The sequence below is a fragment of the Pseudomonas sp. HC1(2025) genome (assembly GCF_058742075.1).
In genome coordinates this window covers 2,063,770-2,118,527 of the sequence record NZ_CP196017.1, presented here as the reverse complement: position 1 = coordinate 2,118,527, position 54,758 = coordinate 2,063,770, and the positions used below count along the sequence as shown (strand labels likewise).

At 61.6% G+C, this 54,758-nt stretch carries 57 protein-coding genes (1 of these 57 running past the window's edge); 29 read left to right on the top strand and 28 right to left on the bottom strand.

The genetic code is table 11. The features are described from left to right. A protein-coding gene (locus ACSSVH_RS09505; protein ID WP_169956169.1) for a LysR family transcriptional regulator crosses the window boundary here: on the bottom strand, positions 1-399 show its 5' portion. Its footprint begins 489 nt before the window's first position; only the first 399 of its 888 coding nucleotides appear in the window; it begins with the start codon at positions 397-399; the stop codon falls past the left edge of the window. A gap of 130 nt (positions 400-529) precedes the next feature. Here ACSSVH_RS09505 and ACSSVH_RS09500 point away from each other — a divergent pair, with 130 nt between their 5' ends. From ACSSVH_RS09500 to ACSSVH_RS09485, 4 genes are all read left to right on the top strand, one after another. Further along, positions 530-2,176: a GMC family oxidoreductase gene (locus tag ACSSVH_RS09500; RefSeq protein WP_492634408.1), complete on the top strand. Its 1,647-nt coding sequence runs from the start codon at positions 530-532 to the stop codon at positions 2,174-2,176. A gap of 94 nt (positions 2,177-2,270) precedes the next feature. Next, the gene (locus tag ACSSVH_RS09495) at positions 2,271-3,896 is read left to right on the top strand and encodes an MFS transporter (protein ID WP_492634407.1); all 1,626 of its coding nucleotides are present in this window, start codon (positions 2,271-2,273) and stop codon (positions 3,894-3,896) included. Positions 3,897-4,125: 229 nt separating this feature from the next. Beyond that, positions 4,126-6,075 carry a DNA topoisomerase III gene (locus tag ACSSVH_RS09490; protein WP_492634406.1) on the top strand — a complete coding sequence of 650 codons (1,950 nt, stop codon included), beginning with the start codon at positions 4,126-4,128 and terminating at the stop codon, positions 6,073-6,075. A 124-nt stretch (positions 6,076-6,199) separates the two neighbouring features. Continuing rightward, on the top strand, positions 6,200-6,640 hold the full coding sequence (locus ACSSVH_RS09485; RefSeq protein WP_169956176.1) for a CBS domain-containing protein: 441 nt from the start codon (positions 6,200-6,202) through the stop codon (positions 6,638-6,640). A gap of 136 nt (positions 6,641-6,776) precedes the next feature. Here ACSSVH_RS09485 and ACSSVH_RS09480 read toward each other — a convergent pair whose 3' ends face one another. Continuing rightward, positions 6,777-6,938: a hypothetical protein gene (locus ACSSVH_RS09480; RefSeq protein ID WP_169956119.1), complete on the bottom strand. Its 162-nt coding sequence runs from the start codon at positions 6,936-6,938 to the stop codon at positions 6,777-6,779. 332 nt (positions 6,939-7,270) lie between these two features. On the opposite strand from ACSSVH_RS09480, the gene ACSSVH_RS09475 reads away from it, so the two are divergent. Then, a complete protein-coding gene (locus ACSSVH_RS09475) occupies positions 7,271-7,600 on the top strand; it encodes a hypothetical protein (RefSeq protein WP_029296579.1) in 330 nt (109 codons plus the stop codon). Between the two features lie 120 nt (positions 7,601-7,720). Here the strand turns inward: ACSSVH_RS09475 and ACSSVH_RS09470 are convergent, their stop codons facing one another. Continuing rightward, positions 7,721-8,623, bottom strand: coding sequence for a LysR family transcriptional regulator (locus ACSSVH_RS09470; RefSeq protein ID WP_170057913.1), 903 nt, complete (start codon positions 8,621-8,623; stop codon positions 7,721-7,723). 132 nt (positions 8,624-8,755) lie between these two features. Between ACSSVH_RS09470 and ACSSVH_RS09465 the strand changes: the two genes are divergently transcribed. The 3 genes from ACSSVH_RS09465 to ACSSVH_RS09455 are packed head-to-tail and all read left to right on the top strand — an operon-like array spanning position 8,756 to position 11,341. After that, the gene (locus ACSSVH_RS09465; RefSeq protein WP_048729618.1) at positions 8,756-9,454 is read left to right on the top strand and encodes a CoA transferase subunit A; all 699 of its coding nucleotides are present in this window, start codon (positions 8,756-8,758) and stop codon (positions 9,452-9,454) included. Positions 9,455-9,488: 34 nt separating this feature from the next. Then, the gene (locus tag ACSSVH_RS09460) at positions 9,489-10,148 is read left to right on the top strand and encodes a CoA transferase subunit B (RefSeq protein ID WP_027603173.1); all 660 of its coding nucleotides are present in this window, start codon (positions 9,489-9,491) and stop codon (positions 10,146-10,148) included. Positions 10,149-10,159: 11 nt separating this feature from the next. Next, positions 10,160-11,341, top strand: coding sequence for an acetyl-CoA C-acetyltransferase (locus ACSSVH_RS09455; protein ID WP_169956179.1), 1,182 nt, complete (start codon positions 10,160-10,162; stop codon positions 11,339-11,341). A gap of 187 nt (positions 11,342-11,528) precedes the next feature. Here the strand turns inward: ACSSVH_RS09455 and ACSSVH_RS09450 are convergent, their stop codons facing one another. After that, on the bottom strand, positions 11,529-11,939 hold the full coding sequence (locus ACSSVH_RS09450) for a PaaI family thioesterase (RefSeq protein ID WP_169956181.1): 411 nt from the start codon (positions 11,937-11,939) through the stop codon (positions 11,529-11,531). 168 nt (positions 11,940-12,107) lie between these two features. Here ACSSVH_RS09450 and ACSSVH_RS09445 point away from each other — a divergent pair, with 168 nt between their 5' ends. Then, positions 12,108-12,887 (top strand): DUF4349 domain-containing protein, encoded by a 780-nt coding sequence (locus tag ACSSVH_RS09445; protein ID WP_169956182.1) that lies wholly within the window; start codon positions 12,108-12,110, stop codon positions 12,885-12,887. Positions 12,888-12,889: 2 nt separating this feature from the next. On the opposite strand, the gene ACSSVH_RS09440 is transcribed toward ACSSVH_RS09445, so the two are convergent. The 4 genes from ACSSVH_RS09440 to ACSSVH_RS09425 all read right to left on the bottom strand — a co-directional run bounded on the left by ACSSVH_RS09440 (position 12,890) and on the right by ACSSVH_RS09425 (position 16,840). Further along, positions 12,890-13,975, bottom strand: a complete 1,086-nt coding sequence (locus ACSSVH_RS09440; protein ID WP_492634405.1) for a DUF1615 domain-containing protein — start codon at positions 13,973-13,975, stop codon at positions 12,890-12,892. Positions 13,976-14,102: 127 nt separating this feature from the next. Beyond that, the gene (hemB, locus tag ACSSVH_RS09435; RefSeq protein WP_057959111.1) at positions 14,103-15,077 is read right to left on the bottom strand and encodes a porphobilinogen synthase; all 975 of its coding nucleotides are present in this window, start codon (positions 15,075-15,077) and stop codon (positions 14,103-14,105) included. 218 nt (positions 15,078-15,295) lie between these two features. After that, positions 15,296-16,138 carry a PhzF family phenazine biosynthesis protein gene (locus ACSSVH_RS09430; RefSeq protein ID WP_492634404.1) on the bottom strand — a complete coding sequence of 281 codons (843 nt, stop codon included), beginning with the start codon at positions 16,136-16,138 and terminating at the stop codon, positions 15,296-15,298. Between the two features lie 3 nt (positions 16,139-16,141). Further along, the gene (locus ACSSVH_RS09425; RefSeq protein ID WP_172314209.1) at positions 16,142-16,840 is read right to left on the bottom strand and encodes a glutathione S-transferase N-terminal domain-containing protein; all 699 of its coding nucleotides are present in this window, start codon (positions 16,838-16,840) and stop codon (positions 16,142-16,144) included. A gap of 255 nt (positions 16,841-17,095) precedes the next feature. On the opposite strand from ACSSVH_RS09425, the gene ACSSVH_RS09420 reads away from it, so the two are divergent. Further along, positions 17,096-17,797 (top strand): histidine phosphatase family protein, encoded by a 702-nt coding sequence (locus tag ACSSVH_RS09420; protein WP_170057908.1) that lies wholly within the window; start codon positions 17,096-17,098, stop codon positions 17,795-17,797. A gap of 52 nt (positions 17,798-17,849) precedes the next feature. Next, positions 17,850-18,905 carry a permease gene (locus tag ACSSVH_RS09415; RefSeq protein WP_169956190.1) on the top strand — a complete coding sequence of 352 codons (1,056 nt, stop codon included), beginning with the start codon at positions 17,850-17,852 and terminating at the stop codon, positions 18,903-18,905. A gap of 118 nt (positions 18,906-19,023) precedes the next feature. On the opposite strand, the gene mnmH is transcribed toward ACSSVH_RS09415, so the two are convergent. The 4 genes from mnmH to ACSSVH_RS09395 form a co-directional block, all read right to left on the bottom strand. Further along, complete coding sequence (mnmH, locus tag ACSSVH_RS09410; RefSeq protein WP_492634403.1) at positions 19,024-20,124, bottom strand: tRNA 2-selenouridine(34) synthase MnmH; 1,101 nt, start codon at positions 20,122-20,124, stop codon at positions 19,024-19,026. After that, on the bottom strand, positions 20,124-21,158 hold the full coding sequence (gene selD, locus ACSSVH_RS09405; RefSeq protein ID WP_492634402.1) for a selenide, water dikinase SelD: 1,035 nt from the start codon (positions 21,156-21,158) through the stop codon (positions 20,124-20,126). Before selD ends, mnmH begins: the two co-directional genes overlap by 1 nt. A 94-nt stretch (positions 21,159-21,252) precedes the next feature. Then, positions 21,253-22,002 (bottom strand): TerC family protein, encoded by a 750-nt coding sequence (locus tag ACSSVH_RS09400; RefSeq protein WP_057726241.1) that lies wholly within the window; start codon positions 22,000-22,002, stop codon positions 21,253-21,255. Positions 22,003-22,031: 29 nt separating this feature from the next. After that, positions 22,032-22,283 carry a hypothetical protein gene (locus tag ACSSVH_RS09395; RefSeq protein ID WP_172314217.1) on the bottom strand — a complete coding sequence of 84 codons (252 nt, stop codon included), beginning with the start codon at positions 22,281-22,283 and terminating at the stop codon, positions 22,032-22,034. Positions 22,284-22,431: 148 nt separating this feature from the next. Between ACSSVH_RS09395 and nhaR the strand changes: the two genes are divergently transcribed. Then, the gene (nhaR, locus tag ACSSVH_RS09390) at positions 22,432-23,337 is read left to right on the top strand and encodes a transcriptional activator NhaR (protein ID WP_170043179.1); all 906 of its coding nucleotides are present in this window, start codon (positions 22,432-22,434) and stop codon (positions 23,335-23,337) included. Here nhaR and ACSSVH_RS09385 read toward each other — a convergent pair. Then, entirely contained in the window at positions 23,334-24,488 is a 1,155-nt protein-coding gene (locus tag ACSSVH_RS09385) for an MFS transporter (RefSeq protein ID WP_170043180.1), read from the bottom strand. The genes nhaR and ACSSVH_RS09385 overlap by 4 nt on opposite strands. A 209-nt stretch (positions 24,489-24,697) precedes the next feature. Here ACSSVH_RS09385 and sstT point away from each other — a divergent pair, with 209 nt between their 5' ends. Beyond that, complete coding sequence (gene sstT, locus ACSSVH_RS09380; protein ID WP_169956202.1) at positions 24,698-25,921, top strand: serine/threonine transporter SstT; 1,224 nt, start codon at positions 24,698-24,700, stop codon at positions 25,919-25,921. A 160-nt stretch (positions 25,922-26,081) separates the two neighbouring features. Here the strand turns inward: sstT and ACSSVH_RS09375 are convergent, their stop codons facing one another. Further along, positions 26,082-26,591: a DUF1993 domain-containing protein gene (locus ACSSVH_RS09375; RefSeq protein WP_432755429.1), complete on the bottom strand. Its 510-nt coding sequence runs from the start codon at positions 26,589-26,591 to the stop codon at positions 26,082-26,084. A 115-nt stretch (positions 26,592-26,706) separates the two neighbouring features. Here ACSSVH_RS09375 and ACSSVH_RS09370 point away from each other — a divergent pair, with 115 nt between their 5' ends. Beyond that, complete coding sequence (locus ACSSVH_RS09370; protein WP_169956206.1) at positions 26,707-27,357, top strand: YceH family protein; 651 nt, start codon at positions 26,707-26,709, stop codon at positions 27,355-27,357. Between the two features lie 129 nt (positions 27,358-27,486). Here ACSSVH_RS09370 and ACSSVH_RS09365 read toward each other — a convergent pair whose 3' ends face one another. After that, on the bottom strand, positions 27,487-28,305 hold the full coding sequence (locus ACSSVH_RS09365) for a shikimate 5-dehydrogenase (RefSeq protein WP_169956208.1): 819 nt from the start codon (positions 28,303-28,305) through the stop codon (positions 27,487-27,489). A 164-nt stretch (positions 28,306-28,469) separates the two neighbouring features. Between ACSSVH_RS09365 and ACSSVH_RS09360 the strand changes: the two genes are divergently transcribed. The 3 genes from ACSSVH_RS09360 to ACSSVH_RS09350 all read left to right on the top strand — a co-directional run bounded on the left by ACSSVH_RS09360 (position 28,470) and on the right by ACSSVH_RS09350 (position 29,532). Beyond that, positions 28,470-28,817 carry a hypothetical protein gene (locus ACSSVH_RS09360; RefSeq protein WP_169956210.1) on the top strand — a complete coding sequence of 116 codons (348 nt, stop codon included), beginning with the start codon at positions 28,470-28,472 and terminating at the stop codon, positions 28,815-28,817. 231 nt (positions 28,818-29,048) lie between these two features. Beyond that, positions 29,049-29,243, top strand: a complete 195-nt coding sequence (locus ACSSVH_RS09355; protein ID WP_029296627.1) for a hypothetical protein — start codon at positions 29,049-29,051, stop codon at positions 29,241-29,243. A 109-nt stretch (positions 29,244-29,352) separates the two neighbouring features. Continuing rightward, complete coding sequence (locus ACSSVH_RS09350) at positions 29,353-29,532, top strand: hypothetical protein (RefSeq protein ID WP_169956212.1); 180 nt, start codon at positions 29,353-29,355, stop codon at positions 29,530-29,532. On the opposite strand, the gene ACSSVH_RS09345 is transcribed toward ACSSVH_RS09350, so the two are convergent. Beyond that, the gene (locus ACSSVH_RS09345) at positions 29,529-30,596 is read right to left on the bottom strand and encodes an AI-2E family transporter (protein WP_169956214.1); all 1,068 of its coding nucleotides are present in this window, start codon (positions 30,594-30,596) and stop codon (positions 29,529-29,531) included. The two genes, ACSSVH_RS09350 and ACSSVH_RS09345, sit on opposite strands and share 4 nt — an antisense overlap. 162 nt (positions 30,597-30,758) lie before the next feature. Between ACSSVH_RS09345 and trhP the strand changes: the two genes are divergently transcribed. Next, on the top strand, positions 30,759-32,078 hold the full coding sequence (trhP, locus tag ACSSVH_RS09340) for a prephenate-dependent tRNA uridine(34) hydroxylase TrhP (protein ID WP_170057902.1): 1,320 nt from the start codon (positions 30,759-30,761) through the stop codon (positions 32,076-32,078). Positions 32,079-32,526: 448 nt separating this feature from the next. On the opposite strand, the gene ctpM is transcribed toward trhP, so the two are convergent. Further along, on the bottom strand, positions 32,527-34,206 hold the full coding sequence (gene ctpM / locus ACSSVH_RS09335) for a methyl-accepting chemotaxis protein CtpM (RefSeq protein WP_172314221.1): 1,680 nt from the start codon (positions 34,204-34,206) through the stop codon (positions 32,527-32,529). Between the two features lie 91 nt (positions 34,207-34,297). After that, positions 34,298-35,617 (bottom strand): Na+/H+ antiporter family protein, encoded by a 1,320-nt coding sequence (locus ACSSVH_RS09330; protein ID WP_166647879.1) that lies wholly within the window; start codon positions 35,615-35,617, stop codon positions 34,298-34,300. A 238-nt stretch (positions 35,618-35,855) separates the two neighbouring features. Between ACSSVH_RS09330 and ACSSVH_RS09325 the strand changes: the two genes are divergently transcribed. Continuing rightward, positions 35,856-38,003, top strand: a complete 2,148-nt coding sequence (locus ACSSVH_RS09325; protein ID WP_492634401.1) for a methyl-accepting chemotaxis protein — start codon at positions 35,856-35,858, stop codon at positions 38,001-38,003. A gap of 7 nt (positions 38,004-38,010) precedes the next feature. Here the strand turns inward: ACSSVH_RS09325 and ACSSVH_RS09320 are convergent, their stop codons facing one another. The 7 genes from ACSSVH_RS09320 to ACSSVH_RS09290 form a co-directional block, all read right to left on the bottom strand. Beyond that, a complete protein-coding gene (locus ACSSVH_RS09320; protein ID WP_172314225.1) occupies positions 38,011-38,427 on the bottom strand; it encodes a DUF1850 domain-containing protein in 417 nt (138 codons plus the stop codon). Then, on the bottom strand, positions 38,424-40,451 hold the full coding sequence (locus ACSSVH_RS09315) for a TRAP transporter permease (RefSeq protein WP_492634400.1): 2,028 nt from the start codon (positions 40,449-40,451) through the stop codon (positions 38,424-38,426). The genes ACSSVH_RS09320 and ACSSVH_RS09315 overlap by 4 nt, the downstream gene beginning before the upstream one ends. Before the next feature lie 88 nt (positions 40,452-40,539). Continuing rightward, on the bottom strand, positions 40,540-41,493 hold the full coding sequence (locus ACSSVH_RS09310) for a TAXI family TRAP transporter solute-binding subunit (protein WP_170043186.1): 954 nt from the start codon (positions 41,491-41,493) through the stop codon (positions 40,540-40,542). A 203-nt stretch (positions 41,494-41,696) separates the two neighbouring features. Continuing rightward, a complete protein-coding gene (locus ACSSVH_RS09305) occupies positions 41,697-43,016 on the bottom strand; it encodes an ATP-binding protein (RefSeq protein WP_170057897.1) in 1,320 nt (439 codons plus the stop codon). After that, a complete protein-coding gene (locus tag ACSSVH_RS09300; protein WP_169957029.1) occupies positions 43,013-43,681 on the bottom strand; it encodes a response regulator transcription factor in 669 nt (222 codons plus the stop codon). Before ACSSVH_RS09300 ends, ACSSVH_RS09305 begins: the two co-directional genes overlap by 4 nt. Beyond that, on the bottom strand, positions 43,681-43,995 hold the full coding sequence (locus ACSSVH_RS09295; protein WP_169957028.1) for a PepSY domain-containing protein: 315 nt from the start codon (positions 43,993-43,995) through the stop codon (positions 43,681-43,683). The genes ACSSVH_RS09300 and ACSSVH_RS09295 overlap by 1 nt, the downstream gene beginning before the upstream one ends. Next, on the bottom strand, positions 43,995-44,303 hold the full coding sequence (locus ACSSVH_RS09290) for a PepSY domain-containing protein (RefSeq protein ID WP_169957027.1): 309 nt from the start codon (positions 44,301-44,303) through the stop codon (positions 43,995-43,997). Before ACSSVH_RS09290 ends, ACSSVH_RS09295 begins: the two co-directional genes overlap by 1 nt. Positions 44,304-44,462: 159 nt before the next feature. On the opposite strand from ACSSVH_RS09290, the gene ACSSVH_RS09285 reads away from it, so the two are divergent. From ACSSVH_RS09285 to ACSSVH_RS09240, 10 genes are all read left to right on the top strand, one after another. After that, positions 44,463-45,542, top strand: coding sequence for a patatin-like phospholipase family protein (locus ACSSVH_RS09285; RefSeq protein WP_170043188.1), 1,080 nt, complete (start codon positions 44,463-44,465; stop codon positions 45,540-45,542). 90 nt (positions 45,543-45,632) lie between these two features. Continuing rightward, complete coding sequence (locus tag ACSSVH_RS09280) at positions 45,633-46,214, top strand: hypothetical protein (RefSeq protein ID WP_492634399.1); 582 nt, start codon at positions 45,633-45,635, stop codon at positions 46,212-46,214. Between the two features lie 3 nt (positions 46,215-46,217). Next, positions 46,218-46,430 carry a helix-turn-helix domain-containing protein gene (locus ACSSVH_RS09275; protein WP_169957024.1) on the top strand — a complete coding sequence of 71 codons (213 nt, stop codon included), beginning with the start codon at positions 46,218-46,220 and terminating at the stop codon, positions 46,428-46,430. 301 nt (positions 46,431-46,731) lie between these two features. Next, positions 46,732-47,127: a hypothetical protein gene (locus tag ACSSVH_RS09270; RefSeq protein WP_169957023.1), complete on the top strand. Its 396-nt coding sequence runs from the start codon at positions 46,732-46,734 to the stop codon at positions 47,125-47,127. A gap of 140 nt (positions 47,128-47,267) precedes the next feature. Then, entirely contained in the window at positions 47,268-47,624 is a 357-nt protein-coding gene (gene queD, locus ACSSVH_RS09265; protein WP_003190259.1) for a 6-carboxytetrahydropterin synthase QueD, read from the top strand. Between the two features lie 67 nt (positions 47,625-47,691). Then, positions 47,692-48,315 (top strand): NUDIX hydrolase, encoded by a 624-nt coding sequence (locus tag ACSSVH_RS09260; protein WP_492634398.1) that lies wholly within the window; start codon positions 47,692-47,694, stop codon positions 48,313-48,315. A gap of 182 nt (positions 48,316-48,497) precedes the next feature. After that, positions 48,498-49,766 (top strand): cytosine permease, encoded by a 1,269-nt coding sequence (codB, locus tag ACSSVH_RS09255; protein WP_492634397.1) that lies wholly within the window; start codon positions 48,498-48,500, stop codon positions 49,764-49,766. Between the two features lie 102 nt (positions 49,767-49,868). Then, positions 49,869-51,104 carry a cytosine deaminase gene (gene codA, locus ACSSVH_RS09250; RefSeq protein WP_432755422.1) on the top strand — a complete coding sequence of 412 codons (1,236 nt, stop codon included), beginning with the start codon at positions 49,869-49,871 and terminating at the stop codon, positions 51,102-51,104. 181 nt (positions 51,105-51,285) lie between these two features. Next, positions 51,286-51,948, top strand: coding sequence for a carboxymuconolactone decarboxylase family protein (locus tag ACSSVH_RS09245; RefSeq protein ID WP_169957020.1), 663 nt, complete (start codon positions 51,286-51,288; stop codon positions 51,946-51,948). A gap of 137 nt (positions 51,949-52,085) precedes the next feature. Next, a complete protein-coding gene (locus ACSSVH_RS09240; protein WP_170043192.1) occupies positions 52,086-53,237 on the top strand; it encodes an MFS transporter in 1,152 nt (383 codons plus the stop codon). Between the two features lie 13 nt (positions 53,238-53,250). Here the strand turns inward: ACSSVH_RS09240 and ACSSVH_RS09235 are convergent, their stop codons facing one another. The 3 genes from ACSSVH_RS09235 to ACSSVH_RS09225 all read right to left on the bottom strand — a co-directional run bounded on the left by ACSSVH_RS09235 (position 53,251) and on the right by ACSSVH_RS09225 (position 54,722). Continuing rightward, a complete protein-coding gene (locus ACSSVH_RS09235) occupies positions 53,251-53,865 on the bottom strand; it encodes a type III secretion effector protein (RefSeq protein WP_169957018.1) in 615 nt (204 codons plus the stop codon). Further along, complete coding sequence (locus ACSSVH_RS09230; protein ID WP_169957017.1) at positions 53,855-54,202, bottom strand: hypothetical protein; 348 nt, start codon at positions 54,200-54,202, stop codon at positions 53,855-53,857. Before ACSSVH_RS09230 ends, ACSSVH_RS09235 begins: the two co-directional genes overlap by 11 nt. Positions 54,203-54,374: 172 nt before the next feature. Continuing rightward, on the bottom strand, positions 54,375-54,722 hold the full coding sequence (locus tag ACSSVH_RS09225; protein ID WP_172314239.1) for a hypothetical protein: 348 nt from the start codon (positions 54,720-54,722) through the stop codon (positions 54,375-54,377). Positions 54,723-54,758: the final 36 nt, after the last annotated feature.

Sequence of the window (54,758 nt, the reverse complement as noted above, 5' to 3'; positions counted from 1 at the left end):
GATGCTGACGAACCGCGGCACCGCCACCAGTTCCACTTCCAGCCCCGGATAACGCTCGAACAGGCCACCCATGCGGCTGGCGAGAAACATCACGCCCAAGCCTTCGGCCACCCCCAGGCGAATCTTGCCCAGGGGCGCGGCGGAATGGGTCAGTTCTTCTTCGGCCAGCAGCGCCACGTTCTCCATGGCTTCGGCATGCTTGAGCAGCGCTTCGCCCGACGGCGTCAGTTCATAACCCTGGGCGTGCTGCACAAACAGCGCGGTGCCGAGGCTTTTCTCGATGGCCTCGATGTGCCGGGCCACGGTCGCATGCGTGGTTTTCAGGCGCTGGGCGGCGGTGAGCAAGCGCCCGCTGCGCTGCAACTCCAGGAAGTACCGCAGGTCATTCCAGTCGAACATGCCACCTCCCCTCTCGGCCATGAGCACAGCGCTGTTTAAAAACGCACAGCAGCTGGGTAAAAACTAACATTTTTAAGACGAAAACTAACAACTAGGATGGAGCCAATAAGAAAAACAAGCGAGACCCCAGATGACTATTGCACCTGCGCAATACGATTACGTGGTGGTAGGCGCCGGCCCTGCGGGCTGCCTGCTGGCCAACCGACTGTCCGCCAACCCTGCCCATCGCGTGTTGCTGCTTGAAGCGGGCGGGCGCGACAACTATCCCTGGATCCATATCCCCGTCGGCTACCTGTTCTGCATCGGCAACCCGCGCACCGACTGGTGCTTCAAGACCGAGGCCCAGTCTGGCCTGCAAGGCCGTGCGTTGAGCTATCCGCGGGGCAAGGTGTTGGGCGGTTGCTCGTCGATCAACGGCATGATCTACATGCGCGGCCAGGCCAATGACTACGACGGTTGGGCCGCCGAAGGCAATCCCGGCTGGGCTTGGGACGATGTATTGCCGCTGTTTAAACAAAGCGAAAACCATTTTGCCGGTGCCTCGCCGCTGCATGGCGACAGCGGCGAATGGCGCGTGGAACAACAGCGCCTGCACTGGCCGATCCTCGACGCCTTCCGCGAAGCCGCCAAGCAGAACGGCATCGCCAGCATCGACGACTTCAACCAGGGCGATAACGAGGGGTGTGGCTACTTCCAGGTCAACCAGAAAGGCGGCGTGCGCTGGAATGCGGCCAAGGCGTTTCTCAAGCCCATCCGCCAGCGCGCCAACCTCACGGTGCTCACTGGCGTGGAAGTCGACCGCGTACTCCTGGAAAACGGCCGCGCCAGTGCGGTGGCGGGCCGCCAGCAAGGGCAAGCGGTGACGTGGCAAGCGCGCAAGGAAATCATCCTGTGCGCCGGTGCCGTGGGTTCGCCCGGCATCCTGCAGCGCTCCGGGATCGGCCCTTCGAGCATCCTCAAGCCCTTGGGCATCGAGGTACGGCACGAACTGCCAGGAGTCGGCGGCAACCTGCAAGATCACCTGCAACTGCGGCTGATCTACAAGCTGGAAAACGCCCGCACCCTGAACCAGATCGCCGGCTCCGTGTGGGGCAAGATGGGCATGGGCCTGCAATACCTGTATGACCGCAGCGGCCCGCTGTCCATGGCCCCCAGCCAACTCGGCGCCTTCGCCCGCTCGGGGCCGGAACAGACTTCGGCCAACCTCGAATACCACGTGCAGCCGCTGTCGCTGGAGCGCTTTGGCGAACCGCTGCACGCGTTCCCGGCATTTACCGCGTCGGTCTGCGACTTGCGCCCACAGAGTCGCGGACGCATTGATATCCGCTCGGCCGATCCGGCGGCGCCGCCCCTGATCCAGCCCAACTACCTGAGCCATCCCGAAGACTTGCGCGTGGCCGCCGCAGCTATCCGCCTGACCCGGCGCATTGTCGGCGCCCAGGCCCTGCGCCCCTTCAACCCGGTGGAATACCTGCCCGGTGAGGCGTTGCAGAGCGACGAACAATTGCAGGAAGCCGCCGCGCGGATCGGCACCACGATTTTTCACCCGGTCGGCACCTGCCGCATGGGCCAGGATAAGGACGCGGTGGTCGATGCCCAATTGCGCGTGCACGGCGTGCCGGGCCTGCGCATCGCCGATGCCTCGATCATGCCGCGTATCACCTCCGGCAACACCTGCTCACCCACGTTGATGATCGCGGAAAAAGCCGCGCAACTGATCCTGTCCCCGCCAACAAGGAACCTCACCCCCGAAAGAGAACAGACAACACCGGCATGACCTGTAGAAGCCGGCAAGCCTACAGGGCAAGAGCGGCGCTGAAGTTGGCGCCGACAGTGGAACAACAATAAATAATCACTGTGAGGGCTACCCCATGTCAGAACGTGCTCAACCCCTGGACGCCACTCCTGGCGCCACTGTCTCCAGCAAGGAGTCGCAAAAGGTCATCTTCGCCTCGTCCCTGGGGACGGTGTTCGAGTGGTATGACTTTTTCCTCTATGGCGCCCTCGCGGCGGTGATCAGCAAGCAATTTTTTGCCGGGGTCAACGACACCACGGCCTTTATCTTCGCCTTGATGGCCTTTGCCGCCGGTTTTGTGGTGCGGCCGTTCGGCGCGCTGGTATTCGGCCGCCTGGGGGACATGATCGGGCGCAAGTACACCTTCCTCGCCACCATCGTCCTGATGGGCGTGGCGACTTTCTGCGTAGGCCTGTTGCCCACCTACGCCAGCATCGGCATCGCTGCGCCGATCATCCTCGTGGTGCTGCGCATGCTCCAGGGTCTGGCCCTGGGCGGTGAATACGGTGGCGCCGCGACCTATGTCGCCGAGCACGCCCCGGCCGGCAAACGCGGCTTCCATACCAGTTGGATTCAATCCACCGCCACCCTCGGCCTGCTGCTGTCGTTGCTGGTGGTGCTGGCCTGCCGTTACTTCACAGGCGATCAGTTTGAAGTCTGGGGCTGGCGCCTGCCGTTCCTGCTGTCCATCGTGCTGCTGGGGATTTCCACCTGGATCCGCATGAGCCTGCACGAATCGCCCGCGTTCCTGAAAATGAAAGAGGAAGGCAAGGCCAGCAAGGCGCCGATCCGCGAGTCGTTCGGCAACTGGGAAAACCTCAAGGTGGTGTTGATTGCACTGTTCAGCATCAACGCCGGCCAGGCCGTGACCTTCTACGCCGCGCAGTTCTACGTGCTGTTCTTCCTGACCCAGTTCCTGAAGATGGACCCGGCCCTGGCCAATATGCTGCTGATCATCAGCGTGGTGATTGGCGCGCCGTTCTTTATCTTCTTCGGCTGGCTCTCGGACAAATGGGGGCGCAAGCCGGTGCTGATGGTTGGCCTGCTGCTGGCCACCGCCCTGTACTTCCCGATCTTCAAGGGCCTGGCCCACTACACCAACCCGGCCATGGACCAGGCCAGCCGCCAGGCCCCGATCACCGTACTGGCGGACCCGGCCACCTGCACCTTCCAGTTCGACCCGGTGGGCAAGGCGCGCTTTGACAGCCCATGCGACAAGGTCAAGACCTTCCTGGTCAAACAGGGCCTGCCCTACAGCAGCGAAGCCGCACCTGCCGGCAGCGCCGTGCAAGTGAGCATCGGCGATGTGCGCATCGACGGCTACGACGAAGACGCCCTGCGCGGCGCCGTGACCCTGGCTGGCTACCCGAAATCGGCGGACGTGGCCCAGGTCAACAAAACCATGGTGGTGGTGCTGATCGTCGCCCTGATCCTGATCGCCGCGATGTGCTACGGCCCGCTGGCCGCGCTGATGGTGGAACTGTTCCCGACGCGCATCCGCTACACGTCCATGTCGCTGCCCTACCACATCGGTAACGGCTGGTTTGGCGGGTTCCTGCCAACCGTGTCGTTTGCCCTGGTGGTGTACACCGGCGATATTTTCTACGGGCTGTGGTACCCGGTGGTGATTACCGGGGTGAGCCTGATCGTCGGGCTGCTGTGCCTGAAGGAAACCAAGAATGTGGATCTGGATAAAAACTAATATCCCGCAAAGCCTGTAGATCCCTTGTGGGAGCGGGCTTGCTCGCGATGGCGGTAGGTCAGTCAATGAATGCAGTGACTGGCACACCGTCATCGCGGGCAAGCCCGCTCCCACATTGGTTTGCCGGCGCCCACACAAATTGCTGTATATCCATACAGATAAAGGTTGCTCAATTCCCTTCTTTTGCCCATCCTGCTCTCCATTCAACTATGTAACGAATGGGCTGAGCATGCGGCTGTTCCTCTGTGAAAAACCCTCCCAGGCCAAGGATATCGCGGCCGTGCTCGGCGCCCGGCGCCGGGGCGACGGTTGCTGGCTGGGAACCGACGTCACCGTCACCTGGTGCATCGGCCACCTGCTGGAAACCGCCCCGCCCGATGCCTACGACGCCAAGTACAAGCGCTGGGTGCTGGCCGACCTGCCCATCGTCCCGGAAAAATGGAAGATGACGGTCAAGCCCAAGACCGCCAACCAGTACAAGGCGGTCAAGCGCCTGCTCGGGGAAGCCCGGGAATTGGTGATTGCCACCGATGCCGACCGCGAGGGCGAGATGATCGCCCGGGAGCTGGTGGAGCATTGCCGCTATCGCGGGCCGATCCAGCGCCTGTGGCTGTCGGCTCTGGATGATGCCTCGATCCGCAAGGCCCTGGCCTCGTTGAAGCCTGGCGCAGACACCTTCAGCCTCTACCATTCGGCCCTGGGCCGCTCCCGTGCCGACTGGCTGATCGGCATGAACATGAGTCGCCTGTTTACCCTGCTCGGCCGCCAGTCCGGCTATCAGGGCGTATTGCCAGTGGGCCGGGTGCAAACCCCGACCCTGCGCCTGGTGGTGGACCGCGACCGCAGCATTGCCGACTTCGTCCCGGTGGCTTACTGGGCAATCGACGTCGAACTGCTGGACCAGCAGATGCGCTTTATCGCGCAATGGCGCGCCGCCGACGATCTCTGTGACGATCAGGGCCGCTGCCTCAATCCGGAGCGGGCACAGCAGGCGGCAACGGCGATGAGCAACGCAGCCAGCGCGCGCCTGGTGAAGCTGCGCACCGAACGCATGCGCGAAGTGGCACCGCTGCCCTTTGACCTGGGCACGCTGCAGGAGATCTGCTCGAAGAAGCTCGGCCTCGGCGCCCAGGAAACCCTGGATATCGCCCAGTCCCTATACGAAACCCACAAGGTCATCACCTACCCACGCAGCGACTGCGGCTACCTGCCCGTGAGCCAGCATGGCGACGCGGCGACTATTCTCGCGGCACTGGGCCGCGCCGACCCGGCGGTAAATGCGCTGATGCCACACCTCGATGCGCAACGCCGCTCCCGTGCCTGGAACGACGCCAAGGTCAGCGCCCACCACGGCATCATCCCCACCGGTGCCGGCAAGGACCTCGCGCAACTGACCGGCAAGCACCGCGCCGTCTACACCCTGGTCCGCGCCCGTTACCTGGCGCAGTTCCTGCCCATCCACGAGTACGACCGCACCCAGGCGGATTTCGACTGTGCCGGTGAAGCCCTGCGCGCGGTAGGCAAAGTGGTGGTGGAGCCGGGCTGGAAGCGCGCCTTGCCCGAAGCCCTGGCGCCCAGCAAGGGCCGCGAGGCGCCGGCGCCACAGCCTTTGCCAGCGTTGGTGCAGGGCCAGGATTATGCAGTGGCGAAGGTCAACCTCAAGGACCTGTGGACCCAACCGCCCAAGCCTTTCACCGAAGGCGACCTGATCAAGGCGATGAAGAACGTCGCCAAACTGGTGGAGGACCCGTTGCTCAAGCAAAAGCTCAAGGACACCACCGGCATCGGCACCGAGGCGACGCGGGCCGGAATCATCCAGGGCCTGCTGGACCGTGGTTACCTGGTGAAAAACGGCAAGGCACTGTCTGCCACACCGGCGGCCTTCAGCCTTATCGACGCGGTACCCAGGGCGATTGCCGATCCCGGCACCACCGCCATCTGGGAGCAGGCCCTGGACATGGTGCAAAGCGGTGAGATGAGCCTGGAAGAGTTTGTCGCCAAGCAGGCAGCCTGGATGAGCAAGCAAGTGGCCCGCTGCAATGGTATGCAAATGACCATCAGCGGCCCGGCCAGCCCGGCAGGCCGTGGCGCCACCCCCTGGAAAAACAAACGCAAGCCGGCCAAACGCAAGGCCGGCGCCAGCCCGAAACGGGCGGCAAAACCGGCAAACAAGGGCTGAAATACCGAAAAAAGTCGGGTAATGACGCTTTTCAAGCGGATATACGCCGCTTTAGGTCTTGCTCTGGCGCCAGCGGTCTAGGATTCTGTAGGAACTGCCTAATAACAAAACCGGGGTGGCCACCATGAAGACCGTCGCACAGTTGCTCAAGTCCAAGGACCAGAAGAATCAGGAAGTCCATACCATCCAGTGGAACCACACCGTGTTTGAGGCGCTAGTGGTGATGGCAGCGAAGAACGTCGGCGCTTTGCCGGTGGTCAAGGACGACAAGGTCGTTGGCATCATCAGTGAGCGCGACTACGCGCGTAAACTGATTCTCCATGGACTGTCCTCGACGAGCACACAGGTCCACCAGGTGATGAGTTCACCGGCAATCACCGTGGACACCCACAAAAGCGTCGAAGACTGCATGGGTATCATGACTGACGGCCACCTGCGCCACCTGCCCGTGGTGGAAGGCGGAGAACTGCTGGGCCTGCTGTCCATCGGCGACCTGGTCAAGGAAGCCATCGCTGAACAGGCTGCCCTTATCCAGCAATTGGAACAGTACATCCGCGGCGAATAGCATCTACCAAAACACCTCGAAGCCAATGTGAACACAGGCTTATGTGGGAGCGGGCTTGCTCGCGATAGCGGTGGATCAGTCAAAAAATTACTGACTGATCCACCGCTATCGCGAGCAAGCCCGCTCCCCCATTAGATCACTGGAAGGGTCCAGCATCGCCATGCTTACCCCGACTCCCCGGCACAAAAAATGACGCCCAAGTCACCTTTTCCCAGACCGCCCTCTCTTCTGCAAAAAATATGTAGTGATCAAAAATAATCACTACATAACCGTTGACGTAACCATTTTGACCTTGCATGATTCAAGCGTCTCCCGGATCGGGAGCGTTGGTAACACGCGTTTTGAACAAGCTCGTCTGACCGCCGAGCTGTTTTTCCGGATGTGCACTGCCCACAAGGCAGATTGATGAAGCTGACCGGCCCGAAAGGATCGGTACAAGAAGCTCAAATGCTGCTTGTCTTCGTTATGAAACCATTGCGTAGCAGTTCATCAGAAACACTACATGCATCAGGTTCAAGACCCTGCCCGTATTTGGCAGACCGTTTCTGACGCCCGGTTTTCGCAACCGGAGACAACTAACGTGGATTAACGAATCAACTGAAGATCGCCAACTGGTCAAGGGGCTTACACATGAATCTGAACAACCAACCAACTATCGATGAATTGGCTGAGATGTTCGCAGCGCAGAAAGACACACTCGACGACCATATCCTGTGGATTGGTAAATCGGGCGAAGTGCAAATTGACTGCCTGGCGCCCCATACCGAAGAAGCCGAGTTCGACCGCAATAACCGTGAACTGGCGGCGCGCCTGAAGATGTACCGCCGCGGCCAGGGTTATGTCGGTAAAAAGGCCGCTGCCGATCGCAACTTTATTGAGCAGGTCTTCGATACACTTAACAATGCCTGGGAGTCGTTCAAGGACAACTCGCAAGTTAAAGTGATTGACCGCTACTACTAAGAATAACTAGACCTTTGTGGGAGCTGGTTTGCCTGGGATAACCGTTTAACGATCAACAGAGTTGTTGAATGTTAGATAGCTATCGCTGGCAAGCCAGCTCCCACATTTGTTTGTGTTGACTTAAATCCCCGGGAATCGCCCCTTCTGCGCTTCGCCCCTGAAGATATCAAACAGTGCCTGCGCCGCCGCCGACAGCTCATGTCCTGGTTTGGTCAGCACCCCAATCGGCCGCTCGATCACGGGATCACCCAAGGTGATGCAACGGGCACCTGCCTCTTCCATCTGCTGCGCGCACAATGCTGGCACGGCGCTGACGCCCAGGCCGCTGGCGACCATCTTGCCCACCGTCGCCAATTGATGGCTTTCCAATGCCACCGGCAGCTTCATCTGCAAGGCACCCAGGTGCTCTTCCAACATCACCCTTACCGTCGAAGGCCGCTGCAAGGTAATGAAGGGTTGTGCCAGCAGGGTTTTCCAATCGATCTCGGTCATGTGTGCCAGCGTTGAGTCACCGGGCACTACCGCGACAAAGCGGTCCAGGTACAGCGGGGTAAAGGCCAACGACGATCCCGATGAGGGTTCAAATGCCACACCCAACTCGACCTGGCGATCGCGGACCATTTCCAGGACCTGTTCGTTGATCAGGTCGTGCACCGTGACATTGACCTGGGGAAACCGCGCGCGAAAGATCTTCAGGATCGGCGGCAGCAGGTTGCCGGCAAACGACGGCATCGCCGCCACCGTCACTCGCCCGCGCTGCAGGGTGAAACGCTGGCGTAGTTCATCCTCGGCATTGTCCCAGTCGGCAATCAAGCGCCGGGCCAGGGGCAGCAGGGATTCGCCTTCCGGGGTCAGCGCGACGTTGCGCGTATTACGGCTGAACAGCCGCCCGCCCAGGCCTTCCTCCAGGCCTTTGATAGTCAGGCTCAGGGCCGACTGGGACAAATGCAGGCGCTCACAGGCGGCGGCAAAACTCAAGGTCTGGGCCACGGCAAGGAAGGCCCGCATCTGTTTAACTGTCATGACGCTGCTCCAATGGCCGGGTAATTGTGCTGTTTTTTAAATCAATCAACCTTAAAAAACAACTTAACAAATCAATCCCCCGGCGCAACACTCGGTTCACTGGCTGGACCACAAACAATAAAAGAGGTGCATATGGCAGGTTTCGATAAACGCGTGGCGTCCTATGAAGAAGCGCTGGCAGGCCTGGAAGACGGCATGACCGTACTCTCCGGTGGTTTTGGCCTGTGCGGCATCCCGGAAAACCTCATCGCCGAAATCAAGCGCAAAGGCACCCGCGACCTCACGGTAGTTTCCAACAACTGCGGCGTCGACGGCTTCGGCCTGGGTGTATTGCTCGAAGAAAAACAGATCCGCAAGGTCATCGCCTCCTACGTCGGTGAAAACGCCCTGTTCGAGAAGCAACTGCTCAGCGGTGAAATCGAAGTGGTGCTCACGCCCCAAGGCACCCTCGCGGAAAAAATGCGCGCAGGCGGCGCCGGCATTCCAGCGTTCTTTACCGCCACAGGTGTTGGCACGCCCGTCGCCGAAGGCAAGGAAACCCGTGAATTCAACGGGCGCCCATACCTGATGGAAGAATCCATCACCGGCGACTTCGCCATCGTCAAAGGTTGGAAAGCCGACCATTTCGGCAACGTGATCTACCGCCACACCGCCCAGAACTTCAACCCGCTGGCCGCCACCGCCGGCAAGATCACGGTGGTCGAAGTCGAGGAAATCGTCGAACCGGGCGAGCTGGACCCGGCGCAGATCCACACCCCTGGCATCTACGTCGACCGGATTATCTGCGGCACCTTCGAGAAGCGCATCGAACAGCGCACTGTCCGCAAATAATCTGCCTCCAGCCCGAACAATAAGGACTCATAAAATGGCTCTTACCCGCGAACAAATGGCTCAACGCGTCGCCCGCGAAATGCAGGACGGCTTCTACGTCAACCTCGGCATCGGCATCCCGACCCTGGTGGCCAACTACATTCCCGAAGGCATGGAAGTGATGCTGCAATCGGAAAACGGCCTGCTGGGCATGGGACCGTTTCCTACCGAAGACACCATCGATGCCGACATGATCAACGCCGGCAAGCAGACCGTCACCGCACGTATCGGCGCGTCGATCTTCTCCTCGGCCGAATCCTTCGCGATGATTCGCGGCGGCCACGTTGACCTCACGGTGCTCGGCGCCTTTGAAGTGGACGTGCACGGCAACATCGCCTCGTGGATGATCCCCGGCAAGCTGGTCAAGGGCATGGGCGGCGCCATGGACCTGGTGGCCGGTGCAGAAAACATCATTGTGATCATGACCCACGCCTCCAAGGACGGTGAGTCCAAGTTGCTCAGCCAGTGCAGCCTGCCGCTGACCGGTGCCAACTGTATCAAGCGCGTGCTGACGGACTTGGCCTACCTGGAAATCGAAAATGGCGCTTTCGTCCTCAAGGAACGCGCACCTGGCGTCAGCGTGGAAGAGATTGTGAGCAAGACCGCCGGTAAACTGATCGTCCCGGACCACGTTCCAGAAATGCACTTCCAGTGAGGACAGATTCCATGCAAGACGTCGTGATTGTTGCTGCCACCCGCACCGCCGTGGGCAGCTTTCAAGGGGCCCTGGCCGGCATCCCGGCACCGGAACTGGGCGCCGCCGTGATCCGCCGCCTGCTGGAGCAGACCGGCCTGGACCCTGCGCAAGTGGACGAAGTGATCCTCGGCCAAGTGCTGACCGCAGGCTCCGGCCAGAACCCGGCGCGCCAGGCGTCGATCCTCGCCGGGCTGCCCCACGCGGTGCCGAGCCTGACCTTGAACAAGGTCTGCGGCTCGGGCCTCAAGGCCTTGCACCTGGGCGCTCAGGCCATCCGTTGCGGTGATGCCGAAGTGATCATCGCCGGCGGCATGGAAAACATGAGCCTGGCCCCTTACGTGCTGCCAGCCGCGCGCACCGGCCTGCGCATGGGGCACGCGAAGATGGTCGACAGCATGATCACCGACGGCCTGTGGGATGCGTTCAACGACTATCACATGGGCATCACCGCCGAGAACCTGGTGGACAAGTACGGCATCAGCCGTGAAGCTCAGGATGCCTTCGCCGCCGCCTCCCAGCAAAAAGCGGCCGCGGCGATTGAAGCCGGGCGCTTTGCCGATGAAATCACGCCGATCCTGATTCCCCAGCGCAAGGGCGACCCGATTGCCTTTAGCGTGGACGAACAACCCCGCGCCGGTACCACCGCCGAGTCCCTGGGCAAGCTCAAGCCCGCCTTCAAGAAAGACGGCAGCGTCACCGCCGGTAACGCGTCGAGCCTCAATGACGGCGCCGCCGCTGTGCTGCTGATGAGTGCCGATAAAGCCAAGGCCCTCGGCCTGCCAGTGCTGGCGCGTATCGCCAGCTACGCCAACGCGGGCGTCGACCCGGCGATCATGGGCATTGGCCCGGTGTCTGCAACCCGTCGCTGCCTGGACAAGGCCGGCTGGCAGTTGGCCGACCTGGACCTGATCGAAGCCAACGAAGCCTTCGCCGCGCAAGCGCTGGCAGTGGGCAAGGAACTGGAGTGGGACGCGGCCAAGGTCAACGTCAACGGCGGCGCGATTGCCATAGGCCATCCGATTGGCGCATCAGGCTGTCGGGTGCTGGTGACCCTGCTGCATGAAATGATCAAGCGCGATGCCAAGAAAGGCCTCGCGACCTTGTGCATCGGCGGCGGCCAGGGCGTGGCACTGGCCCTTGAGCGCGACTGATTCAACGAGCAACACGAAAAAGGCCTGGCTCCACGAAAAGCCGGGCCTTTTTTTGCCTATTTTGATTGGCGAACACCGTCCAATGTAGGAGCTGGCTTGCCTGCGATAGCGGTGGGGCAGTCACCGGCAGCATTGACTGCTACACCGCTATCGCAGGCAAGCCAGCTCCTACATTAGATCTCTATCGTCAATTGGATTGCGGCACGGCGAACACCGCATTGGCCCGCACCACCACCTTCTCCCCCACCTGCAAGCTGACCGTGGCAAACGCCATCTGCCGCCCGCGCTTGTGATGCTCCAGCTGCACCTCGATCCACTCGCCGACCTGCACCGCCCCCAGATAATCAAGGGTCATGCTGGCGGTAATCAACGGCACCGGTGGGTCGCTGGAAAACGCCATGGCGTAGCCCATACCGACATCCGCCAGGGTTGCCAATACACCACCGTGCACCGTACCGCGCCCATTGGCATGGCGGTTGTCGGCGCGCAGGCCCAATTGCAGCCGTAGGCCCTCACCACGGCAATACACCGGGCCCAGTAGATCCAGGAGCGGGCTGCTGCGGGTTAAGGGAGCAAAACCTTCAGGGACGTTCGTCATGGTGGATCTTCCTTGTGACCGGGCATGAGGTTTAACCTGCATCGCTCGATGCGGCCAGCATGATCAACCGGGGAAATCTGGGCCGATAAGCCTGCGCCAGCTTTGCGTTCGCCGGGCAAACCGGCTTTAATCGCCGCGCATCTATCCCGCACAGTTGAAGGAACCGTAATGCGCCACCTGGAAGGCAGATCTACTGCGTTGATGTTATTGGCCGCCCTGCTGCTCGGCGGCTGTTCGCCCAAGGAATATTCCGAAGGCACGCCGATCAATGGTGAACAGGGCCGGGCCGGCGCGCTGTTGGCCTATGAACACGAGTTGAGTCTGGCGATGCCGCTGGCGCTGCTCGCGCCGCGCATGCAGGCCACCCGCCAAGCCTGCGAGTCGGCACAGTTCGGCGCCTGCAATATCCTGCGTATCGAAGAAAACAGCGACGGCGGCATGATCGTGTTGCGCATCGCCCCCAGCGGGGTCGAACCCTTGGTGAAGATGGCGGCCGAGGGCGGGCAACTGGGCCAGCGCATCACCAGCGCCGAAGACCTGGCCGACGCAGTGGCCGATGTGCGCCGCCGCCAGCAACGTTTGCAGGCCCAGCAAAAGCGCCTGGATGAACTGGCCGCACGCAAGGACATCACCGTGGGCGACCTGATCACCCTCACCAAGGAACAGGCCGCCATCGAAAACGAGCTGCAGGAGTTGGCGCAGATCGCCGCCGGCCAGCAGCGGCGCCTGGACACCAACCGCGTGACCCTGAACTTCAGTCCATCCGACGGCGAGCATCAGCAATCACGTTTTGCCCGGATGTTCGGCAACCTGGGCGACAACCTGGTCGACGGCACCGCCGATGCCCTGGAGCGCTCCAGCTACGTGCTACCGTTCGTGATCCTCGCGTTCCCGGTGTTGTGGCTGTGGGTCTGGCTGTGGCGCAAGCTGGTCAAGCGCCGCCCCTGACCTCAGCGCTTCATGCAGCGCTGGTAACGCTCATCCACGCGCTTGGCGAACCAGGCCGTGGTGAGGTTGCGGGTGATCTTCGGGCTCTTGAGCACAATCCCCGGCAGGATCGCCCGTGGCAGCGGCTTGCCTTCGGCTTTTTCGGCCAGGGCAAATACCCGCTGGTACAGGGTGGTCTGTTCAAAGTCCAGGCGATCGCCCTGCTCCAACTGGCTGCGAATGCTCGGGTTGCGCATGTCCAGCTTCTTGCCCAGTGAGCGCACCGCCAACTCCGTGGTGCCGGGCATGATCGAGCCATAGCGGATCAAATCGCCATCCAGCGCCAGGCGGGTACCGGAAGCGCGGCTGACTGCGGCCTGGAACGCGGCATTGCGGCTGGCGTACCAACCGGCGTTGAAGTCGGCAAAGCGGTACAGCGGCTGCTCGTAGCTCACCGGATAACCCAGCAAATGGGCAATGCCGAAATACATGCCGCCACGCCGGGTGAACACTTCGCGGCGAATGCTCCCGTCTACGGTGTAGGGATAATTGCGCGCCTGCTGCTCGGCGAAGGCAATGCTCACCTGCATCGGGCCGGCGGTATGCACTGGGTTGAAACTGCCAAACAAGGTACGGCCCAACGGCACGGTGCCGATAAAGTCGTCAAAGATCCCACTCAGGTCCTTCTCGGTTCGCGCGGCGTTCAGGCGTTCGGCGTAGGACTTGCCCGTGGGCGAGCGCAGTTGCAACGCGGTGCGCACCAGCACCGCCGGCACGTGGACCTTGGCCGCGCGCTTGAGGATTTCATCCTGGGCGATCTTGCCCATGTTCGGCACCGGCGGGTCCACCTGATAGGTGGACTCTTGCTCGGTGACCGCCAGCACCGCACAGATATTCTCGGTGCTGGGGTAGATTTTCTGGCTGTCGAGTGCCGTGTAGATATCCTGGGCCCAACCGGCGCGATCCAGCACCTTGGCCGGCATCAGTCGCACGATCTGCGCCTTGACCTCGGCCTCGCTGCGCTCAGGGAGCTGCTGGCTGCGTTGCGTCGAACAACCGGCCAGCACCAGTAAGGCGGCCAGGCACAGAGTCAGCCGGGATGAAAACATGCGGGGGGTTTCCTGTGAGTCGCTGAAAGCACCCACTATCTCACAAACCCACACCCATCCCTGTAGGAGCGGGCTTGCCCGCGATGGCATCCTCAAGCCGGCCCCCACAGTACGGCAAGCGCCGGGATCAGATACCGGCGAGCGCCAGGTCCATCGCAAAGTAGGTGAAGATCAGGTCCGCACCGGCACGCTTGATCGAACCCAGGGTTTCGCGCACCACACGGGCTTCGTCGATGGCACCGGCCTGGGCACCGAACTTGATCATCGCGTATTCGCCGCTGACCTGGTACGCCGCCACTGGCAAGCGCGAGGCTTCGCGGATGTCACGGATGATGTCCAGGTACGCACCGGCCGGCTTGACCATCAGCGAGTCGGCCCCTTCCTGCTCATCGAGCAAGGATTCGCGCACGGCTTCGCGGCGGTTCATCGGGTTCATCTGGTAGCTTTTGCGGTCGCCCTTCAGTGCACTGCCACCCGCCTCGCGGAACGGGCCATACAGGGCCGAAGCGAATTTGGTGGAGTACGCCATGATCGGGATATGGCTGAACCCGGCCGCGTCCAGGGCCCGGCGAATGGCCTGGACCTGGCCGTCCATCGCGGCCGACGGCGCGATCACATCGGCACCGGCACGGGCTGCCGCCACCGCTTGCTTGCCGAGGTTGGCCAGGGTGCGGTCGTTGTCCACTTCATTGCCGTGCATCACGCCGCAATGACCGTGGTCGGTGTATTCGCAGAAACAGGTGTCAGACATCACGATCATTTCCGGCACTGCGTCCTTGCAGATCGCCGACATGCGCGACACCAGCCCACGCTCGTTCCAGGTATCGCTACCGCTGGCGTCCAGGTGATGGGACACGCCGAATGTCATGACCGACTTGATCCCGGCGCGGGCAAAACGCTCGATTTCACTGGCCAGTTTCGATTCGGGGATGCGCATCACACCGGGCATGCTGGTAATCGGCACGAAATCGTCGATTTCTTCTTCGACGAAGATCGGCAATACCAGGTCATTGAGGGTGAATTCGGTTTCCTGGAACAGGCTGCGCAGCTCGGGGGAACGGCGCAGGCGGCGGGAACGGGCTTCGGGGAACTGACTGGACATGGGTTTTCCTACAATTTCCTACAAAAAACGCCAGGGCAAGTGGCAAGGCCGCTAGCTTAAAGGCGAAAGCTTATGCCTGGATTGACCGAGAGCACAAATACGGCGGCCATAACGGTGTTTTGCCGTTCACGTAACAATGCGCCCAGGCGGAACAGGCAGCAGCAACGAGTGACCTGCAGCGACCGGGCTGGCCCGTTCCCCACAGGTGCTTTTCGGCGTTACAGGGTCAGGCGCCCTTCGATACACAGCGAGACGGCGCCGCCGATCCAGATCTCATCGCCCTGCTGCTGCACCCGGATACGCCCGGCGCGGCCAATGGCCGTGCCCTGGCTGACCACATACTGGCTGGGGGCCAGGCCCGCACTCAGCAGCCATTGCGCGACGCCCGCATTCAGGCTGCCGGTGGCCGGGTCCTCGGGTGCACCGTCACCGGCAATAAACCCGCGCACTTCGAACTGCGCATCGACGTCATCGCGTGTCGGATCGCACGGGGCAACCACGCCCACCGCCAGCCCGAGCAGTTTTGAATAGTCCGGCTGCAAGTCCAGCACTGCCTGGCGATCCGGCAACATCAACGCCAGCCAGCCGGCGCCGTTATCGACCCATTGGCTGCGCACAATCGCCTCAGGCTCAAGGTTAAGCGCCAGGCGTACACGCTCCAGCAGCACGGCATCCAACGGCCCTGAGCGCAGCAACGGCGGCGCGATAAACGCCAGCTCCTCGCCCTGGCGACGGATGCGCACCAGGCCAATCTCGCACTCCTGGATGATTTCGCTGCCCCGGGGCACGCCACCGGCTTGCAGCCACGCCTGGCAACTGCCCAGGGTTGGGTGACCGGCGAACGGCAGCTCCTGCACGGTGGTAAAAATACGCACCCGGTAATCCGCACGCGGGTCGCGCGGTTGCAGCAGGAACGTGGTTTCGCTGAGGTTGGTCCAGTTGGCGAAGTCGGCCATCTGCTGGTCGCTGAGGCTATCGGCGCCCAGCACCACTGCCAGTGGGTTGCCCTTGAGGGCCACGCTGCTGAATACGTCCAGTTGCTTGAAATCGAAAGTCGGCATGGGTCAGCTCGGAATATTCAGGCCACGGATCACCGCCGGCCGGGCGACAAAGCCATCCAGCGCGCGCAGCACATTGGGGAAGTCACTGATGCCCACCAGATCGCCCGACTCATAGAAGCCAATCAGGTTGCGGATCCAGGGAAAGGTCGCGATATCGGCGATGGTGTACTCATCGCCCATGATCCAGCTGCGGCCCAGCAGGCGTTTTTCCAGGACGTCCAGCAGGCGCCGGGCTTCAGCCGCATAGCGATCACGAGGGCGCTTGTCTTCGTAGGCCTTGCCGGCAAATTTATTGAAGAAGCCAACCTGGCCGAACATCGGCCCGATCCCGGCCATCTGGAACATCAGCCATTGCAGGGTTTCGTAGCGCGCGGCGGGTGCCTGGGGCAGCAGTTGCGCGGTTTTCTCCGCCAGGTAGACCAGGATCGCCCCCGACTCGAACAACGCCAGCGGTTCACCGCCCGGGCCGCTGGGGTCGATGATCGCCGGGATCTTGTTGTTGGGGTTCAGGGACAGAAACTCTGGCGAGAGCTGGTCCTGGGTGTCGAAGCTGACTTTGTGCGCCTCATACGCCAGGCCCACCTCTTCGAGCATGATCGAGACCTTGACCCCATTGGGCGTCGGCAACGAGTACAGCTGCAGGCGCTCGGGGTGCTGGGCTGGCCATTTGGTAATAATCGGAAACGCTGCAGCTGAAATCATCGATATACCCCAAGGTGAGAAAAACCCATGATAGCCATCCGGCGGCACGCTTGCATCGGTCTTCAATTCGCAACATCCGCCGGCTAATCTCCTGTACCAAGCGAACCAAAACGCCCTGACGCACTCTTAGAAGCGCTTGAACGGTTGAATGGAGGCATACCGCCATATCTGTCACGGAAAACCGCACGATGCTTGGAGCGTCGCTGTGGCTGGGCCTTCCAGCCTTGATCCGACGCACTGAAGACTCGAACCCTAATGACTATCAAGCCTTTGTGCATTGGCAAACGTTTTAGAAAATGTGCTTATTTCCTGGTGCCGACACTGTTTGTCGGTGGCGCCTTGATGCTGGCCTTTGAAGCCCGCGAAAGCAGCGCCGAGCCGAAGAACGGCGTGCAGACCCTGGTGTTCCTGCGCCATGGCGAGAAGCCCGTGGGCGGCCTGGGCCAACTCAATTGCCAGGGCCTCAACCGCGCGATGAACCTGGCCACCGTATTGCCAGAAAAATTCGGCGCCGCCGATTTTGTATTCGCGGCCAACCCGACGCGCAATGTCGAGGAAGGCGAGTTCGACAATTCCTACAGCTACATTCGCCCATTGATGACCATCAGCCCCAGCGCGATCAAACTCGGGCTGCCGGTGAACATCGAGTTTTCGGCCAACGACACCAGCGATCTGGCTGACGAGTTGATGGAGGACAAGTACCACAACTCCACCATCTATACCGCCTGGTCCCACGGCTACCTGCCGGAATTGATCAACAAGGTCGCGAGCGAAGCGGTCGGCGAGAAGTACACCATCACCGAAGACTGGTCCGGCGGCGATTTCGACACCTTGTACGTGTTGACCCTGACCTGGCAGAACGGCAAGGCCAGCCTGCTCAGCCGCAACTACAAGCAAGGGCTGGATAACGGCTTGCAGACCTGCCCGGATGCGACGCACGTAGCCGCCGACACCTGACACCGGGACCGCGTATGATGCGTCGCTATCGACTTATCTGCGGATCTTGACCATGTCTAACCTCACCTCTGCCAGCCCTGTACGCGGCTGGTCCTTCTGGTGGAAGCCGGCGCTGTTCCTGTTGGTGGCCTGCGTCGGCCTGTATTACGTGAAGTGGTCACCCTACTACTTCAAGGCGTTCGTCGCGGCGGACAGCCACAGCATCGGCAACTCGATCCTCAATGACCAGCAAGGCTCGCCATTGGCGGCGGCCCTGGCCTATGCCCAGGTGTATTTCCTGGCGATCTGGAAAGCCGCCGTGCTGGCGGTAATTCTCGGCTCGTTGCTGCAAGTATTGATTCCACGGGACTGGCTGTTGCGCCTGTTCGGCCGCGCCGGGCTGGGCTCCACGGTGCGTGGCGGGCTGTTCGCCCTGCCGGGCATGATGTGCAGTTGCTGCGCCGCGCCGGTGGCCGCCGGCATGCGTCGCCAGCAAGTATCGGTGGGCGCCGCCCTGGCGTTCTGGATGGCCAACCCGGTGCTCAACCCCGCGACCCTGGTGTTCATGGGCTTTGTGCTGGGCTGGGATTTTGCCGCCCTGCGGCTGGTGGCCGGGATCGTCCTGGTGATCGGCGTCGCCCTGATCGCCCAACGTATCGCCCGCCCCGAGCAGGTGCCACAGGTGGCGCTGGAGGCCGTGGCCGACGTCAGCGGCGCCGAGACCCAGCCCTTCCTCAGCCGCTGGCTGCGCACCTTGTGGCAGTTGTTCTGGAGCACCATCCCGATCTACATCCTCGCGGTGTTGCTGTTGGGCGCGGCGCGGGTGTGGTTGTTTCCCCATGTGGACGGGGCGATGGCCGACAGCCTGCTGTGGCTGGTGCCGCTGGCGATTGTCGGCACCCTGTTTGTGATTCCGACTGCCGCCGAAATCCCGATCGTACAGACCATGATGGCCCTGGGGCTCGGCACCGGGCCCGCAGTGGCACTGCTGATGACCCTGCCGAGCGTGAGCCTGCCGTCGCTGTTGATGCTGCGCAAGGATTTCGACACGCGGGTGCTGGTGACGGTGGCCGGGTTGACCATGCTGATGGGCGTGGTGTGTGGGTTGGTGGCGGTGGTCGTCCTGTAGGGAGGGGTTGACTGTCAGGGCCTCATTGCAGGCAAGCCAGCTCCCACATTTGGAACTGTGAATACATTCAAAATGTGGGAGCTGGCTTGCCTGCAAATGAGGCCCGAAAACCAGCCAATCACCCGCGCCGGGCACCACGCTCGCGCAGATACTCCAGCACCGCCCCCCGCTCCCCGGCAAACTCGATCCGCGCGCCCTTCTTCTCACGCTGGAACGCGTACATCGGGTCGTAGTATTCACGCAGCCCGACAATCCAGCCGCGGTGCAAATCCACGTTCCCCGAGCGGGCCTGCTCGGCCAGGGCGTCCTGCATCAGCCCGTGCAAGCGCTGGTAGCGCTCTCCACCCAGGCGCTTGTGGATATTGGCCAGGCTCTGCACCAGGCGCTCGGCGAACAGGCTGAAGCCCGCTTCGCCAAACTCGGCCTCGAACTGCGCGCACAGGTCGATCACATAGTCGCGCAAAACCCGCTCGACGCGGTTTTCCAGGCTTTCTTCCAGCCATACCATCGGGTACGCCTGCATGCCCCGGTGCAGGTTCAGCGGCAAGGCGCAGCTGCCGATCATGCGGCTTTCGTCTTCAAGCACAAACTGCTCGATCCCTTGCGCACGTTTTTTCAACACGTCCACCGCCAGGCGGTTTTCAAAGTCGATATTCGATGGCTGGCCCGTGGCGCGCTTGCCAAAGCTGGAGCCCCGGTGATTGGCATGACCCTCCAGGTCCAGGCCATTGCGCAACTGATGGAGCACCTCGGTCTTGCCACTGCCCGTCAGGCCACCCAGCAGGACAAAGTCACACTGCTCGACCGCCTGCTCCACAGTCTCCAGCAAGAAGGTACGCATGGCCTTGTAGCCACCGCCGACCCGGGGATAGTCGATCCCCGCTTCGTCCTTGAGCACCTTCTGCACCAAGTGCGAACGCAAGCCGCCACGGAAGCAATACAGGTAACCGTCAGGGTTGGCCTGGGCAAACGCGGTCCAGCGCGCCAATCGCTCCTGCAAAACTGCGCCGCTGACCAGTTGGTGCCCCAGCACAATCGCCGCCTGCTGCCCCTGCTGCTTATAACAAGTGCCCACCCGCTGGCGTTCGTCATCGTTCATCAACGGCAGGTTGACCACACCGGGGAACGCGCCCTTGACGAATTCGACCGGTGCGCGGGTGTCCATCATCGGCCGGTCGTTGAGAAAGATATCGCGGTAATCGGTAATGTCGATGGGCATCAAGACACCTCTACCGCGTTGCTCTGTCGCTCAACCAACTGGCCAATCGGCGCCAGGTTCAAGCCCAGTTCGGCAGCTGCCGCCAGAAACTCGGCTTCGCCCTCGAGCGTGACCGCCACCAGCAGCCCGCCACTGGTTTGCGGGTCGCACAGCACACGTTTGTGCAGTTCATTGATACGGCCCAACTGGCTGGCGTAGCTGTCGAAATTGCGCAGGGTGCCACCGGGCACGCAGCCCTGGTCCAGGTAGTACTCCACCCCCGGCAGGCGTGGGACTTTTTCGTATTCGATAAGGGCAGTCAAACCACTGCCGTCAGCCATTTCCACCAGGTGCCCGAGCAGGCCGAAACCGGTCACGTCGGTCATGGCGCTGACCCCGGCCAGCTTGCCGAAGCGGCTGCCGGGCTTGTTGAGGGTGCACATCCAGTCCCGCGCCAGGCCGATATCCGCCTGCCGCAGCTTGCCCTTCTTCTCGGCGGTGGTAAGGATGCCGATGCCCAGGGGTTTGGTCAGGTACAAACGGCAGCCAGCGGTGGCGGTGTCGTTGCGCTTCATATGGCGTTTGTGCACCAGCCCGGTGACGGCTAGGCCGAAGATCGGCTCCGGGGCGTCGATGGAATGGCCACCGGCCAGGGGGATGCCCGCTGCGTCGCACACCGCGCGGCCACCGCGAATCACTTCGCGGGCGATTTCCGGGGCCAGCACGTTGACTGGCCAGCCGAGAATCGCGATAGCCATCAACGGATCGCCGCCCATGGCGTAGATGTCGCTGATGGCGTTGGTGGCGGCTATGCGCCCGAAATCGAAGGGGTCGTCGACGATCGGCATGAAAAAGTCAGTGGTGGACACCACCCCGCGCTCGTCGTCGATGGCGTACACCGCCGCGTCGTCGCGCGAGGCATTGCCCACCCAGAGCTTGGGGTCGAGGTTCTGCGCACCGCTGCCGGCGAGAATCACTTCCAGCACCTGCGGCGAAATCTTGCAGCCACATCCGGCACCGTGGCTGTACTGGGTCAGGCGAATCGGCTCGTTCATGGTGGACCTCAAGCTATCAAGTGCGGGGATTCTAACAGACAGCAAAAAGCCGGCTGGGCTCATGTGAGCGCAGCCGGCCTTTGGGTTCCAGCGGTTACTGGCGGGCAGCGAGCAAACGCTTGTGGCGATTGCGCCGCGCGATGTTCAGGCACTCGATGGCAGCCGAGAAAGCCATGGCCGCATACACGTAGCCTTTAGGCACATGGGCACCGAAGCCTTCGGCGATCAAGGTCATGCCGATCATGATCAAGAAGCCCAGGGCCAGCATGACTACGGTCGGGTTGTCGTTGATGAACTTGGCCAGGGGTTCAGCCGCCACCAGCATCACGATCACCGAGGTCACCACGGCAATGATCATGATCGGCAAATGCTCGGTCATGCCAACGGCGGTGATGATGCTGTCGATGGAGAACACCAGGTCAAGCAACAGGATCTGCCCGATCGCCGCGGCAAAGCCGATCGCCACGGTATTGCCGACGCTGGCTTTCTCTTCGGGCTCCGGGTCCATGCTGTGGTGGATCTCGGTCGTCGCCTTCCACACCAGGAACAGGCCACCGGCGATCAGGATCATGTCCTTCCACGAAAACGCCTGGCCGAACACTTCAAACACCGGCGCCGTCAGTTGCACGATAAACGCGATGGTGCTCAACAGGCCCAGGCGCAGTATCAGCGCCATGCTGATGCCGATGCGCCGTGCCTTGGCCCGGTGTTGCTCCGGCAGCTTGTTGGTGAGGATCGAGATGAAGATCAGGTTGTCGATCCCCAGCACGATTTCCATGACGATCAGCGTCGCCAGGGCCACCCAGGCGGTGGGGCTGGCGGCCAGCTGTAAAAGGTAATCCATAGGTCAGTCCTGACTGGGTGTACGGGAAATTAAGCTTCTTTGGAATCTGGCTCAGGCTTGGAATCCTGCTCTTGCTCGTCTTCCTTGGGGGCAATCAAACCCTGGGTCGCTTCGCTCAACGCCTGTTCGGCGGCTTTATGGGTGTCATCAATGGCCTGCTTGGCCGCTTCGCTGGCTTTGCCCAGCACCTGCTGGGTGCTCTTCTCGACCTGGTCGCAACCACCGAGCACCACTAATGAAAGCGCAAGCAACGACGCCGCGCCCAGGGAATTGAGTTTCATGATGTATTCCTCGTTAGAACCGTTGGACCCAAGCATTGGGCCCGCGATAGCGAGGCATTCTAAGGAAGCGAACACTTCAGGAAAATTCGTATTTTTTTCGCTTATACTTCGGTTTACACGAAGTAATACTCTGCAACCGAGGCGCCTGATGCTCAATTACCGACAACTGCACTACTTCTGGGTAGTCGCCAAGACCGGCAGCATCGTGCGTGCCTGCGAGCAACTGAACCTCACGCCGCAGACCATCAGCGGGCAAATCAGTCTGTTGGAGCAGACATTTGGTATCGCACTGTTTCAACGAGTCGGCCGCCAACTGGAGCTGACCGAGGCTGGGCGCCAGGCCCTGCCCTATGCCGAGCAGATGTTCCAGACGGGCAATGAGCTGGAAGCGATGTTGCGCGCCCAGCCCAATGAACAGCAGATTGTGTTTCGCGTTGGCGTGGCGGACGTGGTGCCCAAGTCCATCGTCTATCGCCTGATCGCGCCGACCATGGAGTTGAGCGAGCCACTGCGCATCACCTGCCGTGAAGACAAACTCGAACGCCTGCTGGCCGACCTGGCGATCCAGCGTCTGGACCTGGTGATCTCCGACAGCCCGATGCCGACGCACCTGGACATCAAGGGCTACAGCCAGAAGCTTGGGGAATGCGGCATCAGTTTCTTCGCCACCCAGGCGTTGGCGGACCGGCACGGTGGTGATTTCCCACAGTGCCTGCACGGTGCACCGCTATTGATTCCCGGTGCCGAAACCGTAGTGCGCAGCCGTTTGCAGCGCTGGTTCGCCGAGCAGCAGATCCGCCCGAAAATCATCGGTGAGTTCGACGACAGCGCCTTGATGCAGGCCTTCGGCCAGTCCGGCAGCGGGATTTTCATTGCCCCCAGCGTGATTGCCGAGGAAGTGCTGCGCCAATACGGCGTGGCATTGATTGGCCAGACGGACGCGGTCACCGAGTCGTTCTATGCCATCTCGGTGGAACGTAAGGTCAAGCACCCCGGCATCGTGGCGATTACCGAAGGTGCTCGCCGCGAACTGTTTACCGCGTTGCCCGCCTAGGCGCAGGCGACCCGGGTCTTGGCGGTCATCAGCCACAGGGCCAGGAGAATCGACAGCAGGATAAAACCCGACGCGGCGAACCCCAGGCTGCCCAGGCCCAAGGTGTCGATCACCCGCCCGCCGACCATCGCGCCCAGGCCAATGCCCAGGTTGGCCCCGGCAATGTTCAAGGACGCGGCAAATGCCGGCGCATGGGGCGCCGCCTTCATCAAGCGCACATGGCTGACCAAAAACAGCGCCGCCTGGGTCACGCCCCAGATCCCCATGGCCGCAGCCAGGCCGAGGGTGGAATGGATCGCCGGTACCAGCGCCACCATGCCGGCAATCATAAAGCCGCAGAACACCATGGAGGCGATCAGCGGATGCTTGTCGACCATGCGTCCGCCCAGGGAATTGCCGATCAGCCCCACGGCGCCAAAGCCCATCAGGCACCAGCCCACCAGCGTGCCATCGAAGCCGGCCAGGCGCTCGAGAATGTCGGCCAGGTAGGTATAGGCAGTGAACATGCCGCTAAATACCAGGATCGACAGCAGTACGTGGCCCTGCATCAACGGGTTGCGCAGGATCTTGAACTGCGAACGCAGGGTCACCGCGTCCTTCTTCACTGTGGTCGCCGGCAGGTAAATCAACAGCAGCAATGCCTTGAGCACCGCCACCCCGGCGAGAATGCCGAAGGCGCTGCGCCAGCCGAACATATCGGAGATCAGCGTACCCACCGGGATGCCGAAGACCGTGGCGCAGACGATGCCGAAACCGATTTTGGCAATCGCCCGGCCAGCGTAGTCCGGCCCAACGATGTCCACCGCCGTCTCGCTGGCCAGGGCCCAGAACACCGGCAATCCGAGGGCCGGAATCAGGCGGGCCACGGCCATTACCCAGATATTCGGCGCCAGTGCCGCGAGGGTGTTGGCCGCGCCGAACATCAACAGAATGCTGATAAACAGGCGCTTGCGCTCAAAGCGTGCGAAATACGCGGTGAGGAACGGCCCAAACGCGGCTACGGTGAAGGCAAACAGGGTCACCAGCAGACCAGCCTGGGACACGCTCACATCCAAATCACGGGCGATGGAGGGCAACAGGCCCACGATGACAAATTCGGTGGTCAACACCGTAAAACCGGCTGCGGACAGCAGCAGGATGGGCAACAACATGCACAACTCCAGAAACGGCGACGCCAGCGCTGACCCAAGGGCCCGCTGACATAGAGATAAGAAGAGGATGGCGAATCTTAACAGAATGTGACCGGACCACACACGGCCTTGGCGACTGAATGCCGCAGCAAACGGGATGTTTCCTACAGCATGTTAGACTTCGCGCCCTGCATAGCGCTGCACACATTAAAAAAACTAGAGACACTCTTATGACTGCTGCTCCTTCGCTGCTTCAACGCCTGCTGCGCGTCAGCCTGGTGACCCAAATTGTCATCGGCCTGGTTGCTGGCATCTTGCTAGCCCTGCTGTCGCCCAGTGCTGCCCTGTCCACCGCGTTCATCGGCAAGGTATTTGTCTCGGCGCTCAAGGCCGTGGCGCCCATCCTGGTGTTTGTGCTGGTGATGGCCTCGATTGCCAACCACAAGCATGGCCAGGAAACCCATATCCGGCCGATTCTGTTCCTGTACCTGCTGGGTACCTTTTCGGCGGCGGTGGTCGCGGTGATTGCCAGTACCCTGTTCCCGTCGAGCCTGGTGCTCAGCACCCATGACGTGGCCATCAGCGCTCCCGGCGGGATCGGCGAAGTGATGCAGAGCCTGTTGCTCAGCGTGGTGGACAACCCCGTCAGCGCGTTGATGAACGCCAACTTTATCGGGATCCTGGCGTGGGCCATCGGCATGGGCATCGCGATCCGTCATGCCGGGGAAACCACCCGCACCGTGCTGGACGACCTGTCCAACGGCGTCACGCTGATCGTGCGCGTGGTGATTCGCTTCGCACCGCTGGGGATTTTCGGCCTGGTGGCCTCGACCCTGGCCGCTTCTGGCTTTGATGCGCTGCTCGGTTATGCGCACCTGTTGCTGGTGCTGATCGGCTGCATGCTGTTCGTGGCCCTGGTGGTCAACCCGGCGATCGTGTTCTGGAAATTGCGTCGCAACCCCTACCCGCTGGTGCTGCTGTGCCTGCGTGAAAGCGGGATCACCGCCTTCTTCACCCGCAGCTCCGCGGCCAACATCCCGGTCAACCTGGCGTTGAGTGAGCGCCTGGGCCTGCACGAAGACACCTACTCGGTATCGATCCCGTTGGGTGCGACCATCAACATGGCCGGCGCCGCCATCACCATCACCGTGCTGACCCTGGCCGCCGTGCATACCCTGGGCATCGCGGTCGACCTGCCGACCGCCGTGCTGCTCAGCGTGGTGGCGGCGATCTGTGCCTGTGGCGCGTCGGGTGTGGCCGGGGGTTCGCTGTTGCTGATTCCACTGGCGTGCAGCCTGTTCGGCATTCCGAGTGAAATCGCCATGCAAGTGGTGGCCGTGGGCTTCATTATCGGGGTGTTGCAGGATTCGGCGGAAACCGCGCTGAATTCGTCTACCGACGTGCTATTCACCGCAGCGGCGTGCCTGGGCCACGAAGACAAGAACCCGGCCTGACACAACCCGGCAAGCAAGTAGGAGCTGGCTTGCCTGCGATAGCATCACCTCGGTCTATCAGTGATACCGAGGTGATGCTATCGCAGCGATGCGGCGATCCGACAAGCCAGCTCCCACACAAGCCCGCTCCCACATTTGTTTTTGCAGTGTTACTCAGGGCTTAGAACGCGCCCATGTAGTCACGCTTGCCCACTTCCACACCGTTATGACGCAGCAACGCGTAGGCGGTGGTGACGTGGAAGAAGAACTGCGGCAGACCATAGGTCAGCAGGTAGGACTGGCCGCTGAAGCGCTTCTCTTTAGGGGTGCCTGGGCGGGTGACGATCTCGATGCCTTCCTTGCCGTCGATCTGCGCCGGGGTAATGGTGTCGATGAAGGCCAGGACCTTGGCGATCAGCGCTTGCAGGTCGGCGAAGGTGACTTCGGTGTCTTCGTATTTCGGCACTTCAATCTCGGCCAGGCGCGCGGAAACACCCTTGGCAAAATCCACGGCGATCTGCACCTGGCGTACCAGCGGGAACATGTCCGGGAACAGACGCGCCTGCAGCAAGGCGTTCGGGTCGATGTTCTTGGCAGTGGCGTGGGCCTCGGCCTTGTTCAGCACATCGCCCAGGGCGTTGAGCATTTGCTTGAAGACCGGAAGGGAAGCGGCGTACAGGGAAATAGTCATGACAGTCTCGACAGTGGTGACAGGGTTTGAACAGCCGCGATTATAGACATGAGCGCTGCTTGTCTTTTATTTTTTCGGGATTAGGCTAGTGGGCTCACTGCATAGGGAAAGCGCGATGACCGCCGAGCACGACACCACCTCCTCCGAGCCGCGCCTCAACAGCACGGAAATCCGCGTTCTGGGCTGCCTGATCGAGAAGCAGGCCACCAACCCGGAAACCTACCCGCTGACCCTCAATGCCCTGGTCCTGGCCTGCAACCAGAAAACCAGCCGCGAACCGGTGATGAACCTCAGCCAGGGCCAAGTCGGCCAGAGCCTGCGCGCCCTGGAAGGCCGTGGCTTTACCAAACTGGTGATGGGCAGTCGCGCCGACCGCTGGGAACACCGCGTAGACAAGGCCCTGGAGCTGGTGCCGGCGCAGGTGATTCTGACTGGCCTGCTGTTCCTGCGCGGCCCGCAGACGGTCAACGAATTGCTGACCCGCAGCGGGCGCATGCATGACTTTGAAGATGCCGAGCAGGTGGTGCACCAACTGGAACGCCTGATCGCTCGCGATCTGGCGGTGCTGGTGCCCAAGCAGGCCGGCCAGCGCGAAGACCGCTACACCCACTCCCTGGGCGACCCGGCGGATATCGAGGCGATCCTGGCCGCCCGTGGCAGCCCGGTGGAGCGCAGCAGCGCTGGCAGCGGGGTTCCTCTGGAACGCATCGAAGAGCTCGAAGCACGGATTGCGGCGCTGGAAGAGCGCCTGTCGCGGCTCGAATAAACACCGCGTCCCCCTGTGGGAGCGGGCTTGCCCGCGATAGCGGTGGATCAGTTAACACATAGTTGACTGACACTCCGCCATCGCGGGCAAGCCCGCTCCTACATGGGCCCGCAGTGTTTTTGAGATTTTTTACTGGCGGGCGAAATTCACCGCCTTCTGGAACTGTTCGTCGGTCGGCCGGATGCCGGTGTACAGCACGAACTGCTCCAGGGCCTGGATCGCAATCACTTCCAGGCCGGTAATTACCCGCTTGCCCTGGGCCCTTCCACGCACAATCAACGGTGTTTCGGCGGGGATCGCCACTACATCGAACACCGTGTCGGCCGCATCAATCGCGTCGGCCTCGAATGCCAGGTCCTGCACCTGGGCGCCGCCGGTCATGCCGATCGGCGTCACGTTGACCAGCATCTGCGGGCGCGCCTTGCCCAATGTCGCCTGCCACTCATACCCCAGGTTGTGCGCCAGGGCCCGGCCCGCCGTTTCATTGCGCGCAACGATCAGCCCATTGGCATAGCCACCATCACGCAAGGCGCTGGCCACGGCCTTGGCCATGCCGCCGCTGCCGTGCAGGGCGAAGGTCGAGTCTTTGGGCACCGCGTGCTTTTGCAGGAGTTGCTCGATGGCGATGTAGTCGGTGTTGTAGGCCTTGAGGTGCCCGGCGGTGTTGACGATGGTGTTGATCGAGGCGATGGCGCGGGCCGAGTCGTCGAGTTCGTCCACCAACTCGATACAGGCCTCCTTGAACGGCATCGACACCCCGCAGCCACGGATACCCAAGGCCCGGATGCCGGCCACGGCGCCGTTCAGGTCTTGGCTGCTGAAGGCCTTGTAATAGAAGTTCAGCCCCAACTGCTCATACAAATGGTTATGAAATCGCAGGCCGAAATTGCCTGGCCGGGCCGACAACGACATGCACAGCTGGGTATCCTTGTTAGGGTTCATCAGCATCGGTAACGCCTCTTCAAGTAAGCAAATCGGTACAGACCTTACACAACCTTTACCTAGTGGTAGTGCTGTTTTCCTGAAATACGTTGTCTTAAAAGTATCCCCGCGACAATCCTTGAGTCTATTGATTGCAGACCACAAGCGCAGGGGCCAACCGAGGAAAGACCATGATTCGTAAAATCCCCAGGATCGCCTTGCTGATCGGGGCACTCGCTGTAGCCGGCCAAGCCTGCGCCCATGGTGGCGGTTGGGGTGGCCCGGCCGTATTGGGTGCGGTTGTCGGCGCAGCCGTTGTGGGCTCAGTGATCGCCAGCCATGATCGGCCGGTATATGTGCAGCAACAACCGGTGTATTACCAACCGCAGCCGGTGTATGCCGCCCCGCCACCGGTCTATTACCAGCCGGCGCCGGTGTATGTACAGCAGCCGGTGTATTACCGCCCGGCGCCGGTGTATTACGGGCCACCACGCGGTTATTACGGCCCGCCCCGCGGCTATTACGGGCGCGGCTGGTAAGCCCAGCAGAAAAAGCCTCGCCCTCCAGGCGGGGCTTTTTTATGGGCTGCCAGGTCTGAATAAATCTCGCCAAGGTCGCTATCGAGACAACGCCGACTGTTAAATCCGACATTATTAAGGCCAAAGTGCACTTGCCCAACCGGGGGGCGCGCTGTCATGTTTGTGTCACGCGGCACTCTCACTATCGAAACTGTCCCCCATAACAGGTCATAACAACAAGGACGACCCAGCATGCCCACACAAAACCCGCACCGTACCGCCGGCCTCTGCACTTCGAGCAAGGTCTACAGCGCCTTGACCGAACTCAAGCACCTGGAGGGCCATCGCAGCGCCAAGTTTCTCTCGCTGCTGGCAGAAAACCTGGTCCACAAGGGCCTGCTCAATGAACAGGAAGTGCTGCACATGCTGGACCAGGTGGTTGACTGAACCCCTGCCGGCGCAGTCTCGATCGCAGTGATGTTGACTATCGAGCAGGGTGATTTTCCCTCGCCGCCTGGCCGCCGTAAGGTGACCTCCATCAGCAATGGAGGTAGATATGCCCACTATCCAGATCATGTCCGTCATCGGCAGTGCCGTCCCCGGCCCCCTGCGGGAACTGGGTTTGCTCGCCTGCTGGTACCTGGTACGCGACGGTGAAGCCATCAGCGGCCCACTGACTTCACTACCCGATGCCCAAGCCCTGTCACGCAAGATGGCCCATTGCTTCTCAGCCTAGGGCAATGGCAGCCGCACCCGTGGTTTGGTCTCGACAAACAGCGCCCAGCTGGAGATAAACAGCGCGGCAATCAACGGCCCGATGACAAAGCCATTGAGGCCGAAGATCGACAGGCCGCCCAGGGTCGAGATCAGGATCAGGTAATCCGGCATTTTGGTGTCCTTGCCTACCAGGATCGGGCGCAGCACGTTGTCCACCAGGCCGATCACAAACACCCCGAACAAGGCCAGCACCACCCCCTGCCAGATTGAACCGCTGAGCAGGAAATAAGCGGCCACCGGCCCCCAAACAATCCCCGCACCCACGGCCGGCAGCAACGACAGAAACGCCATCAATACCGCCCAGAGCAACGCGCTGGGGATATCCAGGAACCAGAAGATCAGGCCGCCCAACGCGCCCTGGGTCACCGCCACCAGCACATTGCCCTTTACGGTCGCGCGCACCACGCGGTTGAACTTCAGTTGCAGGCGACGCTTCTGCGGCTCGGCCAGCGGCACCGCCGTGCGCACTTTGCGCACCAGGTCGGGGCCGTCGCGCAGCAGGAAGAACAGCAAGTACAGCATGATGAAAAAGCTCACCAGGAAATCAAAGGTGCCCTGGCCAAAGCTGAACGCCTGGCTGGCAAAGAACTGGCTGCCCTGCATCGCGCCCTTGACGATTTTCTCGCGCAGGCCTTCCAGGTTGCCCATGCCGAAGCGGTCCAGCAGGTGCTGGAAGTACGGCGGCAGGAAGTTCTTGAATTGTTCGATGTAGCCGGCCACATCCAATTTGCCGCTTTCGACGTTCTTGTACAGCGTCGCCCCCTCCTGCACCAGCAAGGCGCTGGTGATGATCACCGGCAAGATCGCGATCACCAGGCACACCATCAGGGTACACAACGACGTGAGGTTGCGGTTCCAGCCAAACTTGAGCTGCAGGCGGCGCTGCATGGGCGCAAAGATGATCCCCAGGATGACCGCCCAGAACACCGCGCCATAGAACGGCAACAGGATCCAGAAGAACGCGAGGGTCACGATGACCAGCAGCAACAGCAGGGTTTTGAATTGCAGATTCGTTTGGTTCATGTCCGATCCGTACCAGAAAAACGCCGGGCGCCCAGCGCGCCCTGTTGCTTAGTCCGCCGGGCGTCGCACGAGTGCCATCTTTATTTCTACAGCGTAGACCCAGATCAATAAGCGCCCGCCCCGGCTCGGCTACCCTGCCGCCCTTTTGCGACCCAAATCCCCATGCTCCCTGTCCTTGCCCCCGAATTGCTCGCCCCTGCCGGCACCCTGAAAAACATGCGCTACGCCTTTGCCTACGGTGCCGACGCGGTCTACGCCGGCCAGCCGCGCTACAGCTTGCGGGTGCGCAACAACGAGTTCGACCACGCCAACCTGGCCCTGGGCATCGCCGAGGCGCAGGCCCAGGGCAAGCGCTTTTATGTGGTGGTCAACATTGCGCCGCACAACGCCAAGCTCAAAACCTTTCTCAAGGACCTGGAACCGGTGATCGCCATGGGCCCGGACGCGCTGATCATGTCCGACCCGGGCCTGATCATGCTGGTGCGCCGGCACTTCCCGCAGATGCCGATCCACCTGTCGGTACAGGCCAATACGGTGAACTGGGCCAGCGTCGAGTTCTGGCAGCAGCAAGGCATCTGCCGGATCATCCTGTCGCGGGAATTGTCCCTGGAAGAAATCGCCGAGATCCGCCAGCACGTGCCGGCCATGGAGCTGGAAGTGTTTGTGCATGGCGCACTGTGCATGGCCTATTCCGGGCGCTGCCTGTTGTCGGGCTATATGAACAAGCGCGATGCCAACCAGGGCACCTGCACCAACGCCTGCCGCTGGAAATACCAGGCCACCCCGGCGGTCGAAAACACCGTGGGTGATATCGTCCAGCAGTATCAACCCGAGCCGACCCTGGGCCTTGGCGCGCCCACCGACCAGGTGTTTCTGCTGCAAGAGGCCAATCGCCCGGATGAGCAGATGCCGGCTTTCGAGGACGAGCACGGCACTTACATCATGAACGCCAAGGACCTGCGGGCGGTGCAGCACGTCGAGCGCCTGACGCAGATGGGCGTGCACTCGCTGAAGATCGAAGGCCGCACCAAATCCCACTTTTATGTGGCGCGCACCACCCAGGTGTACCGCCAGGCCATTGATGATGCAGTGGCCGGGCGCACGTTCGACCGGGGCTTGATGACCAACCTTGAGTCCCTGGCCCAGCGCGGCTACACCGAAGGCTTCCTGCGCCGCCATGTGCACGACGAGTACCAGAACTACCAGAACGGCAGCTCCGTCTCGGAACAACAGCAGTTTGTCGGGGAATTGACCGGCGAACGGCGCGGGGAACTGGCCGAGGTCAAGGTGAAGAACCGCTTTGCCGTGGGCAATCACCTGGAGTTGATGACCCCGGCGGGGAATTTCCACTTTGATTTGGGGATGATGCATAACGCCAAGGGTGAGGCGATCGAGGTGGCGCCGGGGGATGGGCATACGGTGTATGTGCCGGTGCCGTTGGAGATGGATATCGGGTTTGGGTTGTTGATGCGGGATGTGTAGCGGCTGTTAGGGCCTCATCGCGGGCAAGCCCGCTCCCACATTTTGACCGTGTTCACCGATCAAATGTAGGAGCTGGCTTGCCTGCGATGAGGCCAGAACCAGCACCGCAATTGCCAGATCAGATCCTGAACTGCCCCACCAACTGCCCCATTTTGAACTGTGAATACATTCAAATGTAGGAGCTGGCTTGCCTGCGATGGGGCCAGCACCAGCCCCCCAATTACCAGGTCAGATCCTGAACTGCCCCACCAACCCCCACATTTTGAACTGTGAATACATTCAAATGTAGGAGCTGGCTTGCCTGCGATGAGGCCAGAACCAGCACCCCAATTACCAGATCAGATCCTGAACTGCCCCACCAACTCCCCCATTTTGAACTGTGAATACATTCAAATGTAGGAGCTGGCTTGCCTGCGATGAGGCCAGAACCAGCACCCCAATTACCAGGTCAGATCCTGAACTGCCCCACCAACTGCCCCAACCGCTGCCCCAGTTCCGCCAGGCTGCGGGAGGTCTGCGCGCCCTGTTGGGTCTCGTCCGCCACGCTGTCCACCGCCACGGCAATCTGATGCACGCTGCGGTTGATCTCTTCGGCCACGGCGGTTTGCTCTTCAGCGGCGCTGGCGATCTGCGCGTTCATCGTGTTGATGGTGCCGATCAGCTGTGCCATGGTATCGAGGGACGCCCCGGCTTCATTGGCCTGGGCCGAGGTGCCGTCGCCGGCATCGCTGGAGCGGCGCATGGATTCCACGGCCGCCTCGGTGCCTTTTTGCAGGCGGTCGATCATGCCCTGGATTTCCTGGGTACTTTGTTGAGTGCGGCTGGCCAGCGCGCGGACTTCATCGGCCACCACCGCAAACCCACGCCCGGCTTCACCGGCACGGGCCGCTTCAATGGCGGCGTTGAGGGCCAGCAGGTTGGTTTGCTCGGCAATCGAACGGATCACCCCAAGCACACTGACAATCGACGACACGTCCTGTTGCAGGCTGTCCAGGGACACGCCACTGCTGCGGATGTCATTCACCAGCGCATGAATCTGCGCGATGCTGCCATCCACCACGCGCTTGGCGGCCTGACCTTCGGCGTCGGTCTGCTGGGCCGCCACCGCCGCGCCCTGGGCACTGCGCGCCACTTCATGGGCGGCGGATGACATTTCATTGATCGCGGTTGCCACCTGGTCGGTTTCCTGGCGCTGGCGCTCCATGGCCTGCTCCGAACGATGGGCCTGCTCGGACACCTGGCTGACCAGGCCGGTCAGTTGCGAAGTCATGTCGGTGATCTGGCGCACCAGGCCGTGGATCTTGTCGACAAACCGGTTGAACGAGCCCGCCAGTTCACCCAGTTCGTCCTGGCTGGTGATTGCCAGGCGGCGCGTCAAGTCACCTTCACCGGCGGCGATGTCGTCGAGGTTGGCCTTCATCAGGTGCAAGGGACGCAAGATGGTATTGGCCAGCAGCATGCCCACTGCCGCGATCAGCAACAGCAACACCGCCGCAATACCGATAATGCTCAACAACACCCCTTCCATACGCTCGTTGACCTTGGCTTCCACCTCGCTGACCAGGGCGTCGATACCGTCGAGGTTGACTGACGTACCGATCACCATGTCCCACTTGGGCAGGTATTCGGTGTAGCCGAGCTTGGGCACCAGTTCGGTTTGCCCCGGCTGGGTCGAGCTGTATTGCAGGTAGTGGCTGCCGTCCTTGCCGACCTTCACCAGGTCGCGGTTGACGTAGACACCGTTGGGGTCGCGGTTGTCCTTGAAGCTTTTGCCCACGCCGTCGGGGCTGTTGCCCTTGAACAGGCGGATGGTTTCGGAGTCGTAGCCAAAGAAATAGCCGTCCTTGCCGTAGGTGGTGTTGGACAGCAACTTGACCACCTGCGCCCGCGCCTCTGTGTCGCCAGGGGCTGCGGCGTCGTACAGCGGCTTGATGGTGGTCATCGCCACCTCGACATAACTTTGCAGGGTGGCCTTGGCGTTGTTGAGCAGGCGCTGGCGGGTTTCGGCCACCTCGGTGCGCGCCTGTTCCTTGAGAATCCACACCGTGGTCAGGCTGATGACCACCGCAAACAACAACACCGGCAATACGGCAAGGGACAGGACTTTGGCCTTCAGACTCAGACGCATGGATCTTCTCTCTTGTAGGGCAACGTTAAGAGGTTAACGGCCCGCAGAGAAAAAACTGTAGGAGCCGGCAAGCCGACTCCTACAGGGGGTGTTACAGGGTCATCGCGGCAAACCAGCCGAACACCAGCAACGGCAGGTTGTAGTGCAGGAAGGTCGGGACCACGGTGTCCCAGATATGGTGATGCTGGCCGTCAATGTTCAGACCCGAGGTCGGCCCCAGGGTGGAGTCCGACGCTGGAGAGCCGGCGTCGCCCAGGGCCCCGGCGGTGCCGACGATGCAGACGATGGCCAGCGGGCTGAACCCCAGTTGCACACACAGCGGCACAAAAATCGCCGCAAGGATCGGCACGGTGGAGAATGACGAGCCAATGCCCATGGTCACCAGCAGGCCCACCAGCAGCATCAACAACGCCCCCACGCCACGGCTGTGGCCGATGAACGCGGCGGAGGCCTGCACCAGCGTCTGTACCTGGCCGGTAGCCTTGAGCACTTCGGCAAACCCTGAAGACGCGATCATGATGAAGCCGATCATCGCCATCATCTTCATGCCTTCGGTGAACAGGTCATCGGTGTCGCGCCAGCGCACGATGCCCGATACCGAGAAGATCAGGAAACCCGCCAGGGCGCCGATGATCATCGAGTCCAGCCACAACTGGATAATAAAGGCCGAGGCAATGGCCAGCCCGGCCACCAGCAGGGTCAGCGGGTTGTATTGCACCGCCACTTGCTCGACCCGTTCGATTTTCTCCAGGTCATAGACGCGCTTTTTGCGGTAGCTGATAAACACCGCTACCAGCAGGCCGAACACCATGCCCAGCGCCGGGATGCCCATGGCATGGGTGACATTGACCTGGCTGATATCCACCCCGCTCTTGGCAACGTTGGCCAGCAGGATCTGGTTGAGGAAGATGTTGCCGAAGCCCACCGGCAGGAACATGTACGGGGTGATCAGGCCGAAGGTCATGACGCAGGCGATCAGGCGCCGGTCAATCTGCAACTTGGTCAGCACATACAGCAGCGGTGGCACCAGCAGCGGGATAAAGGCGATATGGATCGGCAGGATGTTCTGCGAGGCAATCGCCACCGCCCCCAGCAGGCAGATCAGCAGCCATTTGACGTGACTGCCGCCGGTAGCCTCCTGGCGGTCCACCAGCAGCAGGGCCTTGTCCGCCAGGGCGTGGGCCAGGCCGGACTTGGCAATCGCCACGGCGAAAGCACCGAGCAACGCGTAGGACAGCGCCACTGTGGCACCGCCGCCCAGGCCGCTGTTGAACGCGCTGAGCGTCGCGTCGATCCCCAGGCCGCCGGTCAAGCCGCCGACCAGCGCGCCGACGATGATCGCGATGACCACATGCACGCGGGACAGGCTGAGCACGAGCATGGTACCGACCGCGGCGATTACTGCGTTAATCATGGTTACCTCAAGACAGAAACATAAAAACAACACGCGCCGGCGCCCTGGCCAGATGGCGACCACGGCACACGCAGAAAGGGAGTTTTATTAGAGGGCGCGCACTTTGCAGCAGCCGGCGCGTCATGTCAAAGCGCGACGTCGCAAACAGAATTCAATTGATCGTATGAATAAAGAAAAAAACCACGCGGCCGATACAACGGATCATCTCTGTCGTAACGAAAGGTTAAGGATCTCCATGTCGCTCAGGCAGCTGTCCATTCAATGGAAAATCACCCTCCTCGCCGGCCTTTGTCTGTTGGGGATCGTGACCCTGCTGGTGGGTCTGTCGCTGTATCGGATGGACCAGAGCTCACAAAGGGTCCAGACCTCCAGCACGCAGATGCTCAATGTCGCGGCCCAATCGCGCATCGAAGCCCAGGGTGAAGTCCAGGCCCTGGGCATCCGCCAGCAATTTATGGACGCCTATCAGTACGGCCATGGTTTTTCGCGCCAGGTGCTGTTTTTGCGCGAACAGGCCGAGAAGCGCTTTCTCGATGCCTTCGACCTGCGTGAGGACCTGACCCGCCAGGTCAAGGCTGCCCTGCAAGCCAACCCGGACCTGCTGGGCCTGTCCCTGGTCTTTGAAGCCAACGCCCTGGATGGCAAGGATGAGCTGTTCGCCGGCCAGGCGGAGCTGGGCAGCAATGAAAAGGGACGCTTTGCCCTGTACTGGTCGCAGCCGACACCCGGCACGCTGACCTCGATGGCGCTGCCGGAAAGCGATATGTCCGACACCAGCGTCGGCCCCAGCGGCGAAAAGGCCAACACCTGGTTCACCTGCCCGCGTAGCACGCTCAAGCCGTGTGTGATCGAGCCGTACTTCTATGTGATCGACGGGCACAACGTATTGCTGACCAGCATCGTGTTCCCGCTCATGGTCAATGGCAAAGTCATCGCCTCGCTGTCGGTGGACATCAACCTCAACAGCCTGCAGGCCGTCAGCCAGAACGCCAGCCGCAAACTGTATGACGGCCAGACCAACGTCAGCATCATCAGCCCGGTGGGTTTGCTCGCCGGCTACAGCCCGGATGCCAGCAAGCTCAGCCAGCGCCTGGACAGTGTGGATACCGCCAGCGGCGCGCAACTGATCAGCGCCATGGCCAGCAGCACCCAGACCTACAGCCTGCGTACCGATCATCAACTCAAGGTCCTGGCCCCCTTCCAGCCCATTCCCAATGGCAAGTCCTGGGGCGTGTTGCTGGATGTGCCGGAAAAAGTCCTGATCGGCCCCGCGCAAGCCCTCAAGGCCGAGCTGGATGCCGACAACACCAAAGGCACCCTGCTGGAACTGGGCCTGGGCCTGCTCGCCGCCATCGTCGGCTTGCTGTTGGTGTGGCTGATGGCCCGCAGCGTGACCCGGCCGATCCTCGGCGTGGCCCGTATGCTGGAGGATATCGCCAGCGGCGAAGGCGACCTGACCCGGCGCCTGGCCTACGACAAGCGCGATGAGCTGGGCGAGTTGGCCAGTTGGTTCAACCGCTTCCTCGACAAACTGCAACCGATCATTGCCGAGGTCAAACGCTCGGTACAGGACGCGCGCAGCACCGCCGACCAATCGGCGGCGATTGCCAGCCAGACCAGCGCCGGCATGGACCAGCAGTACCGCCAGGTGGATCAGGTGGCCACCGCCTCCCACGAAATGAGCGCCACCGCCCAGGATGTCGCGCGCAGCGCCGCCCAGGCAGCACAAGCCGCCCGCGATGCCGACCAGGCCACCCGCGAAGGCCTGACCGTGATCGACCGCACCACCACCAGCATCGGCCACCTCGCCGCCGACATGAGTACGGCGATGGCCCAAGTCGAAGGCCTGGCGGCCAATAGCGAGCAGATCGGTTCAGTGCTGGAAGTGATCCGCGCGATTGCCGAACAGACCAACCTGTTGGCGCTCAACGCCGCCATCGAAGCCGCCCGCGCCGGTGAGGCCGGGCGCGGTTTTGCGGTGGTGGCAGACGAAGTGCGCAACCTCGCGCGGCGCACCCAGGAGTCGGTGGAAGAAACCCGCCAAGTGATCGAACAGTTGCAAAACGGCACCCAGGAAGTGGTGAGTTCCATGAACAACAGCCACCGCCAGGCCCAGGGCAGTGTCGAGCAGGTGGGCCAGGCCGTCACGGCATTGCGCCAGATCGGCGACGCCGTGACTGTGATCAGCGACATGAACCTGCAGATCGCCAGCGCCGCCGAACAGCAAAGCGCGGTGGCCGAGGAGATCAACAGCAACGTGGCGACGATTCGCGACGTGACCGAGTCGCTGTCGGAACAAGCCAATGAATCGGCGCGGGTCAGCCAGACGCTGAACAGCCTGGCCAATCAGCAACAGGGGTTGATGGACCAGTTCCGAGTCTGATGGCGCCTTAAAATGCGCGGGGCCTGGCGCTGGATGCAACATCCAGCTCACACCCCCACAGCTCCAGCGCCGGTCGGCTCGCGTGTGGCGGGCCGAGCCAGGCACTCAGCCAGTGGCAGCGCTGGTTGAAGCACACTTGATAATCCCCGGCCTCGGGGGCTCGCCCCACACGTAACGGTTGCACAGGCGGCAACTGACGCCGGTAATGCCAACTGCCCTCGCGCAGTTCGGCGCCGTGCGGGATTTCCATGCCTGCCCCGGAACCCTTGACCCGCGCCTCGCCCAGCAGCAATCCCTCGGGCGTTACGCGGTAGTCCTCCTCCCAGCGCACTTTCTCAACGGTATGGGTCCAGGCCAGGGTGAAGGCTGGCGTGGGGATTTGTGCCCAGACCGCGCCGGCCAACCCCAGGCACAGGCCGATCACGCAGTGGCCACCTGAGCTCGGCGAGCACGCCAGCAGTGCTCTGCGATCAACAGTACGGCCAGGGCGAAGCCGATTTCATCGCTTAACGGCGTCGCCAGAATCAGGCTGGCACCGGCGGCAAAGCCCAGCATGCGTTCCCACCCACTGAGCCGGGTCTGCAGGTAACCGGTGAACACTGCGCCCCAGATGCCAATGGCCAGCAGCGCCTTGGCCACCACATACAGTGTGGCCAGCAGACTATCGCCCTGGAGCATCAACGCCGGCTCGTACACCGCCATGAACGGCACGACAAACCCGGCCACCGCGATGCGGATCGCCCACAGGCTGATGTTCAGGCCGCTTGCCCGGGCAATCGGCGCCGCCGCGAAACAGGCCAGCGCCACCGGTGGCGTGAGGTCCGCCATGATGCCGAAATAGAACACGAACATGTGCGACACAATCAGCGGCACCCCCAGGTCGAGCAAGGCCGGGGCGGCAATCGAACTGGTGATGATGTAGTTGGGAATGGTCGGGATGCCCATGCCCAGCACCAGGCAAGTGAGCATGGTGAGCAGCAGCGACAGGAACAGGCTGTCCTGGCCGATGGCAAGGATGTAGCTGGCAAAGGTGGAGGCCACCCCGGTCAGCGACACCACGCCGATGATCACCCCCACCAGAGCGCAGGCGATGCCCACCGGCACGGCATGGCGCGCGCCTTCGACCAGCGCATGCAGGCAGAGGCCCAGGGTGTCGCGGCCGCCCTTGATAAACCAGCACACCGCCACCAGCAGCGCCACCACCCCGAACACCATGCCGATACCCAGCCGGAAGAACCCCGCGCAGAGCACGCCCAGGGCAATCCAGAAGGCAAAGCGCATGACCCTGGATGAAACACGCAGGATGATCGCCGAACCAAGAATCACGATGGACGTCAGTGCCAGGCCGACCATGCCCGAGAACAACGGTGTGCGCCCGGAAAACAGCAGGTAGATCAGCACCAACAGCGGTATCAGCAAGTACCAGCGCTGTTTGACCGCCGCCCAGGGGTTTGGGCATTCGCTCTTGGGCAGGCCACACAGGTTGGAGCGCCGGGCTTCCAGGTGAACCATCCAGAACACCGAGCCGAAGTACAGCAAGGCCGGAATCAGCGCGGCCCTGGCCACCTCGAAGAACGGCACGTTGATCGTCTCGGCCATGATAAACGCCACTGCACCCATGATCGGCGGCATGATCTGGCTGCCCATCGACGAGGTCGCTTCCACGCCGCCGGCAAACGCCGATTTGTAGCCAAAGCGCTTCATCAACGGGATGGTGAACTGACCGGTAGTGACCACGTTGGCCACGCCCGAACCGGTGATGGTGCCCATCAGCGCCGACGACACCACCGAAACCTTGGCCGGGCCACCGAGCTTGTGGCCGAACAGGCCCATGGCGAAATCGGTGAACAGCTTGATCATCCCGGCCTGTTCAAGGAATGCGCCGAACAGGATGAACAGGAAGATGTAAGTGGCTGAAACATAGGTCGGCGTGCCATACAGCCCCTCGGTGCCAAAGGCCAGTTGGTTGACGATCTGGTCGATGGCGTAGCCACGGTGCATCAAGTCGCCCGGCAGGTACTGGCCGAACAGGCCGTAGGCCAGGAACAGCGCACAAATCAGTGGCAGGGCAATGCCCATCACCCGTCGCGCGGCTTCAAATACCAGCACGATCAGTAGCAGGCCGACGAGCATGTCACTGCCAGTCAGGTCGCCGGAGCGTTGAATCAGGTCGGCTTCGAAATACCACTGGTAGAACGCCGTGGCCATCCCGGCCAGCCCCAGCAGCCAGGCCAGCGGTTGCCAGGGCTGGGCCCTGCCCCGCGCCGGAAAACACATAAACACCACCAGTAACAGGAAGCCCACGTGCACGGCCCGCAGAATCTGGCTGGAAACCGGGTGGAAGGCGGCGGTGATGATCTGGAAGGTGGAAAACAACAGCGCGACATAGAACAGGGCTCGGGGCCAATTCCTGGGATTGGCGGCGAGGCTTTGGTCTTGCTCACTCATGGAGGCACTCCCACATTACAACGTCGATAGGCCAATAAAACCTGGCGTACGGTGTACGCAGGCTTTACTGGCAGCCCTGGCACGTGGTCTACAGGGCGCCCACTTCCCTGTAGAAGCGCTCGGCGCCTGGATGCAGCGGGATCGGCAGGCCCTTGGCCGCGCCTTCGAGCTGGATATCCTTGGCGGCCGAATGGGCATTGCCCAGGCGATCGAGGTTGTCGAACATGAGTTTGGTCATCTGGTAGGCCACGTCATCGGGCACACCGTCATGGCTGACCAGGAGGTTGGTGATGGCCACCGTCGATACATCGCTGGCCTGACCGTCGTAGGTGCCCGCCGGGATCGTGCCGGCCTGGTAGGCCGCGTTGCCGATCTTGGCGATGACATCCGCAGGAATGGCAACGAAGGTGACCGGCAGGGTCGCCGCCAGGTCACGAATCGCCGCCATGCCCAGGCCCGACGACTGCAGGGTGGCATCCAGCTGGCGGTTCTTGATCAACTCCACTGACTCGGCATAAGGCAGGAACTCGACCTTGGCCATGTCTTCGTAGCGCAGGCCAGCCGCCTTGAAGATTGCGCGGGCGTTGAGCTCGGTGCCGGACTTTGGCGCGCCGACGGAGATGCGCTTGTTTTTCAGGTCGGCCAGGGTGGTGATGCCGGACTCCTGGCTGGCAACGATCTGAATGTAGTTGGGATAGGTACCGGCAACCGCCCGCAGTTTTTGCAGCGGAGCTTTGAAACCGGCGTCCTCTACGCCATTCCAGGCATCAGCTACCGAGTCACCGAGGGCAAAGGCCAGCTCGCCGCGACCGGCTTGCAGCAGGTTGAGGTTTTCCACGGAAGCCTTGGTGGCCTGCACCGAGGTCTTCGACCCTTCGATGCCGTTGCTGTAGAGCTGCGACAGGCCCACGCCAATCGGGTAATACACGCCGCTGGTGCCGCCAGTCAGCACGTTGATAAATGTGGGAGCGGCGAGTGCCGCCGTACTTGCGGCAAAGGCTGCGACAGCAGCAAACACGCACAAACGCTTGGTCATTCGCATGGGAGTCACCTTTTATCGTTCTTATTAGGTGCCGAGCAAGCGAGTGCCCGGCTGACAAGTGCTCTGACAGATGCCATGGGTTGCGAGCGGGAAAACCCGCTCGACGTGGCCAGCCAGGCGGCTGTTATAAGCGAAATAGTCCCAGCCAGGCGTTACAGGAAAAGCCTTGTTGCAAATTCCTACAGATCGGAAGCAAGGTGCCATCAGGCCTGGCGTCGGGGCAGCTCGATCAGCACCTTGAGGCCGCCCAGTTCACTCTCGTGCAACTGCAATGTGCCACCCCATACCTCGACGATATCGCGCACGATCCCCAGCCCCAGGCCGTGGCCATCGGTCTGTTCATCCAGGCGGGTGCCGCGGCTGAACACCTGGGTGCGCTGGGCCTCGGGAATCCCCGGCCCGTCATCCTCGACCCGCAACTGAAAACCGTGGGGCGCCTCGTCAATGCTCACCCGCACTTCGGCATCCGCCCATTTGCAGGCGTTGTCCAGCAGGTTGCCCAAGAGCTCCAGCAAGTCCTCGCGGTCCCACGGCAGTTGCAGGCCGGGGCGAACGTGGTAGCTCAGGTCCAGGTGCTCGCCGTGAATCATGTTCAGGGTCGCCAGCAGGCCCGGCAATTCGCTGTCGCAGTCGAACAACGCACCGGGCAGGGTTTCACCGGCAAGGCGCGCGCGATTGAGTTCGCGGTTGAGGCGTTGCTGCACCTGCTGTAATTGCTCGCGCAGCAGCTTGGCCAGTTGCGGCTGGTCCTTGAGCTGCTCGCTGGAGGCCACGCTCAACAGCACCGCCAGGGGGGTTTTCAGGGCATGCCCGAGGTTGCCCAGGGCATTGCGCGAGCGCTTGAGGCTGTCTTCGGTGTGGGCCAGCAGGTGGTTGATCTGCGCCACCAGCGGCTCCAGCTCCACTGGCACCTGGGTGTCCAGTTGTGAGCGTTGGCCTTGTTGCAGTTGCGCAATCTGTTCGCGCGCGGTTTCCAGCGGGCGCAAGGCCCGGCGCACGGTGACCCGTTGCAGGATCAGGATCAGCAGCAACGCCGCCAGCCCGAGGACCAGGCCGACCTGGCGCATCAGGCGGAAACTTTCCCGCACGGGCGTGTAGTCCTGGGCCACGCTGATGGAAATCGACTGGCCAAAACGCTTGTAGTCCGAACGCAGCACCAACAGTTGCTGGCCTTCCGGGCCCAACTGCAGGTTGCCCTGCAGGCCGGCCTGGGGCAGTTGCGGCAGTTCCTGGTCCCAGAGTGAGCGCGAGCGCCAGTGGTGGTCGCTGAAGTCGATACGGAAATAGTGCCCGGAAAACGGCCGCTGATAGGCCGGTGACAAGCGCTGCTCATCCAGTTGCACGCCGCCAGGGCCGCGCACCAGGGCCACCAGCAGGTTTTCGCTGTCATTGCGCAAACCCGACTCCAGGTAGCGCTGCAAACCCATTTCAAACAGCCACAGGCTGGTTTGTGCCAGCACCAGGCCGACGATCACCATCACGCTGATCAGCCCCAGGCTCAACCGCCGCTGGATCGACCTCACGCGGGGCTGGCGCCAAAGCGATAACCCTGGCCGCGCCGGGTTTCAATCACGCTGCGCCCCAGCTTGCGCCGCAGATGGTTGACGTGGACCTCGAGGACATTGGAGTCGCGCTCGGTCTCACCGTCATACAAATGCTCGGCCAGGTGGCTTTTGGAAAGGATCTGTTCGGGATGCAGCATGAAGTAACGCAACAGGCGAAACTCGGCAGCGGTCAGTTGCACCTCGGCACCGTCGCGCATCACGCACTGGCGGCCTTCATCCAGATGCAAGCCTGCCGCCTGCAAGGTCGGCTGGTTGGCCTGGCCATGGGAGCGGCGCAACAACGCCTGGATGCGCAGGTACAGCTCTTGGGGGTGGAACGGCTTGCTCAGGTAATCGTCGGCCCCGGCCTTGAGCCCTTCGATGCGCTCGGCCCAGGAGTCGCGGGCGGTGAGGATCAACACCGGCGTCGCCAGGGCGGCGGCGCGCCATTGGCTCAACACCTCAAGCCCAGGCAGCCCGGGCAGGCCCAGGTCAAGGATGATCAGGTCATAGGGCTCGCTGCGCCCCTGATACACCGCGTCACGCCCGTCCGCCAGCCAATCCACGGCATAACCCTGGGCTTTGAGCCCGGCCAGCAGTTCATCGGCCAACGGTACGTGGTCTTCCACCAGAAGCAGGCGCATCAGTCATCTTCCTCGTCTTTAAGCAGTGCGCCAGTGGTCGCGTCCAGTTTGATTTCCCGGACCACGCCATCGGTGGTCACCAGTTCCACTTCATAGACATAGCTGCCGTGTTTGCTCTCAAGCTCGGCCTCCAGCAACCGGGAGCCGGGATGCCGCGCCATGGCCTGCTGCAACAGTTGTTCAAGGGACAGGATCACCCCCTGCTGGCGCAGTTCCAGAGCTTCATCCTGGTTGAGGTCCCGGGCAGCCACCACCGAGCAAAAGGCCAGGAGCACCAGCGCCAATCGACTGCCGGTGCGTAGATTTACCTTCATTACGTATCCTGATGATCCTTGAGGACTTGCCCGGTGACAGCGTCCAATTCCACATCCCACTCGACGCCTTGGGCATCGCGCAGGTCAACCTGGTAAATATATTTGCCGTATTCCTGCTCCAGTTCGGTTTCATGCACGGTGCCACCTGGATGTTTGGCCAGGGCGGCGGCATTGAGCTTCTCGAAGGACTGGATGGTACCAGCGTCACGCAATTTCAGCGCTTCATCCGGCCCCAGGTCCCGCGCCTGGGCCAGGCCGGTGGTCAGGGCGATGATACTGGCGGCGACAATTGCTGTGAGGTTTTTCATGACAAGTCTCCATTTCACAATGTTTTACCTACGGCCCCCACAGTACGACGCGCAACTTAACTGAAACTGAATTGCCACTATGGCAATTGTCCCACAACACCTTGCCAGCCCCCTGGGGAAATTTCCTATACTGCCCTGCTCGCCTGCACAGAGATCGGTATGACGGCCATCCACATCAAGTTCCCAGCCCTGACGCTCAAGGCTGGCCAGCGCGCCTTTACACGCATTCGCGAGCACGGCCTCAAACCTCAAGACGTGGGGATTCTGCCCGGCGCGGCCGGGGGCCCCAAGGCCTTGGGCATTCAGGGCCTGGACCTGGCGTTGTTCGGTGACTGGCTGGCACGCGCGCCCCGCGAGCGCGCGCTGATTGGCGCATCGATCGGCTCCTGGCGCTTTGCCAGTGCCTGCCTGCCCGACCCGGTACAAGGCTTGCTCGACCTCGGTCGCCTGTACAACGAGCAACGTTTTGCCAAGGGCGTGACCATGGCCGAGGTCAGCCAGAGCTGCCAGCGCATGCTCGATGACTTGCTGGCCGGGCGCGATGCAACGCTGCTGGATAACCCGCACTATCGCCTGAATATCGTGGTGGTCAAAAGCCATGGCCTGCTCGCCGATGACCACCGTGGGCGCCTGGGCCTGGGCCTGTCCTCGGTGATCGCCGACAACCTGCGCGGCCGTGCGCGACTGTCGCGGCACTTTGAGCGGCTGATCATCCACGACCCGCGCCAGGCCCCACCGCTGCACCCACTCAAGGATTTCCCGTCGCGCTTCCTCGACCTGGAACTGGGCAACCTGCGCCAGGCCTTGCTGGCGTCCGGCTCGATCCCCATGGTGATGCAAGGCGTGCGCGACTTGCCGGGCGCCGGTGCCGGCACCTATCGCGATGGCGGCCTGCTGGACTACCACCTCGACCTGCCCTACCACGGTGATGACATTGTGCTGTACCCGCACTTCACCGACAGAGTCATCCCCGGCTGGTTCGACAAGAGCCTGCCGTGGCGGCGCAGCAGTCCGCAGGGTTTGCGCGATGTATTGCTGGTGGCCCCTTCACGGGACTACCTGGCCCGCCTGCCCTACGGCAAATTGCCGGATCGCAGCGACTTCAAGCGCTTTATGGGGGACGACACCCGGCGCAATCAGTACTGGCAAACCGCGATGAATGAGAGCCAGCGGCTGGGCGATGAATTCCTTGAACTGGCCGATAGCGGTCGATTGGGTGAGCGTTTGATTGCACTCTAAGCATCGGCCACTGTTTTTTTCGCAAAAAATTATTGTAATTCGATAATTATTCATGGATTATTCTTCCATCAACCCCGTATGGATCAACCCATGAGCAATCACCTGCATACCGTCTCCACCAACACCCGGCTGCGGTCCATAGGCGCGTTTGCCGCACTGTTGGCGTGGTCGGTCGCGCTGATCGAATTCGGCGCGCCGATTTTGTACTGGATCTTCGACTATCCCACCGCCCTGGCAGAGTATCTCAATGCCTACGGCGAGCAGATGCCTTCGCTGTTAGCCCCTGGCTACCAACCGGCCCCCTGGATCATGGGCCTGGTCCTGGCCCTGGAAATGCTGCCGATCAGCCTTACAGTGCTGGCGCTGGTGCTGACCGGGATCTTTTTCATGCGCCTTTCCAAGGGGCACATCTGGACCGAGGCCAATATCAAGATCCTGTGGTGGATGGGCCTCCTATTCATTGCTACCCCGCTGCTGGCACCGGTTGTTTCCACCCTGCAAGGCTTGGCCCTGGCGATTGAAATGCCGCCTGACGAGCGCACATTCAGCCTCAGTGTGGGTGTATCATCCGCAGCCATCTATGCAATCATACAAGGCATCTTTCTGTGCGCATTCTCATTGATAGTGGCCGAATCAAAAGTTATCGACGATGAAAACAAAAGCATCATCTAACCCATGACAATCATTATTCGATTGGACGTCATGATGGCGAAGAAAAAGATTCGCTCCAACCAACTGGCAGATGCCATTGGGATTACCGAAGCCAATCTGTCGCTATTGAAAAATGGAAAGATCAAAGGCTTCAAACTTGAAACCCTGAACAAGCTGTGTATCGCCCTGGATTGCCAGCCAGGCGACTTGCTGGAGTTCGAGAGCGAAGACGCCTAGCTCTGGAATGGGCTGCCTGGCTTGCGGGCAACCCTGTAAGATACTGATCAATTTAACGCGGACCTCCTCCCTATGACACCCATAAAGTTCCTGGGCCTCTTCACTATCGCCCTGATTACTGGCTGCAGTAACAGCAGTTACACCCCTTCCTCGTTCAAGTTTTATGAACCAGGCACGCAGTTCGGCAACCGCTACGGTTCATCTTTCTGGTTGAATACTCCCTGCCCTAAACGTGGTTGCGATAACAACAAGTTGTTCTTCAATCCAGCCCATCAAGAAACAACTTTGGAAAGATACAACCATGCATTCTAATCGCAAAAAACTGTATAGCCTTGGCATGTTCCTGCTTCTGGCGGCCGGCCACGCAAACGCGCAGGACTTGCCCAATCTCTCGCTTCTCACTCGCTATGGCGTCACCGAAGACCAGTTGCCGGCAGCCCCCACCGACCTGGCACTGAACACCGAGCCGACGAAAAGCCGCTTTGAAATCCAGCCCGAACGGCCATTGATCCGGGTGGAGAAAAACGGCGACCTGGTGTCCGAAACCACCGGCAATATCAGCATTGATAATGCAGCCGCCCAAGGCCAGGTGCAGTGTGCTCGTGCGCACGCAGAACTGGAGCGCCGCGGGTCGCAGAGTTCATTGGCCTGCGGGGATGGGGTCAAGGTCAGTACTACGCTATGGTCCCAGGAATAACCGTGCTTTACACACCACGCCAGGTCGCCCGATAAACAGGTTAGAATGCGCGCCACGTCGGTCGCCTGGGCCCATCAAGCGCTCACCCGACCCTGACAATCGCACACCGCCCTAGAAACTCCTGCCTTACAGGTCATACCGTGGAAATTTTCAAAGAGTTCACCTTCGAGTCCGCCCACCGCTTGCCTCACGTCCCCGAAGGCCATAAATGCGGGCGCCTGCATGGTCACTCCTTCAAGGTGGCCATCCACCTGAGCGGCGACCTCGACCCGCATACCGGCTGGATCCGTGATTTCTCGGAGATCAAGGCGATTTTCAAGCCGCTCTATGAGCGCCTCGACCACAACTACCTCAACGACATCCCCGGCCTGGAAAACCCTACCAGCGAAGTGCTGGCCAAGTGGATCTGGAATGAGTTGAAGCCGTTGTTGCCGGAACTCAGTGCTATTCGCATCCATGAGACCTGCACCAGTGGCTGTATTTATCGCGGTGAGTAATTCGCTGCTGTGCTCGGTGGCAACAGCGATTAAAACCAGGCCTTGAAGTACACCAAGGAAGCCCACCATGGAATCCACCTGGCTGGCCCAGGCCAAGCGCTTGCAGGCATTGGCCTCTACCGGGCTGCACTTTTGCACGGATGACTTCGAGCGCGAACGCCTCGAAGAGATCGCCCATATCGCACACAGTATGCTCGCACAGTTGGGGCAAGTGCCTCTGGAGCGCATTACCGGACTAGTCTCGGATTTTGCCCAGCGTTACTCAACGCCGATGATCGATGTGCGTGGCGCACTGATTGAAGGCGAGCGGATCCTGCTGGTGCGCGAAGCCACGGACGGCTGCTGGGCGTTGCCGGGCGGTTATGCCGATATCGGCTTATCGGCGGCAGAAAATATCGTCAAGGAGCTTCGTGAAGAAGCTGGGCTGAGTGTTACCGCGCGGGCGCTGTACAGCGTGACCCACAAAGCCAAGGGGCTGTACCGGCCCGACGTGCGCGACTTCTACAAGTTGTACTTCCTCTGCGAACGCACCGACCAGGCCGCCCCCGTGGCAGGCTTTGAAACCACCGACGTTGGTTTCTTCAGACTCGACGACCTGCCACCGCTATCACGCGGGCGCACCATCGAGAGTGATCTTGCAGCAGCCTTCGCCTTTCACCGCGGCGAAATCAGCCAGACCCTGTTCGACTGACACCCTGGCACGGTGATCCAACTTGTATCACCGCTGCACCGCTTTTGTGCCTGGCTGGGCCTAACCAACAAGCAATCCCAGCCTCCTGCCCTTCCCCGCGCCCGAATACTGTGCAACCTGCACAGCCCCCACTTGGCACGGGCGCTGCAACAAGCCCTGGGTCACTCACAGGGGAACGGCACATGACGCAGAACGAACCGGGCAACGATTACCCTCTCAGCGAAGTGCCCATGCATGCACGCAAGGGCCTTGGCTCCACGGCCATGGTGTTGCTGGGCTTCACTTTTTTTACCGCAACCATGTTTGCTGGCGGCAAGCTGGGGGTGGCCTTCAGTTTTACCCAGATGCTCGGTGTCGTGGCCCTGGGTAACCTGCTATTGGGTATCTACGCCGCAGGCCTGGGTTATATCGCCTTCAAGAGCGGCTTGAACTCGGTGCTGATGGGGCGTTTCTGCTTTGGCGAAGTGGGTAGCAAATTAAGTGACCTGATCCTGGGGTTCACCCAGATTGGCTGGTACGCCTGGGGTACCGCCACGGCGGCCGTGGTACTGGGCAAATATTTCGAATTGGGCCAGGGCAGCGTACTGGCACTGATGGTGCTGTTCGGCCTGGTGTTCTGCGCCACGGCCTACGTGGGCTACCGGGGGCTGGAAATCCTCTCCTACATTGCCGTCCCGGCCATGGGCCTGCTGCTGTTGCTGTCGATGTGGGTGGCCACCGTAAAAGTCGGCGGGCTGCAAGGCTTGCTCGCGGTGGTGCCCAGCGCGGAGCTGGATCTGTCTACGGCCATTACCCTGGTGTTCGGCACCTTTGTCAGCGGTGCTACCCAGGCCACCAACTGGACGCGCTTTTCCCGCTCGGCCAAGGTCGCGGTACTGGCCAGCCTGATCGGCTTTTTTGTCGGCAACGGCCTAATGGTGCTGATCGGTGCCTACGGCGCCATCGTCTATCAGCAACCGGATGTGGTGGAAGTATTGCTGCTGCAAGGTTTCGCCATGGCGGCGATGGCCATGCTGCTGCTCAATATCTGGAGCACCCAGGACAACACCATCTACAATTTCGCCGTCGCCGGCTGCAACCTGCTGCGCACCAAACGCCGCAAGACCGTAACCCTGGTCGGCGCCTTGATCGGCACCCTGCTCGCCTTGCTGGGCATGTACGACATGCTGGTGCCCTACCTGATTTTATTGGGCACCGTGATACCACCGATTGGCGGGGTGATCATGGCCGACTTATTCTATCGCTATCGCGGTCACTACCCTCGGCTGGCAGACGTGCGCTTGCCGGCCTTCAATTGGCCGGGGCTGATTGCCTATGCAGTGGGTACGGTGCTGGCGTTCAGCTCGCCATGGGTCGCGCCCCTGGTGGGGATTATCGCGGCAGCCGCTACCTACATTGCACTCACTGCCGCCCTACGGGTGCGCGTACCATTGGCTGACATCCAGGCATGAGCCTGAGAGCCCCGACACTCCAATGACCGTCGGACATCGGCGTCGCGCTGATGATCTGGCGGCTGTCTGCCTGATTGCTGTTTGCCCAAGAGGAACTTGCCCATGCATATCATCAACGCCCGCCTGCGCAACCGTGAAGGCCTGCATGATCTGCACCTGGAACATGGCCGGATCGCCAGCATTACCCCACAAACCGTCACGCCGCCCCTGGGGCCGGACGACCTGGATGCCGCTGGCAACCTGGTAGTGCCACCGTTTGTCGAGCCGCATATCCACCTCGACGCCACCCTCACTGCCGGCGAGCCGCGCTGGAACATGAGCGGCACGCTGTTCGAAGGGATCGAGTGCTGGGGCGAGCGCAAGGCCACCATCACCCAGGCCGACACCAAGACCCGTGCCAAGCAGACCATCCAGGCCCTGGCAGCCCATGGTATCCAGCATGTGCGCACCCACGTCGACGTCACCGATCCGGACCTGACGGCGCTCAAGGCCATGCTCGAAGTGCGCCAGGAGAGTGGCCACCTGATCGACCTGCAGATCGTGGCGTTTCCCCAGGAAGGCATCGAGTCCTACCGCAATGGCCGCGAACTGATGGAAGAAGCCATTCGCCTGGGCGCCGATGTGGTGGGCGGCATTCCCCATTTTGAGTACACCCGCGACCAAGGGGTCAGCTCGGTCAAATTCCTCATGGACCTGGCCGAACGTACGGGCTGCCTGGTGGACGTGCATTGCGATGAAACCGACGACCCGCATTCGCGCTTTCTCGAAGTGCTGGCCGAAGAAGCGCGCAGCCGCGACATGGGTAGCCGGGTCACGGCCAGCCACACCACGGCCATGGGCTCCTACGACAATGCCTACTGCGCCAAGCTGTTTCGTCTGCTGGGGCATTCTGGCATCAGCTTTGTGTCCTGCCCCACCGAAAGCATTCACTTGCAGGGCCGCTTCGACAACTTCCCGAAACGCCGGGGCGTGACCCGGGTCAACGAGCTGTTGGAAGCCGGCATGAACGTGTGCTTCGGCCAGGACTCCATCGTCGATCCGTGGTACCCACTGGGCAACGGCAATATCCTGCGAGTGCTCGAAGCCGGGCTGCATATCTGCCATATGCTCGGCTACAGCAACCTGCAAAAAGCCCTGGACCTCGTCACTGACAACAGTGCCCAAGCCATGGCCCTGGGCGACCGCTACGGCCTGGAACCCGGGCGGCCGGCCAACCTGCTGATCCTGTCGGCAAACAGCGACTATGAAGTGATTCGCAGCCAGGGCCTGGCGCTGTATTCGATCCGTAATGGCAACGTGCTGATCAAGCGCCAGCCTGCGCAGGTGGAGTTCATGTAGGTCAGCCCCATTCGCACGCTATCGCCGACACCGCACACCACCTGCACCATTGGTGTGCATGACCCTGGCAAAAACAGCCACTCGCCCTACACTCCTAGTTCCCCTGGATGGACGTTTTCATCAGGCCGAAGTCCGTGCGCAGTCGAGCAAACGCCGTCCTCATTTTCTCGGAGGATGCACCATGAAGACCCTTGCCCCGCAAAGTCCCGTTGAAACGCTTTACCGCGAAGGCCGCAAAACGTTCATTGAGCTGGTACCTGATGGCGGCGCACGCCTGGATGCGTTGTTCCATACCGCACCGGCCCTGGGCGAATTGGCGGTCGGCGTGGTGTATGGCTATCTGCATGATCGCCCGGGCCTCGATCCGCGCCTGCAGGAAGCGGCGATTTTTGCCGCGATCGTCGCCGCCGGCATGGTCGGCCCACCGTTGAGCGTGCACTTCAAGACCAGCCTGGCCCAAGGCTTGGCGCCTGGGGAGTTGACCGAACTGCTGCTGGTCGCCTCGGCCTTTACCGGCTTCCCGCGCGCCGTCGCCACCGCCGATCAACTCAACCTGCTGTTCGCCGGGGCCAACCTGCCCTCGCCACCACCACCGACACCCCGCGCCGTGGCGCTAGCGTTTTGCGACAGTGTGCGCCGCGGCCACCCCTCATTCCCGGTGGACGCCCAGGCTCGCAAGCTGCTGCGCAAACCCCATAAGCTATCGCTGCAAGCCACGGCTGCGGACCGAGTAATGGTAGAGAGCTACATCGGCCAGGAAACGACGCCCCGTGGCACGGTCGTGGTGCGCGTCGACGGCGCCGACGTCGTGCAAGTCAGGGCGTATCTGCCGGCAACCACCTGACCCGAAGGCCAGCAGTATCCGCTGCTGCTGCAGGAAAGTTCGCGATCGCCAAGGGAACCTGGCTCGCTCCACAGGGCCTGATGTGCAAGGATGTCGCGCCGGACATCGTTCGCTGAACGCAAAAACCAAGGACTTTCATGACTGCCATTCCCACCCCTGCGCCCGTGGTTCCCGGGCGCCTGGAACAAATGTCGACCCGTATCGCGTTTTTTATTGCCGGCTTCGGCATTGCCGCCTGGGCGCCTCTGGTGCCCTATGCCAAGGCCCGCGCAAATCTCAACGAAGGCACCCTGGGCCTATTGCTGTTGTGCCTGGGGGTGGGCTCGATCATTGCGATGCCGGTGGCCGGCGCGCTGGCTTCACGCTATGGCTGCCGGCGCGTACTCAGCGCCGGCACGCTCCTGCTCTGCGTGGCCTTGCCGATGCTGGCCACCGTCAGCTCGATACCCTTGCTGATGGCAGGATTGTTTCTGTTTGGTGCGGGCCTGGGCACGGTGGACTCCACCGTCAACCTGCAGGCGGTGATCGTCGAACGGGCCAGTGGCAAAACCATGATGTCGGGCTTCCACGGGTTGTTCAGCCTGGGAGGGATTGTCGGGGCGGCGGGGGTCAGCGCGTTGCTGGGCTTGGGGCTGTCACCGCTGTCGGCCACCCTGGTGGTCATCGTGATTACCCTGGCCGCCCTGCTCAAGGCGGCCCCGCACTTGCTGCCCTACGGCAGCGAAAGCTCCGGCCCCGCCTTCGCCATCCCCCACGGGGTAGTGCTGTTTATCGGCTGCCTGTGTTTTATCGTGTTCCTGGCAGAAGGTGCCGTGCTCGACTGGAGCGCGGTGTTCCTCAGTGACGAACGCGGCCTCGACGAAGCCTATGCGGGCCTGGGTTATGCGGCATTTGCCCTGACCATGACCATCGGACGCCTGACCGGCGATGCCATTGTGCGTCGCCTGGGGGCCAAACGGGTGATCGTGATCGGCGGCTTGCTGGCCACTGCCGGCATGCTCCTGGCTACCCTGCTCCCAGCCTGGGAAACCGCGCTGCTGGGCTATGCCCTGGTAGGCGCCGGCTGCTCCAATATCGTCCCGGTGTTGTACACCGCAGTCGGCAAGCAAACCGTCATGCCGGAGCATATTGCAGTGCCCGCCATTACCACCTTGGGGTATGCCGGTATTCTCGCCGGCCCCGCGCTGATCGGCTTTATCGCCCATGGCAGCAGCTTGAGCGTGGCCTTTGTGTTGATCGCCGCGCTCCTGCTGGGGGTGGCGATCAGCGGGAAAATCCTGCGGGTGTAACGCGCTCAAGACCCTACAGGGTCTTGTTGTTTTCCAGCCAGCCATCAAGGTCCTTGTTGCTCAACCAGCCCTTCTGGTAATGGCTGCCGTAAAGGCGTCGCCAGCCAGAATGGATGCGTTCCAGCGAGTTCAAGAGCCTGGGGCGGTCCACCAGGTTTTTTGACATGTACACCAGTTGTTCGCTGTACATTTTTTTCGCTAACCCCGTGACGGGGTCCCGGATAACGGCGCCTTCCTGGTCCGTTTCGTCCGGGTCCTTGCTGATTGAAACAAGCCGCTCGATCTGCACGTAGCCGACGCTCTCGAAAAAGCCCGTGCGATCCCGGGACCTGTCACGCAGTTCATCAAATGCCGCCCTGAACGCCTGCACCAGTTCGACGTTGGTCTTGGCGTGAAAGGGATCCGAACTGAAGGCATTCGGGTCGCTGTTGCCAAACACTCCCTGTACCGCTTTGGACAGGCTTTGCCGCGTAATCAAGCCCTCCTCGTCGAGGATCGCGTCGATCAGTCGCGGGCGCTGGAGCAGGGCCTTGGCCAGCAGAATGGCGTTATTGAGCGCTGGTGTGTCCGTCATTTTTTCACCCGCGATCCGTCGCAACGCCACCAGTTTCAAGCCTTCAGTTTTCATGAAAGTTTTCCAGCACGGAAAAATGATCACCCAAGGCCTTCACCAACTGGCTATCCGGCAATTGGGTATAGGGGTTCATATGGGAGGTACGCGCCGAAGGCGTGTTTCTGAGTTCCTGATGATGCAGAGTGACTTCGTCAGGCGTGGCCCACCGCAAGGGGCGCCGGAAACCCGAAGATCGAATCGTGCTGGGCAGAGGCTGATTATCAACCTGCCACCCACGCGGCGTGCTCTCGATTGAAGCAGCATGAGCTTTCTGTTGTGCGTCATCCGGTATCGCATCATGGCGGCTCGTAACATCAGGCCGCAGGAGAGGTACCCCACCGTCAATTGCCATGTTTCATATCCACCTTTTCTAGATCCATACTCAGACCGGCTATCACCACCGTCACTACAAGGGTGGTTTCCAAAAAGCGCAAAGTATGTGGCCAAGCACCGGCAATGGTTCCGGGGCGGTCGATCATTTTCGATGACTACATGTAAACAACGGAGGGGGCCTGGGCGCGGCTTCAGTCAGGTTTTTGGGGCGGCAATGCCACGGATTTCGAAACACCCAGCATGGCCTTTATTGCATTGATCAACCCCACCGTGGTACCCGCCGTTGTCGACACATCAGAGCCTGGCGTCGCGGTGGCTCGGTGAGCAAGCATGCCTTTGGCGAAGTCATCCGCCGCCGGGGCCTTGAATGTGTACTGTGCGGAAAAACCCTTCGCTCGCTGAACCTCGGCACCTCCCTCGCCAGCCACGCCCTGGTGCTGAGCATCGAAACGTGGGCACTGCGCGCGGGTTTCGCAAGGTGGTGCAAGAAGGGATTGTGGCAAGCCAGGAGTTTGAGTTCCAAACGACGTAGAAGTCATGTCAACACCCTCTCTTTGAGTGAAACCGTCGGCGTC

What these genes read in the sequence shown, in the direction of transcription:
- ACSSVH_RS09500 (WP_492634408.1), top strand. Translation starts at nt 530, where the DNA reads ATGACTATTGCACCTGCGCAATACGATTACGTGGTGGTAGGCGCCGGC.
- ACSSVH_RS09495 (WP_492634407.1), top strand. Translation starts at nt 2,271, where the DNA reads ATGTCAGAACGTGCTCAACCCCTGGACGCCACTCCTGGCGCCACTGTC.
- ACSSVH_RS09490 (WP_492634406.1), top strand. Translation starts at nt 4,126, where the DNA reads ATGCGGCTGTTCCTCTGTGAAAAACCCTCCCAGGCCAAGGATATCGCG.
- ACSSVH_RS09485 (WP_169956176.1), top strand. Translation starts at nt 6,200, where the DNA reads ATGAAGACCGTCGCACAGTTGCTCAAGTCCAAGGACCAGAAGAATCAG.
- ACSSVH_RS09480 (WP_169956119.1), bottom strand. Translation starts at nt 6,938, where the DNA reads ATGCAAGGTCAAAATGGTTACGTCAACGGTTATGTAGTGATTATTTTT.
- ACSSVH_RS09475 (WP_029296579.1), top strand. Translation starts at nt 7,271, where the DNA reads ATGAATCTGAACAACCAACCAACTATCGATGAATTGGCTGAGATGTTC.
- ACSSVH_RS09470 (WP_170057913.1), bottom strand. Translation starts at nt 8,623, where the DNA reads ATGACAGTTAAACAGATGCGGGCCTTCCTTGCCGTGGCCCAGACCTTG.
- ACSSVH_RS09465 (WP_048729618.1), top strand. Translation starts at nt 8,756, where the DNA reads ATGGCAGGTTTCGATAAACGCGTGGCGTCCTATGAAGAAGCGCTGGCA.
- ACSSVH_RS09460 (WP_027603173.1), top strand. Translation starts at nt 9,489, where the DNA reads ATGGCTCTTACCCGCGAACAAATGGCTCAACGCGTCGCCCGCGAAATG.
- ACSSVH_RS09455 (WP_169956179.1), top strand. Translation starts at nt 10,160, where the DNA reads ATGCAAGACGTCGTGATTGTTGCTGCCACCCGCACCGCCGTGGGCAGC.
- ACSSVH_RS09450 (WP_169956181.1), bottom strand. Translation starts at nt 11,939, where the DNA reads ATGACGAACGTCCCTGAAGGTTTTGCTCCCTTAACCCGCAGCAGCCCG.
- ACSSVH_RS09445 (WP_169956182.1), top strand. Translation starts at nt 12,108, where the DNA reads ATGCGCCACCTGGAAGGCAGATCTACTGCGTTGATGTTATTGGCCGCC.
- ACSSVH_RS09440 (WP_492634405.1), bottom strand. Translation starts at nt 13,975, where the DNA reads ATGTTTTCATCCCGGCTGACTCTGTGCCTGGCCGCCTTACTGGTGCTG.
- hemB (WP_057959111.1), bottom strand. Translation starts at nt 15,077, where the DNA reads ATGTCCAGTCAGTTCCCCGAAGCCCGTTCCCGCCGCCTGCGCCGTTCC.
- ACSSVH_RS09430 (WP_492634404.1), bottom strand. Translation starts at nt 16,138, where the DNA reads ATGCCGACTTTCGATTTCAAGCAACTGGACGTATTCAGCAGCGTGGCC.
- ACSSVH_RS09425 (WP_172314209.1), bottom strand. Translation starts at nt 16,840, where the DNA reads ATGATTTCAGCTGCAGCGTTTCCGATTATTACCAAATGGCCAGCCCAG.
- ACSSVH_RS09420 (WP_170057908.1), top strand. Translation starts at nt 17,096, where the DNA reads ATGACTATCAAGCCTTTGTGCATTGGCAAACGTTTTAGAAAATGTGCT.
- ACSSVH_RS09415 (WP_169956190.1), top strand. Translation starts at nt 17,850, where the DNA reads ATGTCTAACCTCACCTCTGCCAGCCCTGTACGCGGCTGGTCCTTCTGG.
- mnmH (WP_492634403.1), bottom strand. Translation starts at nt 20,124, where the DNA reads ATGCCCATCGACATTACCGATTACCGCGATATCTTTCTCAACGACCGG.
- selD (WP_492634402.1), bottom strand. Translation starts at nt 21,158, where the DNA reads ATGAACGAGCCGATTCGCCTGACCCAGTACAGCCACGGTGCCGGATGT.
- ACSSVH_RS09400 (WP_057726241.1), bottom strand. Translation starts at nt 22,002, where the DNA reads ATGGATTACCTTTTACAGCTGGCCGCCAGCCCCACCGCCTGGGTGGCC.
- ACSSVH_RS09395 (WP_172314217.1), bottom strand. Translation starts at nt 22,283, where the DNA reads ATGAAACTCAATTCCCTGGGCGCGGCGTCGTTGCTTGCGCTTTCATTA.
- nhaR (WP_170043179.1), top strand. Translation starts at nt 22,432, where the DNA reads ATGCTCAATTACCGACAACTGCACTACTTCTGGGTAGTCGCCAAGACC.
- ACSSVH_RS09385 (WP_170043180.1), bottom strand. Translation starts at nt 24,488, where the DNA reads ATGTTGTTGCCCATCCTGCTGCTGTCCGCAGCCGGTTTTACGGTGTTG.
- sstT (WP_169956202.1), top strand. Translation starts at nt 24,698, where the DNA reads ATGACTGCTGCTCCTTCGCTGCTTCAACGCCTGCTGCGCGTCAGCCTG.
- ACSSVH_RS09375 (WP_432755429.1), bottom strand. Translation starts at nt 26,591, where the DNA reads ATGACTATTTCCCTGTACGCCGCTTCCCTTCCGGTCTTCAAGCAAATG.
- ACSSVH_RS09370 (WP_169956206.1), top strand. Translation starts at nt 26,707, where the DNA reads ATGACCGCCGAGCACGACACCACCTCCTCCGAGCCGCGCCTCAACAGC.
- ACSSVH_RS09365 (WP_169956208.1), bottom strand. Translation starts at nt 28,305, where the DNA reads ATGCTGATGAACCCTAACAAGGATACCCAGCTGTGCATGTCGTTGTCG.
- ACSSVH_RS09360 (WP_169956210.1), top strand. Translation starts at nt 28,470, where the DNA reads ATGATTCGTAAAATCCCCAGGATCGCCTTGCTGATCGGGGCACTCGCT.
- ACSSVH_RS09355 (WP_029296627.1), top strand. Translation starts at nt 29,049, where the DNA reads ATGCCCACACAAAACCCGCACCGTACCGCCGGCCTCTGCACTTCGAGC.
- ACSSVH_RS09350 (WP_169956212.1), top strand. Translation starts at nt 29,353, where the DNA reads ATGCCCACTATCCAGATCATGTCCGTCATCGGCAGTGCCGTCCCCGGC.
- ACSSVH_RS09345 (WP_169956214.1), bottom strand. Translation starts at nt 30,596, where the DNA reads ATGAACCAAACGAATCTGCAATTCAAAACCCTGCTGTTGCTGCTGGTC.
- trhP (WP_170057902.1), top strand. Translation starts at nt 30,759, where the DNA reads ATGCTCCCTGTCCTTGCCCCCGAATTGCTCGCCCCTGCCGGCACCCTG.
- ctpM (WP_172314221.1), bottom strand. Translation starts at nt 34,206, where the DNA reads ATGCGTCTGAGTCTGAAGGCCAAAGTCCTGTCCCTTGCCGTATTGCCG.
- ACSSVH_RS09325 (WP_492634401.1), top strand. Translation starts at nt 35,856, where the DNA reads ATGTCGCTCAGGCAGCTGTCCATTCAATGGAAAATCACCCTCCTCGCC.
- ACSSVH_RS09315 (WP_492634400.1), bottom strand. Translation starts at nt 40,451, where the DNA reads ATGAGTGAGCAAGACCAAAGCCTCGCCGCCAATCCCAGGAATTGGCCC.
- ACSSVH_RS09310 (WP_170043186.1), bottom strand. Translation starts at nt 41,493, where the DNA reads ATGCGAATGACCAAGCGTTTGTGCGTGTTTGCTGCTGTCGCAGCCTTT.
- ACSSVH_RS09300 (WP_169957029.1), bottom strand. Translation starts at nt 43,681, where the DNA reads ATGCGCCTGCTTCTGGTGGAAGACCACGTACCGTTGGCCGATGAACTG.
- ACSSVH_RS09295 (WP_169957028.1), bottom strand. Translation starts at nt 43,995, where the DNA reads ATGAAGGTAAATCTACGCACCGGCAGTCGATTGGCGCTGGTGCTCCTG.
- ACSSVH_RS09290 (WP_169957027.1), bottom strand. Translation starts at nt 44,303, where the DNA reads ATGAAAAACCTCACAGCAATTGTCGCCGCCAGTATCATCGCCCTGACC.
- ACSSVH_RS09285 (WP_170043188.1), top strand. Translation starts at nt 44,463, where the DNA reads ATGACGGCCATCCACATCAAGTTCCCAGCCCTGACGCTCAAGGCTGGC.
- ACSSVH_RS09280 (WP_492634399.1), top strand. Translation starts at nt 45,633, where the DNA reads ATGAGCAATCACCTGCATACCGTCTCCACCAACACCCGGCTGCGGTCC.
- ACSSVH_RS09275 (WP_169957024.1), top strand. Translation starts at nt 46,218, where the DNA reads ATGACAATCATTATTCGATTGGACGTCATGATGGCGAAGAAAAAGATT.
- ACSSVH_RS09270 (WP_169957023.1), top strand. Translation starts at nt 46,732, where the DNA reads ATGCATTCTAATCGCAAAAAACTGTATAGCCTTGGCATGTTCCTGCTT.
- ACSSVH_RS09260 (WP_492634398.1), top strand. Translation starts at nt 47,692, where the DNA reads ATGGAATCCACCTGGCTGGCCCAGGCCAAGCGCTTGCAGGCATTGGCC.
- codB (WP_492634397.1), top strand. Translation starts at nt 48,498, where the DNA reads ATGACGCAGAACGAACCGGGCAACGATTACCCTCTCAGCGAAGTGCCC.
- codA (WP_432755422.1), top strand. Translation starts at nt 49,869, where the DNA reads ATGCATATCATCAACGCCCGCCTGCGCAACCGTGAAGGCCTGCATGAT.
- ACSSVH_RS09245 (WP_169957020.1), top strand. Translation starts at nt 51,286, where the DNA reads ATGAAGACCCTTGCCCCGCAAAGTCCCGTTGAAACGCTTTACCGCGAA.
- ACSSVH_RS09240 (WP_170043192.1), top strand. Translation starts at nt 52,086, where the DNA reads ATGACTGCCATTCCCACCCCTGCGCCCGTGGTTCCCGGGCGCCTGGAA.
- ACSSVH_RS09235 (WP_169957018.1), bottom strand. Translation starts at nt 53,865, where the DNA reads ATGAAAACTGAAGGCTTGAAACTGGTGGCGTTGCGACGGATCGCGGGT.
- ACSSVH_RS09230 (WP_169957017.1), bottom strand. Translation starts at nt 54,202, where the DNA reads ATGGCAATTGACGGTGGGGTACCTCTCCTGCGGCCTGATGTTACGAGC.
- ACSSVH_RS09225 (WP_172314239.1), bottom strand. Translation starts at nt 54,722, where the DNA reads ATGACTTCTACGTCGTTTGGAACTCAAACTCCTGGCTTGCCACAATCC.